This is a genomic window from Faecalibacterium prausnitzii (genome assembly GCF_019967995.1).
Taxonomy (GTDB): domain Bacteria; phylum Bacillota; class Clostridia; order Oscillospirales; family Ruminococcaceae; genus Faecalibacterium; species Faecalibacterium prausnitzii_E.
Window position 1 is genome coordinate 1,825,501 of sequence record NZ_CP065377.1, and the last position, 57,671, is coordinate 1,883,171.

General features: G+C 59.2%; 43 protein-coding genes and 1 riboswitch (2 of these 44 only partly in view). Of the genes, 7 read left to right on the forward strand and 36 right to left on the reverse strand.

Annotation, left to right across the window (positions count from 1 at the left end; translation table 11 throughout):
* The 3 genes from dnaG to I5P96_RS09135 form a co-directional block, all read right to left on the reverse strand.
* Nucleotides 1-226 carry the 5' portion of a DNA primase gene (dnaG, locus tag I5P96_RS09125; RefSeq protein ID WP_223381735.1) on the reverse strand. Its footprint begins 1,553 nt before the window's first position, so the window shows 226 of its 1,779 coding nt (coding positions 1-226); it begins with the start codon at nucleotides 224-226; its stop codon lies off the left edge, out of view.
* A 22-nt stretch (nucleotides 227-248) separates the two neighbouring features.
* Nucleotides 249-1,247: a deoxyguanosinetriphosphate triphosphohydrolase gene (locus I5P96_RS09130; RefSeq protein WP_223381736.1), complete on the reverse strand. Its 999-nt coding sequence runs from the start codon at nucleotides 1,245-1,247 to the stop codon at nucleotides 249-251.
* A 239-nt stretch (nucleotides 1,248-1,486) separates the two neighbouring features.
* Nucleotides 1,487-2,107 carry an IMPACT family protein gene (locus I5P96_RS09135; RefSeq protein WP_223381737.1) on the reverse strand — a complete coding sequence of 207 codons (621 nt, stop codon included), beginning with the start codon at nucleotides 2,105-2,107 and terminating at the stop codon, nucleotides 1,487-1,489.
* Nucleotides 2,108-2,450: 343 nt separating this feature from the next.
* A riboswitch (cyclic di-GMP riboswitch) is annotated at nucleotides 2,451-2,526 on the reverse strand.
* Nucleotides 2,527-2,987: 461 nt separating this feature from the next.
* Between I5P96_RS09135 and I5P96_RS14215 the strand changes: the two genes are divergently transcribed.
* Nucleotides 2,988-5,579, forward strand: a complete 2,592-nt coding sequence (locus I5P96_RS14215) for a carbohydrate-binding domain-containing protein (protein WP_263286842.1) — start codon at nucleotides 2,988-2,990, stop codon at nucleotides 5,577-5,579.
* Between the two features lie 101 nt (nucleotides 5,580-5,680).
* Here the strand turns inward: I5P96_RS14215 and I5P96_RS09145 are convergent, their stop codons facing one another.
* A complete protein-coding gene (locus I5P96_RS09145; RefSeq protein ID WP_223381738.1) occupies nucleotides 5,681-6,610 on the reverse strand; it encodes a helix-turn-helix domain-containing protein in 930 nt (309 codons plus the stop codon).
* Between the two features lie 162 nt (nucleotides 6,611-6,772).
* On the opposite strand from I5P96_RS09145, the gene I5P96_RS09150 reads away from it, so the two are divergent.
* Both I5P96_RS09150 and I5P96_RS09155 read left to right on the forward strand, forming a co-directional pair.
* Complete coding sequence (locus I5P96_RS09150) at nucleotides 6,773-7,936, forward strand: MFS transporter (RefSeq protein ID WP_223381740.1); 1,164 nt, start codon at nucleotides 6,773-6,775, stop codon at nucleotides 7,934-7,936.
* Nucleotides 7,937-7,962: 26 nt separating this feature from the next.
* Nucleotides 7,963-8,214: a hypothetical protein gene (locus tag I5P96_RS09155; protein ID WP_118551970.1), complete on the forward strand. Its 252-nt coding sequence runs from the start codon at nucleotides 7,963-7,965 to the stop codon at nucleotides 8,212-8,214.
* Nucleotides 8,215-8,312: 98 nt separating this feature from the next.
* Here the strand turns inward: I5P96_RS09155 and I5P96_RS09160 are convergent, their stop codons facing one another.
* The 16 genes from I5P96_RS09160 to I5P96_RS09235 form a co-directional block, all read right to left on the reverse strand.
* Nucleotides 8,313-8,690: a PH domain-containing protein gene (locus I5P96_RS09160; protein ID WP_207685638.1), complete on the reverse strand. Its 378-nt coding sequence runs from the start codon at nucleotides 8,688-8,690 to the stop codon at nucleotides 8,313-8,315.
* A gap of 185 nt (nucleotides 8,691-8,875) precedes the next feature.
* On the reverse strand, nucleotides 8,876-11,230 hold the full coding sequence (locus tag I5P96_RS09165; protein WP_223381742.1) for a glycoside hydrolase family 3 protein: 2,355 nt from the start codon (nucleotides 11,228-11,230) through the stop codon (nucleotides 8,876-8,878).
* Between the two features lie 270 nt (nucleotides 11,231-11,500).
* On the reverse strand, nucleotides 11,501-13,276 hold the full coding sequence (locus tag I5P96_RS09170) for a bifunctional metallophosphatase/5'-nucleotidase (RefSeq protein WP_223381744.1): 1,776 nt from the start codon (nucleotides 13,274-13,276) through the stop codon (nucleotides 11,501-11,503).
* Nucleotides 13,277-13,612: 336 nt separating this feature from the next.
* On the reverse strand, nucleotides 13,613-15,385 hold the full coding sequence (locus tag I5P96_RS09175; RefSeq protein ID WP_223381746.1) for an oleate hydratase: 1,773 nt from the start codon (nucleotides 15,383-15,385) through the stop codon (nucleotides 13,613-13,615).
* A gap of 226 nt (nucleotides 15,386-15,611) precedes the next feature.
* The gene (gene rnr, locus I5P96_RS09180; protein ID WP_223381748.1) at nucleotides 15,612-17,732 is read right to left on the reverse strand and encodes a ribonuclease R; all 2,121 of its coding nucleotides are present in this window, start codon (nucleotides 17,730-17,732) and stop codon (nucleotides 15,612-15,614) included.
* 233 nt (nucleotides 17,733-17,965) lie between these two features.
* On the reverse strand, nucleotides 17,966-18,214 hold the full coding sequence (gene secG, locus I5P96_RS09185) for a preprotein translocase subunit SecG (protein WP_097792492.1): 249 nt from the start codon (nucleotides 18,212-18,214) through the stop codon (nucleotides 17,966-17,968).
* Nucleotides 18,215-18,313: 99 nt separating this feature from the next.
* On the reverse strand, nucleotides 18,314-19,903 hold the full coding sequence (locus I5P96_RS09190; RefSeq protein ID WP_223381750.1) for a peptidoglycan D,D-transpeptidase FtsI family protein: 1,590 nt from the start codon (nucleotides 19,901-19,903) through the stop codon (nucleotides 18,314-18,316).
* A gap of 59 nt (nucleotides 19,904-19,962) precedes the next feature.
* Nucleotides 19,963-21,168, reverse strand: coding sequence for a hypothetical protein (locus I5P96_RS09195; protein WP_223381752.1), 1,206 nt, complete (start codon nucleotides 21,166-21,168; stop codon nucleotides 19,963-19,965).
* Nucleotides 21,165-22,277 (reverse strand): DUF58 domain-containing protein, encoded by a 1,113-nt coding sequence (locus tag I5P96_RS09200; protein ID WP_223381754.1) that lies wholly within the window; start codon nucleotides 22,275-22,277, stop codon nucleotides 21,165-21,167. The genes I5P96_RS09195 and I5P96_RS09200 overlap by 4 nt, the downstream gene beginning before the upstream one ends.
* Complete coding sequence (locus I5P96_RS09205; RefSeq protein ID WP_223381755.1) at nucleotides 22,277-23,221, reverse strand: AAA family ATPase; 945 nt, start codon at nucleotides 23,219-23,221, stop codon at nucleotides 22,277-22,279. Before I5P96_RS09205 ends, I5P96_RS09200 begins: the two co-directional genes overlap by 1 nt.
* Before the next feature lie 360 nt (nucleotides 23,222-23,581).
* On the reverse strand, nucleotides 23,582-24,736 hold the full coding sequence (locus tag I5P96_RS09210) for a site-specific integrase (protein WP_223381757.1): 1,155 nt from the start codon (nucleotides 24,734-24,736) through the stop codon (nucleotides 23,582-23,584).
* A 127-nt stretch (nucleotides 24,737-24,863) separates the two neighbouring features.
* The gene (locus I5P96_RS09215) at nucleotides 24,864-25,058 is read right to left on the reverse strand and encodes an excisionase (protein WP_055185100.1); all 195 of its coding nucleotides are present in this window, start codon (nucleotides 25,056-25,058) and stop codon (nucleotides 24,864-24,866) included.
* A 211-nt stretch (nucleotides 25,059-25,269) separates the two neighbouring features.
* A complete protein-coding gene (locus I5P96_RS09220) occupies nucleotides 25,270-26,562 on the reverse strand; it encodes a virulence-associated E family protein (RefSeq protein WP_223381758.1) in 1,293 nt (430 codons plus the stop codon).
* A gap of 53 nt (nucleotides 26,563-26,615) precedes the next feature.
* Entirely contained in the window at nucleotides 26,616-27,965 is a 1,350-nt protein-coding gene (locus tag I5P96_RS09225; RefSeq protein ID WP_317850516.1) for a hypothetical protein, read from the reverse strand.
* Nucleotides 27,966-28,761: 796 nt separating this feature from the next.
* A complete protein-coding gene (locus I5P96_RS09230; RefSeq protein WP_223381760.1) occupies nucleotides 28,762-32,070 on the reverse strand; it encodes a DEAD/DEAH box helicase family protein in 3,309 nt (1,102 codons plus the stop codon).
* On the reverse strand, nucleotides 32,070-34,013 hold the full coding sequence (locus tag I5P96_RS09235; RefSeq protein WP_223381761.1) for an Eco57I restriction-modification methylase domain-containing protein: 1,944 nt from the start codon (nucleotides 34,011-34,013) through the stop codon (nucleotides 32,070-32,072). The genes I5P96_RS09230 and I5P96_RS09235 overlap by 1 nt, the downstream gene beginning before the upstream one ends.
* A 178-nt stretch (nucleotides 34,014-34,191) precedes the next feature.
* On the opposite strand from I5P96_RS09235, the gene I5P96_RS09240 reads away from it, so the two are divergent.
* On the forward strand, nucleotides 34,192-34,494 hold the full coding sequence (locus I5P96_RS09240; protein ID WP_154258861.1) for a helix-turn-helix domain-containing protein: 303 nt from the start codon (nucleotides 34,192-34,194) through the stop codon (nucleotides 34,492-34,494).
* Nucleotides 34,495-34,552: 58 nt separating this feature from the next.
* Here the strand turns inward: I5P96_RS09240 and I5P96_RS09245 are convergent, their stop codons facing one another.
* The 14 genes from I5P96_RS09245 to I5P96_RS09310 form a co-directional block, all read right to left on the reverse strand.
* Nucleotides 34,553-35,869, reverse strand: a complete 1,317-nt coding sequence (locus I5P96_RS09245) for a reverse transcriptase/maturase family protein (protein ID WP_223381762.1) — start codon at nucleotides 35,867-35,869, stop codon at nucleotides 34,553-34,555.
* A gap of 395 nt (nucleotides 35,870-36,264) precedes the next feature.
* Nucleotides 36,265-36,609, reverse strand: a complete 345-nt coding sequence (locus I5P96_RS09250) for a Panacea domain-containing protein (RefSeq protein ID WP_223381763.1) — start codon at nucleotides 36,607-36,609, stop codon at nucleotides 36,265-36,267.
* Between the two features lie 221 nt (nucleotides 36,610-36,830).
* The gene (gene groL, locus I5P96_RS09255; RefSeq protein ID WP_097792501.1) at nucleotides 36,831-38,474 is read right to left on the reverse strand and encodes a chaperonin GroEL; all 1,644 of its coding nucleotides are present in this window, start codon (nucleotides 38,472-38,474) and stop codon (nucleotides 36,831-36,833) included.
* A gap of 50 nt (nucleotides 38,475-38,524) precedes the next feature.
* Nucleotides 38,525-38,812, reverse strand: a complete 288-nt coding sequence (gene groES / locus I5P96_RS09260) for a co-chaperone GroES (RefSeq protein ID WP_055187788.1) — start codon at nucleotides 38,810-38,812, stop codon at nucleotides 38,525-38,527.
* A 246-nt stretch (nucleotides 38,813-39,058) separates the two neighbouring features.
* A complete protein-coding gene (locus tag I5P96_RS09265; protein WP_223381765.1) occupies nucleotides 39,059-40,054 on the reverse strand; it encodes a diacylglycerol/lipid kinase family protein in 996 nt (331 codons plus the stop codon).
* 84 nt (nucleotides 40,055-40,138) lie between these two features.
* Nucleotides 40,139-42,451 carry an ATP-dependent Clp protease ATP-binding subunit gene (locus I5P96_RS09270; protein ID WP_207685408.1) on the reverse strand — a complete coding sequence of 771 codons (2,313 nt, stop codon included), beginning with the start codon at nucleotides 42,449-42,451 and terminating at the stop codon, nucleotides 40,139-40,141.
* Between the two features lie 121 nt (nucleotides 42,452-42,572).
* Complete coding sequence (locus I5P96_RS09275) at nucleotides 42,573-42,833, reverse strand: TIGR03905 family TSCPD domain-containing protein (protein ID WP_097792504.1); 261 nt, start codon at nucleotides 42,831-42,833, stop codon at nucleotides 42,573-42,575.
* A gap of 44 nt (nucleotides 42,834-42,877) precedes the next feature.
* Nucleotides 42,878-43,726, reverse strand: a complete 849-nt coding sequence (locus tag I5P96_RS09280) for a PHP domain-containing protein (RefSeq protein ID WP_223381767.1) — start codon at nucleotides 43,724-43,726, stop codon at nucleotides 42,878-42,880.
* 75 nt (nucleotides 43,727-43,801) lie between these two features.
* Nucleotides 43,802-46,078 (reverse strand): hydratase, encoded by a 2,277-nt coding sequence (locus I5P96_RS09285; protein ID WP_223381769.1) that lies wholly within the window; start codon nucleotides 46,076-46,078, stop codon nucleotides 43,802-43,804.
* A 103-nt stretch (nucleotides 46,079-46,181) separates the two neighbouring features.
* Nucleotides 46,182-47,378 carry an aspartate kinase gene (locus I5P96_RS09290; protein ID WP_118551936.1) on the reverse strand — a complete coding sequence of 399 codons (1,197 nt, stop codon included), beginning with the start codon at nucleotides 47,376-47,378 and terminating at the stop codon, nucleotides 46,182-46,184.
* A 58-nt stretch (nucleotides 47,379-47,436) separates the two neighbouring features.
* The gene (thrB, locus tag I5P96_RS09295; RefSeq protein WP_223381771.1) at nucleotides 47,437-48,342 is read right to left on the reverse strand and encodes a homoserine kinase; all 906 of its coding nucleotides are present in this window, start codon (nucleotides 48,340-48,342) and stop codon (nucleotides 47,437-47,439) included.
* Between the two features lie 19 nt (nucleotides 48,343-48,361).
* Complete coding sequence (locus I5P96_RS09300) at nucleotides 48,362-49,597, reverse strand: homoserine dehydrogenase (protein WP_223381773.1); 1,236 nt, start codon at nucleotides 49,595-49,597, stop codon at nucleotides 48,362-48,364.
* A gap of 30 nt (nucleotides 49,598-49,627) precedes the next feature.
* A complete protein-coding gene (locus I5P96_RS09305) occupies nucleotides 49,628-50,068 on the reverse strand; it encodes an ACT domain-containing protein (protein WP_055187772.1) in 441 nt (146 codons plus the stop codon).
* Nucleotides 50,069-50,233: 165 nt separating this feature from the next.
* Nucleotides 50,234-52,687: a transglycosylase domain-containing protein gene (locus I5P96_RS09310; protein WP_223381778.1), complete on the reverse strand. Its 2,454-nt coding sequence runs from the start codon at nucleotides 52,685-52,687 to the stop codon at nucleotides 50,234-50,236.
* A 288-nt stretch (nucleotides 52,688-52,975) separates the two neighbouring features.
* Here I5P96_RS09310 and I5P96_RS09315 point away from each other — a divergent pair, with 288 nt between their 5' ends.
* Entirely contained in the window at nucleotides 52,976-53,347 is a 372-nt protein-coding gene (locus tag I5P96_RS09315) for a hypothetical protein (RefSeq protein WP_118551930.1), read from the forward strand.
* A gap of 44 nt (nucleotides 53,348-53,391) precedes the next feature.
* Here I5P96_RS09315 and I5P96_RS09320 read toward each other — a convergent pair whose 3' ends face one another.
* Entirely contained in the window at nucleotides 53,392-55,170 is a 1,779-nt protein-coding gene (locus I5P96_RS09320) for a Na/Pi cotransporter family protein (RefSeq protein WP_223381780.1), read from the reverse strand.
* 222 nt (nucleotides 55,171-55,392) lie between these two features.
* Nucleotides 55,393-55,854, reverse strand: a complete 462-nt coding sequence (locus I5P96_RS09325; protein WP_223383748.1) for a CBS domain-containing protein — start codon at nucleotides 55,852-55,854, stop codon at nucleotides 55,393-55,395.
* A 416-nt stretch (nucleotides 55,855-56,270) separates the two neighbouring features.
* Between I5P96_RS09325 and I5P96_RS09330 the strand changes: the two genes are divergently transcribed.
* The gene (locus I5P96_RS09330) at nucleotides 56,271-56,621 is read left to right on the forward strand and encodes an Asp23/Gls24 family envelope stress response protein (RefSeq protein WP_055187762.1); all 351 of its coding nucleotides are present in this window, start codon (nucleotides 56,271-56,273) and stop codon (nucleotides 56,619-56,621) included.
* A 29-nt stretch (nucleotides 56,622-56,650) separates the two neighbouring features.
* Nucleotides 56,651-57,671 carry the 5' portion of a DAK2 domain-containing protein gene (locus tag I5P96_RS09335; protein ID WP_118551924.1) on the forward strand. It continues 674 nt past the right edge of the window, so the window shows 1,021 of its 1,695 coding nt (coding positions 1-1,021); it begins with the start codon at nucleotides 56,651-56,653; the stop codon falls past the right edge of the window.

Below are 57,671 nucleotides of genomic sequence, written 5' to 3' on the forward strand. Positions count from 1 at the left end.
TGTTGATCTTTTTGGCGAAGCTGATGGCATCGCCGCCCGCCCCGCAGCCAAAGCAGTAAAAGCTCTGGGTGTCCGGGTAGACGTAGAACGAGGGGGTCTTCTCGCTGTGGAACGGACACAGGCCGCCATAGAGGCGGCCCTTCCGTTTCAGCTGCACATAGCTGCCCACCAGATCGACGATGTCGGTGCGGCGGTTCAGCTCTTCAATGTACTCGTGTGGGATCATGGCTCTTTTTTCCTGCTTCCTTTTATAACACGTGCCACTTGCGGGGCACGAACACATCCTCAAAGGTCCGGATGGCGAACTCGTCGCTCATGCCGCTGATGTAATCGGTCACGGCGCGGTCACGGCCCTCCTGATAGGCCAGCTGCAAATAGAAGTTGGACATCTGGTCGATGTGGGTCAGGTAGTATTCGTACAGTTCCGTGAGGACCTTTTCCACTTTCTGCTCTTCGCGCTTGGCGGTGCGGTCATTGTAGACATTGGCATACATGAAATCCTTCAGCGCAAGGAAGGCTTCCTCTTCCTCCGCGCCCATGGCCACATCGCCGTCGCTGTGGGCGAGGATGCTCTGGATCATGGTCGTGATGCGCCGGGATTTCGTTTCGCCCAGCACGGCGGTGCATTCTCTGGGCAGGATCGCCGGGTCCAGCACCCCGGCACGGACGGCATCCTCGATGTCGTGGTTGACGAACGCGATCTGGTCCGCCATCCGGACGATGCGGCCCTCCGGGGTCGCCGCCCAGGTGCCTTTGGTGTGGGTGATGATGCCGTTCCGCACTTCCCAGGTCAGGTTGAGGCCCCGGCCGTTCTGTTCCAGCTTGTCCACTACCCGCAGGCTCTGGCGGTAATGCTTGAAGCCATCCGGACAGAGCTTGTCCAGTGCGCTCTCCCCTGCGTGGCCAAAGGGCGTGTGGCCCAGGTCATGCGCCAGGCTGATGGCCTCGGTCAGGTCTTCGTTCAGGCGCAGGGCGCGGGCGATGGTGCGGGCGATCTGCGCCACCTCCAGCGTGTGGGTCAGCCGGGTGCGGTAGAGGTCGCCCTCCGGCGAGAGGAAGACCTGCGTTTTCTGCTTGAGGCGGCGGAACGCCTTGCAGTGGATCACGCGGTCTCGGTCGCGCTGGAACACCGGGCGGATGGGGTCCTGCGGCTCCGGTCGGGCCCGGCCCCGGCTTGCATCGCTGAAGGTCGCCCAGGGGGCAAAGGTCAGCCGCTCGATCTCTTCGGTACGCTGGCGTACATCCATCCGGTATCCCTCACTTTCATGCTGGTTCCTGCCCCCTTCCCAGCGCAGCTGCGCCCGCAGCTATTGTAGCAGAATTGCTCTGTCGAAGGGGGAATCTTCCTGTCCTGTCCAAAATTATCCTATAAAAATCTCTTGGTGCTGCTGCTCCCAGAGCGCAGCGGCCCTGCAGCCCTGCATCCGACTGCCAATGGCTCCCACTTCGGGGGAGCGGACGAGCGAATGCGAGCCGGAGAGGGGCATCAGAACGGCGCGTAGAACGGCTGCGAGACGCTCACCTCGGCCCCGCCCCGCGTCAGCTCCCGCAGCTGTTCCAGCAGCGGCGGCTCGGTGCCCTCCGGCATCTGCCAGCGCAGGGTCACGCGGTCGGTGAACTGCGGGTCGGCGAGTTTGGCCCCGGCGGCGTGGATGAGCAACGCGGCCCGCTCGTAGAGTGCGTAGTCCACCGTCACCTCCAGCTCCACCACGCTGCGCACCGTGACGACCTCGGCGTTTTCCAGTGCGCGGGCGGTCGCGGTGGTGTAGGCGCGGACGAGGCCGCCCGTGCCCAGCAGCACCCCGCCAAAGTACCGGGTCACGACCACGATGAGGTCGGTCAGGCCGCTGTGCTGCAACACTTCCAGCGCCGGGGTCCCGGCGGTCTTGGCAGGCTCGCCGTCGTCGGAGTAGCGCTCCCGGTTGCTCTCCCGCAGGCGGTAGGCGTAAACGTTGTGCCGCGCGGTGCGGTTGGCCGCGCGCACCTGCTCCAGAAAGGCCACGGCCTTTTCCTCGCTGTCTGCAAACGCGAGCTGCGCAATGAAGCGGCTTTTCTTCTCCTCATATTCGCCGATGGCTGTGCCCCGGATGGTGCGGTAATCCTCCACGCTGACTCCTCCTGTTTGTGGTGTTCCTTGCAAAACAGTATACCATAAATCCGGGCAAAGAAAAAGCCCGACACAAGCATTGCTCGTGTCGGGCCTTCCCCGGATTTATTTGAAGCACGGAGATGTCATTTTGAAAGCGCTCTCGCTCAGACGAAGAGCTGCACCCACTGGTTGCCCCAGCCGAGGTTCTCGCCCTCGCCGGTTTCCTGCATCGGGCATTCCTCTTTTGCGTGACCCCATGAAATGAAAAAGGTGTCGATTTGTCAAGACAAACTCGGCAAATCGACACCTGTTGTTCAGATGAAGGTCGCTCAAAAGACGGGTACACATCGTGCCCGATTTGAGAAGCAACTGGCTGCCATTTTACAGGCCCTATAGCTTTGCGTCACAGCCTTTCGACTGCTTTGCCGAGAATATTCAATTCAGTAGATCTTGCATCGCAGTCCAGCCGCCGTTCGCGCGGCTCCCTGACTACTTTTTTATTCTATCATGTTTGTCTTCATTCGTCAAGATTCTGCGGTCGGTTTTTTCCGTTTTTGCAGATCTTTTTCATGCCTCCCGGCTGCTGCTGTTTTGTTCCGGCCCGTTTTCTGCCGCCTAGCCCTTTCTGCCCAAAAAACATCCGGCTCGACGTTGCTTGCGTGAAGGATCGCAAAAAGGGAATTTCTGGAAATTTTACGTGTTTCACGCAGGAAATGCACCCATTCACGCAGAAAAGTCTTGCGTTTACCCCCCCCCCCGTGCTATATTTAGCTTAGCAGGCAACCTCTGTTTTCTGGTTCCTCAATCCATGTTGTGGTACGAGTTGGAAGGGACGGCGGCGCACCGCCCTGTCCGGTTCCAATATATTATAGAATATATGTAATAGGAGGTATTCTCAATGGTCTCTTATCGCAGACTCGCCATGCGCGTCCTGGGGCATGTTCCGGTGCTTTTCGGCAAGAAAAAGGCATCTCCCCCTCCCCGCGTTGCCGCACAACGGATCACAGCCCTCGCTCTCGCCTGTGCCATGATGACCGGCATGACCCTTCCTGCTTTTGCCGCTACGTATGATATTGTCAGCGGCTCCATTGATATCCATGCTACGGAAGGCGGCAATCTCATCAGCCAGTGGAACTGGAATGATGAGAACCAAAAGGAATACGTCAGCGACAGCAGCGGATACATCAAAGATCGTCTGGACAACGACATTACCATCACCGGCACAAGCACGGGGAACACGGTCACCATCGACGCAGACAAAGACCAGACGGCCAATGTCACCTTGGATAATGTGGAGATCAACGCCAGCTCGACAGGCCAGGCCGCTGTGGATGTGACCGGCAGCGGCAATACCAACATCGAATTGAACGGTGACAACACATTGACCGGCGGCAACTGGTATGCCGGTCTGCAACACAACAAAGAGACTGATGCCGAGGGAAATGAAACCAGCGGAAAACTGACCATCACAGATACCGACAACGATGGAAAATTAACTGCCACGGGCGATTTCGGCGGTGCGGGCATTGGCGGCGGAAATATGAAAGACGCCGGTAAAATCGAGATTACTGGTGGCAGCATTACCGCGACGGGCGGCCTCGATGGCGCTGGTATCGGCGGTGGCGGTTCTGGCGGTGATGCCGACATTACCATTTCCGGCGGAACAATCAATGCCATTGGCGGAACGGACCCGTCGGAGCGGCCGGATGCTATTGGCGGAGCAGGCATCGGCGGCGGTGGTTCTGGCGGTAATGCAACTGTGACCATTACTGGCGGCGCTGTTATTGAAAAAGCGAGCGGCGGCGGCGGATGTGCCGGCATCGGCGGCGGTTACTCCAGTAAAAGCGATGTGACAATTTCCGGCAATGCAACGATTGAAACTGTTACTGGCGGCGTACAGTCTGCCGGTATTGGCGGCGGTGGTTGGAAGAGTACCGGCACTGTAACCATCAAAGATAACGCAACGATCAAAAATGCGCAGGGCGGCGATGGCGGCGCAGGCATCGGCGGCGGTGTCTATGGCAGCACGACGGTGTTGATTGAAGGAACCCCCACCATTGAGAACACGACCGGCGGCAACAATGGTGCTGGCATCGGCGGCGGCGCTCTTGGCCTTGGCGATGTGACCATCAAAGGCAACGCAGAGATCAAGAATGCAACGGGCGGCGACGAAGGTGCCGGTATCGGCGGCGGCGCGGGCAGCCTTGGCGATGTGGACATTGAAGGAAAGGTCACCATCCAGAATGCACAGGGCGGTATTGGTGCAGCCGGCATCGGCGGCGGCGCAGAATCCGAACCGGACGATGACGGAACCGGAAATAAAACTGGAAATAAGATTTCCATCAAGGGCACCGAGGCCGGTTCCCCCAACATCACCGCAAAAGGCGGCAAGGCTTCGGATGATGGACTTTCCGGCGGCGCGGCCATCGGCAGCGGCAGCGTTTATGAGAACGACCCGCAAGATCCGGAAGAAAAAGCCCCTGCCGCTATCACCATTGAAGGCAAAGTGACCATTGATGCCACCGCAGGCGGAAAACTTGCCGATAACGATGCAATTGCCATTGGCGATGCACTGACCGGAGAACGGAAGTTTGCCGGTTTGCCAGTAGGCGCTGTCATCACACGGAGGGATTCGGACGGCAAGGATCTCACCCAAGAGGGTGACCAGCCCACTGAACCGGAAAAGCCGGAGAAACCTGACCCGGAGAATCCCAACCCCAACCCGGAGAAACCTAACCCCGACCCGGAGAAACCTAACCCCGACCCGGAGAATCCTAATCCCAACCCGGAGAATCCTAATCCCAACCCGGAGAATCCTAACCCCAATCCGGAGAATCCTAACCCCAATCCGGAGAATCCTAACCCCAATCCGGAGAATCCTAACCCCAATCCGGAGAATCCTAACCCCAATCCGGAGAATCCTAACCCCAATCCGGAGAATCCTAACCCCAATCCGGAGAATCCTAACCCCAATCCGGAGAATCCTAACCCCAATCCGGAGAATCCTAACCCCAATCCGGAGAATCCTAACCCCAACCCGGAGAATCCTAACCCCAACCCGGAGCAGCCCAATCCTAACCCGGAACAGCCCTCTGAGCCGTCGGGTGCGGTCTCGACTTCCGCTCCGGCTGAAGAGCTGACCGCCTCGGATGCAGAGTATCTCGTTACGGTAGAGGGGCTTTCCGTCACCAATGCACTGGGAAAGCAGATCACGCACAGCTGCACACAGAATGCCCAAGGCAAAGTCCTTACCATTCGCGTCAACAGCATTGTGGCCACCGCACATCTCACCATGGAGACGCTCCGGACGCTCAAAGCGCAGGGGGTAGAAACCATCCGTTTCTGCACCCTGCTGTACCGTCCGACTTCGGTCTCCATCGACGCACTTCTGAATCTTGGGGTCGATGAAGCCGATATCCTCTGGACGCACAACGGGCTCCAGGCCCGCCTGACGGTCGGCGGCACCGATTCCAGCAGCCTTTTGCAATAAGACCCTCTGAACCATAACAGCCGGGAGGCTTCCGTTTCGGAACGCCTCCCGGCTGTTTGATTATGCGCGCTTTGTCTTCCGATTTTTTCCTCTTCCAGATCTCAACAGAATTTTGTGCGGTATTCGCGGGGGGTGCAGTGCTTGATCTCCCGGAACGTTTTAATAAAGTAGCTGCCGTCCGAGAAGCCGCATTCCAGACCGATCTCGCCGGTCTTCAGCCGGGTGGAGCGCAGCAGCTCGGCGGCCTTTTCCACCCGGAACTGCTTGACGTACTGGATGGGCGTGATGCCCAGCAGCTGCCGGAAGCTGCGCAGGCAGGCGCTCTCGCTCAGGGCCACGCAGGCCGCGATCTTCTCCACCGTCAGCTCCTCGGCGTAGTGCTCCTCCACGTAGCGGAGCATCCGCTTCATCCGCTCCGAGGCGATCTGCTCCTGCTCCGAGACCTTGGTCTTGCCGCCCACGCACTGGGTGCTCAGCAGCCGCAGCGCCGCCGAGAGATGATACCGCACCCGGTTCTCATAGTCGAACGGCTCGTCCGCCACCTCTTTCCAGGCGTCCCGCAGGAAGATGAGTACCTGTTTCTGCCAGGGCACCGCCTCGTCCAGCAGAAAAAACGCCGGGGCACCGGGCTGCAGCAGGGGCCGGATGAGCTTTTGCCAGAAGATGGTGTCCATGCCGCCCACCAGCCGGGGCTGAAAGACGCCGGAGTGGAGCAGGGCGGTGCCCTCCGCCTGCTCCACCGAGTGCAGCGCCCCCGAATTGAGGAAGATGCCCTGCCCGGTCTGCAGCGTCAGGCGGGTCTTGTTCACATCCACATGGAGGGGGCCCTGTATGGTGAGAATGTATTCAAATTCCTCATGCCAGTGCCACGCCACCGAGTAGCTGGCCAGGTCTTCGGCGTAGCAGGCGATGGGAAACAGCGCACTGCCGTGCTGCACCAGCTCGCGCCCTTCGGCGTCGGCCACGATGTCCGGTTCGCAGTGGACGCCGCCCTCATGGACGATTGTTGCGCAGCTCGTTTGATATGCCATATTGACCAGTTCCTTTCCGCAAATCTTTGAACATTTTTTATCAATGCCGGTTTTGTTGTACAAAATTTCAGATTTTCTCCTACCACAGCCGCTGGTTTCGTGGTATTATTTCATCAGAGGCCGCAAGTCCAGTATAACACCGAAACGGGAGGAACACAACCCATGGCACAGCTTCTTCTGCCGGTCATCTACCTGGCGTTCATCAGCCTCGGCCTGCCGGATTCGCTTCTCGGCTCCGCCTGGCCGAACCTCTACCCCGCTTTCGGGGTGCCGGTGTCCTACGCAGGCATCGTCTCGATGATCATCTCCTGTGGGACCATCGTTTCCAGCCTGTGCAGCGACCGGCTGACCCGTGCGCTGGGCACCGGCAAGGTCACGGCCCTCAGTGTGGCGATGACGGCGGCGGCGCTGTTCGGCTTCTCCGTGTCGAGCGCGTTCTGGATGCTCTGCCTCTGGGCCATCCCCTACGGGCTGGGTGCCGGAAGCGTGGACGCCGCCCTGAACAACTACGTCGCCCTCCACTACGAGAGCCGCCACATGAGCTGGCTGCACTGCATGTGGGGCGTGGGCACCATCATCAGCCCGGTGCTGATGAGCCTGGCCCTGACCGGCGGGCAGGGCTGGAACGGTGGCTACCGCATCGTAGCCCTCATCCAGGTCGGCATCACAGCCGTTCTGGTGCTGAGCCTGCCGCTCTGGAAAGGCAGCCCGGCCGCCGCAAGCGCGGACGGCACCCCGGCCAGGCCGCTGACGCTGCCCCAGATCCTGGCCATCCCCGGTGCGCGGGAAGTGATGCTCTGCTTCTTCTGCTACTGCGGCCTCGAAACGACAGCGGGCCTCTGGGCCAGCAGCTACCTCACGCTGAGCAAGGGCGTCCCGGCCGACACGGCCGCTGCCTTTGCGGGCCTGTTCTATCTGGGCATCACGGTGGGGCGCGGCTTCTGCGGCTTCGTCACCCTGCGGTTCAACGACACCCAGATGATCCGCCTGGGGCAGACCGTTCTGGCCGTGGGTGTGGCCGCCCTGCTTCTGCCGGGGCCGCAGGCGCTCTCGCTGGCCGGCCTCGTTCTCGTGGGGCTGGGCTGTGCGCCCATCTACCCCAGCATCATCCACTCCACGCCGGACCACTTCGGCGCGGACCGGTCGCAGGCTGTGATCGGCGTCCAGATGGCAAGCGCCTATGTCGGCAATCTGGTCATGCCGCCGCTGTTCGGCCTGCTGGCAAACAACGTTGCCCCTGCCCTCTTCCCCGTGTATCTGCTGGCGCTGCTGATCCTGATGATCGTCATGCACGAGCAGCTCACCCGGAAGACGGCGTGCAAATAAACAACTTTCTGACAGGAGGTATTTTTATGCTTCGTATCGAATATTTTGATAAAGACCGTTTCATGCGTCAGGTTTCCGCCAGCCGCGGCAGTGTGCTGCTGCATCTGGACAACGGCAAGACCTGTGACCTGAAAGAGGATGCCGCCGCATCCTCCATCCTCCGGATGATGGACGCCCCCAGAAAGGGCTTTGACATCACCGTGACCGACCCCGCCGACGTGACCGGCTTCCTGCGCTACATGCTGGAGGCAGGCCGGATGGATCGTGTGGCCGGCTGATCGCTCGCCATTCTCCGTTATTCGCATATTACAGCAAACGCAGAGCGCCCGCTCCGGGGTCAGAAGCCGGAGCGGGCGCTCTGCGTTTTTGTACGGTGTTACAGGATGCAGCGGCTGATGGCGCGAGCCACATTCAGCAGCTCGTCCTGCCCGATGAACCCGAACTTTGCCTCGTGTTCATCCGCGAAGCAGACCGTCAGCTCAGAGGTCTGGAGCGGGTCGCCGAAGCCTGCGGTCTGGACGCCGAAGTGCAGCACCTTGCGGTACGGCAGGACGAAGATCTCCTGCCGGGTGCCGGTGACCCCCTGCATATCCACCAGAAAGATACGGTGCGAGGTAAAGACTGCCTGGTCGCGCACGGTCTTGTACGCGCCCACGATGGTCTCGCCGTCCAGCAAAAGCGCCTGCACATTCTTGCAGATCTCCTTCTCCTTGATGCGAACGAGGTTCTGCATGGGCTTGTCCCGAAATTCCATAGTTCTATCCCCTTTCAGCGTGGTCGCTGGCTCCATTGTAGCACCCCCGGCGGGCTTTGACAAGCGGCACGGAACTCCATTCTACTTGTGAGCGAAAAAACTTTGAGCGTCCAGCAGGAGCTACTCGACATGCCAAGGGCTCTCCCTTCGGGAGAGGTGGCATTGCGAAGCAAGGACGGAGAGGGTCAGTAGTTCAGACCGAACCCGCTGCGGTAATAGTTGCCGTCGGCGTCGCAGTAAGCGTAGCTGCCGCCGCGCACCCCGGCGAGGATGGCCGGGTCGATGTACGGGTCCTTATCGTAGCCGGGCACATCGTTGGGCGAAGCGCAGATCTCACGCACCACACCGTCGATCTCCTGCTCGGTGATGGCGATGACGGCGGGGTCGGACACCATGGTCAGGCTCAGCTTGCCGGTGGGGGCAAAGTCGCCGCTGATGACGTCCACCTGTGCGTTCAGGGCGTTGTTCAGCGCCACCGTGCTGACGGTGTACTGGATGGTCAGCGCGTCGCAGTAGGGTTCCAGCTTGTCCAGCAGCCAGGGGTTGTTCACCACGCAGGTGCCCACGACCTTGCCGCCGCGCGCGTGGATGGCATCGGCCAGCTCCCGGATCTTCTCGACGTCCTTCAGGGTGGTCACCGTGACCTGCTTGCCGGTCTTCTTCTGGCTCTTGTTGGTCTCGCGCTCGTCAGTGACGATCTCACCCATCTCAATGACGGGCATGGCGAACTGGTAGAACACCACGCCGTTGCTGATGGGCCACACGTGGAGGTACAGCACATCGGCCTCCTCCGGGGTGGCGACGACGGTGTAGCCCTTCTTCTCGAAGGCTTCCGCCAGTGTCTTGCGCAGCGCCTCGTCGGCATCGGCAGAGCCCAGACCGGCACCCATGGCCTGTGCCATTTTGGCAAAGCCGGAGTCCACGCCCTTGAAGGTGACGATGCAGACCTTCTTCTCTTTGGCCAGCGGCAGAACACCGCCGTGGTTCTTGACCAGAACGACGGCCTTCTGGTTGGCTTCGTAGGCCTTCTTCCTGGCACCATCGAAGTTGTCCTGCCGGGCCTGGTCGGCCTGATCGGGGTCCTGATAGGGGTTGTCCACACGCTTGGTGCGGAACAGGCTCAGCAGACGGTTGTAGCTAGCGCGGTCGAGGTCGGCCTTGGGCAGCAGACCGTCCTCCACCGCCTTGATGATGTTCTCCGGGTCGGTGTTGCCGCCGATGACATCGGTACCGGCGGAAATGGCCTTGGCGTAGCGCTGGGGCACCGTCAAGTCCTCCACGCCGTAGATCTGCACGCTGGTGATGCCGGAGTCGGAGTTGATGTAGCCGTCAAAGCCCATCTTGTTGCGGGCCAGGTCAGTGAGCAGCTCCTTGCTGTATGCGCTGGGCACCGCCTCGGTGCTGGTCACCTCGCCCCGGTAGGTCTGGGGCACGGCGCGGCCATCAGCGGCGATGCGGGAGTAGTCCGGCATGATGGAAGATGCCTTGTGGTCGAAGGCCCGCTGGAACGGGGGCAGATGGTACTTTTCCATCGAGCCGGGGGTGCGGTAGATGCGCCACTGACCGATGGGCACATGCGGCTCGAAGCCGTTCTCGGAGGGGGCATCGCCGGGGAAGTGCTTGACCGTCAGGACGACCGAACCCTCGTTCAGGCCGTCGTCGCCGTTCTGGTAGCCCTTGATGAGGGCTTCGGTGATGTCGCTGGTCACATCGGTGCGCTCGCCGTAGGTGCCGTTGGTGCGGGGCCAGCGGGGGTCGGTGGCCACGTCCACCTGCGGGCCGTACATGATGTGCAGGCCCTCGGCCTTCATCATCTTCCGGTCCGTGTCGGCCATTTCATAGACGAAATCTGCGTTGCCGTCTCCCAGCACCGCTGCACCGATGCCCAGAGAGTCCGGGTAGCCGATGTTGATGGGGTTGGTGTGCAGAGAGTACGGAATCGCCACGCCGCCCTTGCAGGCTTCGTATTCCAGCATCTGGGTGCCCGCATTGTGGTACAGGGCCACCATTCCTGCCTCGCAGCGCATATCGCCGCGGTAAACGCCCGCCGTGATGTGCTTGTCCAGCACATCGGCGTCATCAATGCTCATGGTCATGCCGGGCAGCGGACCGGGGATGGGCTTTTCGTCCGGGTCGTGGTGCTTGTAGATCTTGCCAAACTCCGGCTTGCCGTCGGCACCGGCAGCCTCGGCGCGGGTGGGGGCCACCGGGGTGTTGAACAGGGTGTTCAGCACAAGGCCAGCCTGCTGGTCCAGGCGCAGATGGGCCACCATATCCTTTGCGCGCTCTTCGGGGCTGAGCCGCCAGTCCTTATAAGGGGCCAGCTCGCCGCTGTTGTCCATATCCTTGAAGTACAGGCCGTCCCTGACGATGACGCCGCAGGTGGTCACACCGATGTCGGGGCCGTTTTCGTTGTGGAAGACCACCGGCTCCAGGTAACGATCGGTGATGCTCTCCCCCGCTTCCAGAGCATAGGGTGCCGGAATGACGCCGTCGCGGGCGTCGGCCCACTGGGCAGCGCTGGTGTATCGAATCTCCATCTTGTTTCTCCTTTTTCGTGCGCGGGAATGCGCAGCTGATATATCACTTGTTGTTTTTTATTATACCCCACAGCCCGATTGTTCGCAAGCGAACAACCCGTGCTTTTCTGAATTTCAGCATTGCTCACAAGGAACGCTCCCGGAATCTATGCAATTCCCCGAACCAGCGCAGCGCGTTCCCGCGCTCGGTCCGCTCCGCCGGGCACAAAAAGAGACCGCTGGCCCCGTCGATAACGGAAGGAGCACAGCGGTCTCTCTCGGTTCAGGGCATTACCAGATCATCTGGATGCGGCCTGCGCCGTAGGGATCTTCGTAGTTGAGCAGATAGCCGGGGTAATCGGCCAGCGGGCTGTTGGCACTGGAAAGGTGCGGCAGACCGTTTGCATCCACGCCGCCGAACATGGCTGCGTAGCTGGACATGACGAGGTAATCCTCCGAGACATAGTCCTTGATCAGCTCTGCGCCGTCGAACATGGCGAAGCCGTCGCCCAGGTTGCGCAGGGTGTAGTTCATACCGGCCAGCGCATAGGTGGCGTTCGGGTCCAGAGGCTTGTATGTGCCGGTGGTCTTGTCGTAGATCTCCACATTCGAAACACGCGGGGTCGTAGCACTGCCGACCCAGACATTCTTGTCGTCGGTCTGGACGGTGTTGGGGACCATGGCGTGGATCTCATACTTGGCACCGGCGACCTGCAGGAAACCGCCGTTCTCCTTGCCCTCGGCACCGGCGAAGCGGGCACCAAATTCGAGGGCATCCAGGATCTGCTGGCCGGTGACGGACATCAGGCAGGCCACATTGCCGAAGGGGCTGACGGTCTTGCAGGTCTTGAAGCTCCAGGGGCCTGCGTCCACATTTGCACGGATGCCGCCGCCGTTCATGATGGCGATGTCGCAGTGGAGGTCTTCGATCTCATTGAAGTAGGCATAGATGCCGTCGGCCACGAAATCGCCCAGGTTGGTCTCGCCGGAGCGGATGCGGCGCTTGCCGGTGGCGGGGTCGGTGATGTAGAACTTGGAATCGCCCACGGCGATCTCCTCGCCCAGCATGTCGTCCACTGCGCTCACCCACTCGCTGGTGGCAGCGGCCACAGCGGCGTCTGCGCCATCGTAGCTGGGCAGCAGCTCGGTGGTGATGGAGCCATCGGCACCGATGGTCATCTTGCCGACATTCTTGAAGTAGGAGCCGGTCTGGGTCAGGGTGACGGCCTTGCCGGAAGCATCGGCCACCTGCTTATTCTCCATCACGGTGTGCGAATGGCCGTCGATGAAGGCATCGAAACCGGTGGTGTGTGCGATGACCTCTTCGCTGGTCCAGGGGGCGGACGAGGGGTCTACGCCCAGATGGCCCAGACCAATGATAGTTGTTGCACCCAGCAGCTTTGCCTTGTCGATGGCCTTCTGAACGGCCTTGTACAGCTTCTGGCCATCGTCGCCGCCGAGGATGTCATAGATATACTTGGTCTGGCTGGCGTTCATGAAGTAGGCCGGGGTGGACTTGGTAAAGGTCTCCGGGGTGGTAACGCCCACAAATGCGATGCGCGCGCCGCCGATGGTGAAGATCTTGATGCTGGGCAGCACCTTCAGGCCGGTGCGCAGATCCACCCAGTTGCAGGAAACATAGGGGAAAGCGGCTTCCTTCATGGCTGCCTTTGCGCGGGCCATGCCGTAGTCGAACTCATGGTTGCCGGGGGTGGCCAGGTCGTAACCGGCCTCGCTCATCAGCTTGATGATGGTCTCGCCGTCATCCATGGAGCCATAGGCCGTGCCCTGGATGTGGTCGCCGGCGTCCACCAGCAGGACGTTCTGGCCAGCGTCCACATAGCTCTGCTTCAGTGCAGCGATACCGGCATAGGTCAGTTCGGGGGATTTCTTGTCGATGTAGGTGTGCACATCGTTGGTGTAGAGGATGGTAACAGCCGACTTTTCGCCCAGGAAGCAATTGGTCTCTTCGGCCGATGCGGCGGGTGCGCCGAGGGAGACTGCGGTCAGTGCAGTGGCAGCTCCGGCAGCCTTGAGGAAGCTGCGGCGGGAAATGAACTGTTTCACAGGAAATGACCTCCTTCAATTTACGGTACTCTCTTTTTTGCGGCCTCTCTGCCGCCGCCCGCACAAAAGCTCCCCAACGGGGAGCCGTGGTGTGCAGCGCAGCCGCAGCGAGGTCTGCATTTCTGGATTAAGCATATCACAGAATGCCGCTCCGGGCAAGAGAAAACTGTAAAATCCGCGCAAATCCTTTTCACAAAAGTCGTACTATTTTGGAAATTTTCCGTAAAATCATACGAAAAAGGGCCGGGCCCTGCATCCTGTCTCAGGGTGCAGAGCCCGGCCGCATTCAGGGGGGGAGGTCCAAACTGGATCGGAGGAGACGTTTGAGAAAACGCCTTAAATGGCGTTGTACTCCTTGAGGAACTTTTCAAGGTCGGTGCCCTCGATCTTCTTGAGCACTTCCTTGAGGGCCACCCTCTGGATGAAGGGCAGGTCCATATCGGTCAGTTTCTTGCCGTCGCGGAGCTTGACGGTGGCGTCGATCAGGCAGCGGACATCATAGGTGCTGCCCCAGACCTCCGGCACACCGCGGTCGATGTCCAGCAGGGTGTAAACAGCCTCCATACCGGTGCGCATCGAATACTCGGTGGTGAAGATGGTGTCGCGGCCGGTCTCGGCAAACTGGCCCAGGAAGGCGAAGTTGACGGCACCCTTCGGCACGATGTCGGGGCGGTCGCCGAAGGCACGCGGCATGAAGAAGGCGTCGATATACGGCATCATGACCGGCACGGTGTTGGCGCTGTGGTCGGCCAGCTCGGCGATGTCCTCAGTGGGAACGCCCAGATGGTACAGCCACTCCATGCAGATCTCACGGCCGGTGCAGTCGCGCATGGGCTTCTTCACATAGTCGCCGGGCTTGTCGCTGAACAGGCCGTAGACCCAGACGCAGAGCTGGTTCTTGGGCTGGTCACGGAACTGCTGCTGGCGGTTCAGCGTCCAGCTGAGCAGCCAGCTGGAATCCTTGACCGTGACGATGCCGCCGGTGACGGTGTGGCCGGTAAAGGGGTCGCGCTTGCAGATCCTCTTGATATACTGCGGGATCTTGTCGTCCAGAGTGGTGATGGTGGCACTCTCCCAGTTGGACAGTTCCGGCTGCGAGCAGAACTTCTCCGGATGGCCGAAGGAGGGGTCCTGTGCGGCGATCTTCTTCCACAGATCCCAGCCGTTGCCCGGCTTGATGGTGGGGTCGAAACCGGCTGCCTTGTCCTGTGCGCCGATGGTGCAGCTCTCGACGCAGCCGCCGTTGGTGATGAAGAGCAGGTCGTTCTCGGTCAGCGGCAGCACCTTTTCCTCGCCCTTGTGCTCCACAGTGATGGAACTGGCCTGCTTTTTGCCGCCCTCGATCTGGAAGCGGACGTCGGTGACCTTGGTCTCATACCGGAACTCCACGCCGTGGTCCTTCAGGTAGGTGACCATGGGCAGGATGATGGACTCATACTGGTTGTAGCGGGTAAAGCGCAGGGCGGTGAAGTCGGGCAGACCGCCGATGTGGTGGATATAGCGCTTGAGGTAGAGCTTCATCTCCAGTGCGCTGTGCCAGTTCTCGAACGCGAACATGGTGCGCCAGTACATCCAGAAGTTGGAGCGGAAGACCTCGTCGTCGAAGATGTCGGTGATCTTCTTGTCCTGCAGCTGCTCGTCCGGGGTGAAGAAGAGCTTCATGATCTCCATCGCGCCCCGGTCGGAGATGCCGAACTTGCCGTCGGTGTGGGCATCCTGGCCGCGCTTTTCGGTGGCACGGCAGAGGGACTTGTTGGGGTCTTCCTTGTTCAGCCAGTAATACTCATCCAGAACGCTGGCCCCCTCCGTCTCCAGAGACGGGATGGAGCGCAGCAGATCCCACATGACTTCGAAGTGGTTGTCCATCTCGCGGCCGCCGCGCATCACATAGCCGATGTCGTACTTGTAGCCATCGCAGGCACCGCCGGGCAGCGGGTCCTTCTCGATCACATGGATGTGGTCGCCCTGCATCTGGCCGTCGCGGACCAGATAGCAGGCAGCGGTCAGTGCCGCCAGACCCGAACCGATGATATAGGCCGATTTATTGTCAACGCCTTCCGGCTTTTTGGGGTGTGCAAACGCTTCGTAGTTGCCACTGGAATAATACATAACGCAGACCTCCTGAAGTTTTGGTTCTTTCCGGGCGGCTTCCGCTCGCCCTTTCGTTGTGCTTAGTATATCCCATTCCCTGTGACAGAACAACATACAAAAGATGACCAGTGTATAAACTTTATGCAAAACCCAACCTTTGTCGGAAATATGGCGAAAGTGTGAAGCGCAAAAAAGCTCCCGCCTTCCTGTGACAGAAGACGGGAGCGGATGAAATCCGTTCGGGTTACTGTTTTGCCTCCGGGGCGACCTCAAAATCGATCTTGCCGAGGTTGACGTCGGCACGGACGATGGTGATCATCATGCTGTCGCCCAGATTCCAGTTCTTGCCGGAGACCGGGTCGGACAGACGGATGCCCTCGGTGAGCATGGTACCGGTGGGGGTCAGGCTGGAAGCGGGCACGAAGCCCTCCACGCCGTTCTCCAGTTCGATGAACAGGCCGCGCTGGGTCACGCCGGAGATGATGCCCTCGTAGCACTCGCCCAGATGGCGGCGGGCATACTCGGCCTTGTAGCAGTCCTCGGCCTTGCGCTCGATCTGCACCGCGATGACCTCGCGCTCGCTGGACTGCTTGGAGGCCTGGATCGCAAAATCGGTGTAGCGGATGGCCATGGTCTCCTTGTCGGTGCCGCTGAGCAGATCGGTCATGATGCGGTGGATGGCCAGGTCCGGGTAGCGGCGGATGGGGCTGGTGAAGTGGGCATAGTCCTTCAGCACCAGACCATAGTGGCCCTTGGGCTTTTCTTCGTAGCAGGCCTTGGACATGCAGCGGAGCATGCCGGTGTTGACGATCTGTTCAAATGCCGTGCCGCGCACCCCTTCCAGAATGGCGCTCAGCTCCTTGGGCGTGGGCACCTCCTTGGCAAAGTGGTCGTTGATGCCGCAGGCCTGCAGCAGTGCATGCAGGCGCTCCAGCTTTTCGCCGTTGGGTTCCTCGTGGACACGGTAGACGAAGGGGATCTGCTTGACGCGGGCAAAGTGGGCCGCGCACTGGTTGGCCAGCAGCATAAACTCCTCGATCATGGCCTCGCTCTCGCCGGAGGTGCGCTTCTTGACGTCGATGCAGTGGCCGTCCTCGTCGAGGATGAGCTTCACTTCCCCGCTTTCGAAGTCGATGCAGCCGCGCTCGGTGCGCAGGCGGGCACGGTGGGCGTACAGTTCCTTCATGGCGGGCAGCTGGTCGGCCACCTCGGCGTACTTGGCCTGGATCTCGGCATCGGCCGTTCCGGCCAGCAGGGCATTGATCTCTGTGTAGACGCCCTTGACCCGGCTGCAGATGACCGACTTCACGAAGCGGTAGTCGGTCAGGTTGCCGTCCTTGTCCAGCCGCATCAGGCAGGAGAAGGCCAGGCGCAGCTCCTTCTCGTTCAGGGAGCAGATGCCGTTGGACAGACTCTTGGGCAGCATGGGCACGACCTGGTCGGCATAATAGACGGAGGTGGCGCGGTTGAACGCCTCTTCGTTCAGCTCAGAACCGGGCTTGACGTAGTTGGAGACGTCCGCAATGTGGACGCCCAGCTCAAAGCCGCCCTCCGGCGTGCGGGTCAGGCTGATGGCATCGTCGATGTCCTTGGTCTCGGCACTGTCGATGGTGAAGATGGGCAGAGCGCGCAGGTCCATGCGGCCCTTGCAGTCCTCTTCCGAAACGGTCATGCCCTCAAACTTCTTGGCTTCCTCGCGGACTTTATCCGGGAAGCGGGTGTGGATATCGCGGGCGTAGAGCAGCGCCTTGGCGCAGCGCTTGGCTTCATCCGAGCTGCCGAACCGCATGGCCACGCCGACGCGGTGGTCTTCCTGGCGGCTGCCGCGCATCAGGATCTCGACCGCCACCTTGTCGCCGTCTTTAGCGCCGCCTTCGCAGTCCCGCATCAGCTGCATGGAGATGGCCGGGCAGTCGTCCGGCACGAACTTCAGACGACCCTCGATCCGGCGGGCCGTGCCCACCAGGTCGTTCTTCTCGGTGAGCACCGCGAGGATGGCGCCCTCGTCGCTGCCCTCCACACGGGGATGCTCGAACTTCTCGACGAGGACCTCGTCGCCGGGCATCGCGCCGCGGGTGAAGCGGCCAGGGATGAAGATATCGCTGGTCTCATCTTCCAGCATGACAAAGGCAAAGTTCTTGCCCAGTTTGACTACTTTGCACAGCAGGGCCTTCTCGGCGCGGCCGGAGCGCACGGTGAAGAACACGCCCGAACGCTGGCAGACCACGGCCTCATGCACCAGAGCATCCAGCGCTTCCATCACCTTGCGGTCTGCCCCGCGGTCGCCGCCGAAGCGGGCCTTCAGGTCCTTGACAGTGCAGGGCTGGTTCTGGATGGCATGCTCGATCTTATCGCGTAATGACATAGATTTTACTCCTTAACAACATTCTCAAAATTCTCCAGCGGAATCCTGAGTTTCCCACCTTCTGCCGGAGGCATCCGCACCCGGCAGTGTTTGCCCATCGGGCTTTTCTCATCCGATGCAGGCCCACCCGGCCTGTCAGAGGCTCCCCTCAGAAGAAGAGCTGTCCGCAGCGCAGACAGAGAAATTTCAGACAGAAAAACAGCCCCGCCTTACACGGGGCTGTGCGCGGGTCCTCAAGCCAGACGGCTGGCGAACACACAGGCCAGGACGGCCACCACGAAGAAGACGACACCGGCGATGCGGGTCACCTTGGCCAGCATCTGGTCGGCAGGGGTCAGCCGTGCGTTGTTTGCGCCGTATGCGCCGCCGTTGATCGCACCGGACAGGCCCTGACCGTGGGTGTGCTGCATCAGGGTAAGGACGATGATGACGACCGAGGCAGCAAGCAGGATGGCGCCGCCGACGATTTCAATAGCAGACATGGATGGAACGCTCCTTTTATTGTAAATTTGATTGAGACTGCATACAAATACAAGAATATGATAGCATACAACCGCGCAAATTGCAAGATGGACTCTGCCTCATCGGGCCAAATTTTCCAGCATTTCGGCCAGAGCGGCAAAGACTGCGGCGCTGGAATGGGCAGGTTCTGTCTGGGCGTCCTGCAGGACCACGATGGTATACCGGGGCTGTTCCGCCGGAAAAACGCCCGCAAACCAGCTGTTTTTCAGCTCTTCTCCCGCCCGGAACTGGCCGGTTTGGGCCGTCCCGGTCTTCCCGGCGGCGGTGGTCTCCGGCAGGGCCGCCTCACGGCCGGTTCCGTTTGCCACCACGCCCGCCAGCAGACCGCGCAGTGTTTGCGCCGTCTGTTCCGAGATGACCGGCTCCGCCCTCCGGTGGGCCAGCGTTTCCAGCGGCTCCCCGGTCGCCTCGTCCAGCGTGTTCCGCAAAAAGAGCGGCATCCGCCAGGTGCCAGTGACCAGCGCGTTCAGCATCCCGGCCACCTGCACCGGCGTTGCCAGCAGCTCCCCCTGCCCGAAGCAGAAATTTGCATAGGCCCCGGACGAGGTCAGGGCTTCCGCCGTTGGCAGGATGCCCGCCGCCGTGCGGAAGCGGTCCGTCAGTTCCGCGGCCTGCCCAAAGCCCACCCGCTCAGCCAGCGCACGGACCCGCTCGGCCCCCAGCGCCTGCCCCAGCCGGATAAAATATCCGTTGCAGCTCTTTTCCAGTGCAGCGGCAAGGTCTACCTCCCCATGCGGGATGCCGCCCGCACAGCGGAACACCTGCCCGTCCACCTCGCACCAGCCGGGGCATGTGTAGACCAGACCGGTCTCCCCTGCTTCCAGCGCGGCGGCGGCCAGCACCGGCTTGAACACCGACCCCACCGCGTAGCTCTGGAAGGCCCGGTTCAGCATCGGGCTGTCCGCCGCATTCAGGCTGGCAGCCGGGTCTGCCGGGTCGTACCCCGGCACACTGACGCAGGCGCGGACTTCGGCGTTTGCGGCATCCAGCACCACGATGCAGCCGGTGGTCATCATCCGGCCCGCAACGGCTTCCGCCGCCCGCTGGACCGGCCGGGAAAGGGTCAGCTGGACGCCTACGGCCCCGCTGTCGGCGTGGGTCTGTTCCGGCTCGCTCCGCAGACGCCCCTGCGCATTGACAAGGCAGGTCAGGGTGTCGCCCTCCCCGGTGCCGGAAAGTGCCGCATCAAACGCTGCTTCCAGCCCGGCGGCTCCCCTGCCGTCGCCGTCCACATACCCGATGAGCTGCACAGCCAGCGGCGCGGCCGCATAGCGCACGGCCACCGGCCAGCAGGAAATGCCAAGCGGCGAAACATCGCGGTCCACCGTGAGCAGGAATGGAGAGACTGCGTTTCGTTTCTGGTACAGCAGCGCCTGCCCAGCCGCATCGGTACAGGAAAAGAGCCGGGTATAGTTTCCCCCGCCGGGCACACAGAGCGCTGTCCACTTTGTGCCAAAGCCCGTCAGAAGATGGCCCTCGCAGTCATAAAAATTGCCCCGCCGTGCCGGAAGCGCCAGCGTCACCACGCTCTGCGCCGCCGCGCGGGCTGCATAGTCCGCGTGGGAGCACAGCCAGTACAATCGGCAGACCACCGCCGCAAAACACCCCACCAGCAGCGCATACAGCGCCAGCACCCGCCGTCCGGACATGAAAACGCCCCCTTTGGCCTTTTGAAACAGTGTGGGCCAGTCAGGGGGCGTTGATGCGGTCATTCGCAGATCTTTTTCACGAGCTCTGCCGCGCGGGCAGCGTCCTCGGCGGTAGCCGTTTCCGCATAGCGGGCGCGGAGGTAAATTTCGCGCAGTTCGGCCTCGGCAGCGTAGTCCATGCCGGAGGCACGGCCCGTGATGTCCAGGCTGGTATCTCCGCGCAGGATGGTCAGGCCGTGGGCCTCGCAGTAGTCGAGATAGGCCCGGTATTCCCGCCGGACACGGGCGTTCGGGCTAAGGAAGAGCCCCGGCCACCGACGGCGGGTGCGCAGGGAGGTCCGGCGTTTCGTCATCGGGGCAGCACCGGTCGGTTCCGCCGCGCGGCCCCGGCGCAGGATGTGCCGCACCGCTAAAATCAGCAGCACCGCCGCAAAGAGCACCGCCACTCCGGCCAGCACCCGTGGGCCGTCCATCAGCAGGCCGCTCTCCTCGCCGATGGCGTCCCGGACATCGCCCGCTCTGGATTCATACAAATCGCCCATTGCAACCTGCCGGTTTGCGAACAAGGCCAGCACCCACGCAATGGCATACCACAGCTTTTGGAACACCACGACGATGCCGTAGGCCACCACATTGTTCAGCACCAGTTGCAACACCGGCACCAGCAGCTTGAAATACACCGCTGCGGCCAGAGCTTTCACCCCGTTCATCACAGCGCTGCGGCTGAGCAGAAAGGCCGCGCCGCTCAGCGCCGCCAGAAGCCCGCCGGATATCAGCAGGTAGGATGGCGCACTATACACCTCCGGGTCCTGCCGGGTCGTCCGAGTAAACCAGACCAGCGCAAGCGCCGCCGTGATCGCCATGGGCAAGGCTGTGGTCAGCACCGCGTCTGCGTTCCACAGCAGCATCGCCGCACCGAACAGCGGCCAGATGCGCAGCAGCCAGCGGAACCGCTCCCCCTGCTGCACTGCAGAAAGGCCGAACTCTTCCCGCACCGCCAGCAGCGTCACATAGCACACCGCCGGGAGATAGACGAGCTGATCCGCCCGTGCAGACAGAAACGGCAGCGCCGCCGCACTGGCCAGCGCCAGCACGGTGCGCAGGGAGGGATTTCCCCGGAAACAGGCCGCCGCTGCAAAACAGACAGCGGGCCAGAGAAGCACCCAAATTGTGGGATGCCCGCCGAAGCCTGCCGCAAAAAAGCCTGCAAAGGCGTAGTAGAACGCGAGGTCGCCCAGGATGCGGAGTCCATGCAGTGCTATCATACCGGTCCCTCCTCTCCGCGTTGTTGCACACATTCCGGCGTGAGGACCAACAACCGGACCCCTGGCATCGGGTTCAGGCAGGCGCGGGCCTCTGCTTCCGGCTCTGTGGTCAGGAAGATGCAGCTCGTCTGCTCCTGCGCGTGATAATACCGGGCGCAGAACTCCCGGCAGGGCTGGGCGGTCTGTCCGGTGGCGCGGCCCAGCATTTCCAGCATGCGGCGGAAATGTTCTGGTCCGTACCCCTGCGGCACTTCCAGCGGCTTTTTCCACTCGTCGCCCGCCGTCACGGTCGCGTTCATCAGCAGGTCGAACGTTGCATTCAGCGCAAAGCGGTAGGACACCGCCTTTTCTTCCAGCATCCGGCAGACCGTCCGGGCCATGGAGTAACACCGCTCCACCCGCTCCGGCTGGGTATAGCGCGACGAATCCGCATGGACCAGCACCACGACCCGTGGTTCGGTCGTGTAATCAAACCTTTTCACCATCAAGCCCCGCCCACGGACGCTCTGCTTCCAGGAGATGGCCCGCATCGGGTCGCCGCTGGTGTACTCGCGATAGCCTGCCGTCAGGATGGGGTCTTCGTAGAGGTAGCGGTTCACCGAAATGCCGCCCAGAAAGCCGCCCATCAGGCCGTCCAGTTCCGGCAGGTCGCATTCCCTGGGTGGAACGACGAGCTCATGGAAGCCCCGCTCTGTGCGGGATTGCGTCTTCAGGCCCAGCAGGTCGCCGCCGATCAGCTGTAGCGGCTCCAATACATAGCGGCCCCGCTGCCCGACGCGGACCGCGACTTTGAACGACGCCTCCTGCTGCGGACGCAGCCAGGCCGTGCACCGCACAGTGTGCCCCTGCCCGGCGCAGTCTCTGGTCAGGTGGTCCATGCTGCACGGGGTGAGCTCCCGCCCCAGATGGAGCCGCAGGGCTGCAAATGACTTCCAGTGGGGGCCGCTGTTCCGTACGGTCAACCGCAGGTTCACCGGCTGGTCTGCCTCGGCAAGGAAGTCCTCCGTTTCCAGCACCCCCTGCAAATCGTCCAGACTGTGGACACAAGACTCCTGTTCCAGCCAGAAGAGTAGCCCCGCCAGCACCAGCGCAAATACGACCGCCGCCATCAGTGGTTCTCCAGCGGAACTTCAACATCGGATAGCAGCTTCCGCAGCCGCTGGGTTGCAGCTTCCGCGTTCATGCTGCCGCCCAGGACCACACGATGGCAGAGCACCGCCGGGGCCAGCCCCTTGACGTCCTCCGGAGCAACGTAGTCCCGGCCCTGCAGAGCCGCGTAGGCCTGCGCCGCCTGATACAGCGCCAGCGCACCACGGGTGGACACCCCGCTCACGAAACCGCCCTGCATGCGGGTGGCCTCCACGATGTCCATCAGGTAGTTCTTCACATCGTCGGAGACCTTCACCTCACGGTAAGCCGTGCGGACATAGGCCGTTTCCTCCGGCGTGACCACCGGGTTCAACTGGCTGAGCACCGCCTGCGCCGACGGGCGGGACAGCACTTCCATCTCCTGCTCCCGGTTCATGTACCCCAGTGACAACCGCATGAAAAAGCGGTCCATCTGGGCATCCGGCAGAGGGAAAGTGCCAAAGGATTCCAGCGGGTTCTGGGTCGCCAGCACCATGAACGGCTCAGCCAGGCGGCTCGTCACGCCGTCCACCGTGATCTGCTTTTCCTCCATGGCTTCCAGCAAGGCCGACTGGGTGCGTGGCGTGGCGCGGTTGATCTCGTCCGTCAGCACAAAGTTGGTGAAGAGCGGGCCGGGCCGGAACTCGAACTCGCCGGTCTTCTGGTTGTAGAAGTTGATGCCCGTCAGGTCCGACGGGAGCAGGTCGGGCGTGAACTGTACCCGCCGGAAATCCCCGCCCACAGTCCGGGCAAAAGCGCGCAGAAGCATGGTCTTGCCGGTGCCGGGCTTGTCTTCCAGCAGGACATGGCCTCCGCACAAGAAGCTGACGAGGACTTTTTCAATGATGTCGTCCTTGCCCACGATGACCCTGGCACAGTTGGTGACGACCTTATCCCGATAGGCGGTAAAAGCTGTTCGTTCCATAACGATACCCCTCTTTATTTTGATGAAACAGGTCTATTATATCACATTTTGCATCAGAGGAGCAGTGATTTGAAAAAAAGGAGGCGGAGCCTCCCACATGGGAAACTCCGCCTCCTGCGGGGTATGAATCTGATTGCGCGCGAAGCGGCTTAGTACATGCCGCCCTTCCAAACCACGTTTTTGGAGCCGGGTCACGCATATCCGGAAACGTAGACTTTTGTAGAATTATCAAGGCTACAAGCCGATTTTTCCAGATTCTCAGTTTTTGCATGATTCACGCATTTCTACGCAAATCTACGCCACTTACCGGGTGATTGGCGTAAGTTTTGGCGTAAGCTATTCCGCTTCACACGTCGGAAATCACAGGTTGCCGGCGATCTGTTCAAAGGCTCTTTCAACCGATTCAAAGCTGCTGTGCGTGTAGACATCCAGCGTCACACTGGCATTGGAGTGCCCCATCAGGTATTGCAGGCTTTTTACATCCAGCCCGGCCTGCTGAACATTGGTGCAGAAGGTGTGTCGCAGCACATGGGGCGTGATTTTCGGTACAGGTTTGCCGTATGCAGTTTCAAACTTGCCCTGCACGCCACGCATATAGTTTTCCAAGTGCATTGCCACCTTCGGCATTCCGGACTTGTCCAGAAAGAGAAATCCGCTGCAGCCATCCACCAGCGCTTCTACCTTTGTGGACGCTCTGGTTCTTACTACACGCAACAGCGCTGCACAAACGGTATCCGTCATGGGAACATTGCGGATGCCGCTTTTGGTTTTCGGCGGTGTGACAAAGTAGGGCTTTTCAGCCGTCCGGCAAAGTTGCCGCCGCACATGGATACAATGCCGCTCAAAGTCGATATCTGCTCGTGTTAGACCGTACAACTCGCTCACCCGCAAGCCGGTTCCCAAAAGAATGACGATATCATCATAATAGTTGCCGCCGTAGTCCTGAACGAATTGCAGATATTTCTCCTGCTGCTCTCTGGTCAGGGCATCGCGCACATAAGCGTCCTTCGGCACAACATCCGACAGCTTGAACTTGAATGGATTCTTGCGGATGATGTCATCCTCCACCGCCATCTCAAACGCCGGTCTGACAACGCTTTGCAGGATTCCAATGGTGTTTTGCTTGAAACCGCTGTCATGCAGAAACACGAACCAGCCTTTCGCATCGGACAATTTTACCGTTTTGATGGCTTTTTGCCCGAAAGGGTCAGCATGAATCCGTTTGACCGCTGTGTTGTACGACCGAAGTGAATTGGGTTTCAACCCACGTTTCAGATTCATATAACGGTCAACCAGATCAGCCACCGTCATTTCTCCGGCGGCGTAGTCGATGCCGTCTGCCAGATCGCGCCACAGTTCTTCCTCTTTTTTCCGCAGCTCTGTCAGGGATTTAGCGTAAATACAACGCCGTTTCTTGTGGATATCGGTATAACGATAGTCGTAGGTGCCATTTGCTCTCTGGCTTTCGCCATCCTTCAAAACACGGCCCTTGCTATCCTTGCGCTTTTCAGGCATTTAGAAGCTCCTTTCTGTGAAAAGCGCATCTATAAGGTCAGTGTCAGTATAACACATCAACCATGCGATTTCCACCCGCAGCGAATGAGAAAAGGACGGTTTCACATTTGCAGCCTTTGGCAACCTCTCAAATAGAATATGCTTGCTCGACAAAGCAATCGAACAGGCGACGTTTGATCAGACGCTTGTTTCCCACCCAGAGGACGAATTTGCATTTATCTTCATTCGTGATTTCACGCAGCTTGTTGATGCCAATGCCGGAGTAAGCCGCAGCTTCTTCCAGCGTCAGATTGCTCTTTTCCCAAATAGGGACGTCTTTCATAGGCAGACCTCCAATTCCTTGTAACCGAACGCCTGTAACCGGGCAGGAAAACTCTCTTTTTCTGTACGCAGGACATTCGGTGGACTTTATACTTTTTCTTATCTTTTTAAGGTTACATGGTTACAGAAAGCGGAAAACGCAGCAATCATGCGGCTTTTGCGCTGTAACTGAGGTGTAACCGAATCTGTAACCAGACGTGTAACCGGTGTCGTCAGAAGGGAAAGCCCAGTTGCTGGGCTTCCGCATCCGTCATTTCGGAGAAATCTTCAGCCCCGGTTTCGGGGCTGGTTACGCGCTCCCAGCCTTTCTGAACACCGTACTTCGGGTAACGCTTGGCGGTCTTGTGCGCCTGCCAGCCTTGGATATCGCCGCGCGAAATGCCGGTGTTCATGATCTCGCAGATAGCACGAGTCTCCCACTCTGCCGGGATATTGGTGTTGCCCAGTGCTTCCGCATAGAGCTGCTTGGAACACACCCGTTCACCCGTGTAGTCCTCCAAAAAGGCATAGATCATGCCCGCCTGTGCATCTTCCTGCATGAAGTCCTGCTGATGGGCTTGCAGGGTTTCCTGCATGGCAGGGCTGAACGCCAGCTTGTAGTTGCCGCTGTTGTAGATGGTCATAGCTTCCGCCCAGAGCTGGTCGATATAGGTGCGAGATTCCTCCTCATTGTCCAGAATGTGGACTTTGGCCTGTTCTGCATCTACCGGAACAGGGATGAAGCGGCGGTTGCCTGTGCGGTCACGGGGCAAAAAATCCTGCCGGTTGGTCGTACCAGCAAAGACGCACTGGCGCAGACGGTCGGCAGGATGGGTCTCGTAGGGAATTTTATAGGTTTCCTTCTGCTTGCTGAGAAAGCTCTTGATTTCCTCGATGCTCTTGGCGTTGGCGGTGGCGATCATCTCTGACATTTCGATGATCCAGTGCCCTTGCAGCTTGCGGTACACATTGTCATCGTCCAGCCGCCGCAGGTCATCCGAGAACCATTCGTCCTTGACTGCCAGCAGCCGGAAGAAAGTGGACTTTCCCACACCTTGACCTCCCACCAAACAGAGCATGGTCTCAAATTTACATCCCGGCTGGAACACCCGCTTGATGGCTCCCAGCAGGAAGATCTTCATGGCTTCGCAAGTGTACTCGTCCTCCGCAGCACCGAGAAAGTGGTGCAGGACGTGGGGGATCCGTTCCGTGCCGTCCCATTGCAGGCCGTTCAGGTAATCCCGGATGGGGTGATAGCGGTTCTCGTTGGCAACAATGCGGATGGCAGATTCGATTTTCTTTTCACTGGAAATGCCGTATTTCTCCATCCTCCGCAGGATATACTTCATGTCGGTGTCGTTCAGCGTCTTGCCGGAACGGGGCCAGCCCACAGGCTTTACAATGTCGATGCGCTCGCTCAACAGGTTCAGCCGGATGGCATCGGCAAGCACATGGTCGTTCTGCAGAATCGTGATGCAGTTCTGGATCGTCCGCTGGATTTCGCCGTTGGAGTGCTTGGTTAGCATTTCCTTCACATCTCCAACGGTTCGGGGAGTGCGTTCTTCGTTGACTTCTTTGCTCAATAAACATCACCTCGTGTTTCTGACTTTTCGGCGGTAGGCGTGACAGATGGCTTCCGCTGTGCCTGTTCTGCCTGCAAGCGGTTCAGCAGCTGCAGAACGGAATCCCGTGCTTTCTCCTTGACCTGCTCCTTGCCCTTTTGCCGGACATCCGGCTTCAGGAGCTTCTCCTGCAAGCGGGCAGCGGTGGTCTGCATGGTCTTGAGGAACTTGTCCAGCACGGTATCCAGATGTTTTGCGGTGTACTCCCTCGTGGCCTTGGGAGCCTTACGCTCCGGGGACAGCACCCACTTCTTCGTGTCCTCGATCATCCGCATATCTTCCTTGCGGGTCTCGGTGCGCACCACCTCCGTCACTACCTCCACCGCCTTATCATAGGCTGCTGCCGAAACATCATCCAGAAGGGTCTCCATATCCGAAACTTTCAGGGTCAGCTCGTCCAGCCTGTCCTGCTGGGCGGCAAGCTGCTCCTTTTGCTTGGCAAGGATAAAATCCTGCTTTTCCAGATACTTGCGGTTGCCGTACTCCGCTTCTTCCTCCAGATCCAGCCCATGCCGCTTGGCAATCTCGAACAGCATCTTCCGGCAGGCGGCATCAAAGGCGATTTTGCGGTTGTTGCGGCGGCCGAGGGGTTTGCCCGGGTCAGGCAGTTCAAAACCCAACGCTTCCAGCGCCTTTTCCTGCTGGGGAGCTACCTCGCCGTACTTGTTCTCGCAGTCGAACACATGGCGTTCGTGGATGTGGGGCGTGCTTTCGTCCAGATGCAACGCCCAGTCCAGCACATGAACGTGGTTGCCAAACTTTGCCTTGAATTCCTCGATGAACTCCGTGACGATGTTCAGCAAATCCTCTGCGGAAGCGTGTTCATCCAGCGTTCCAAGCTGGTAGATAGTTTCTTCCGGGCAGGTCTTGCGGCTGGACAGCAGGTCAGGAATGGAGCGGTTACGTTCAGTGTGCCGGATTTTGGCGTTGCGCTCGTTCTGACCTTCGATGAAGGTTGTGTACCGGATCTCGTAAAACTGCCGTTCCACATCCGAGAAGGTTGCTGCCAGATCATTCGGGTCTTGTGGGTCGAGAGCCGAACGGAAGCCATGGAAGCAGTCCCAGTAGATGTTGCCCTTGGCTCGTTCCGGGTCAATGTGCTCGCTGTTGGAAAGGTTGAAACTGCGGTCATTGTGCTTGGGGTTATAGGTGCCGTGGGTTCCGGCTCGTCCGTTGTGTCGTGTTAATTTCAGATAGACATCCCTCCGTTTCAACAGCTTGGTGGGGAGAACGCAGCAGCGAAGCTGCTGGATCTGCCGCCTTTTTGCGCCAGATAATACCCAGTAGGATATGACGCACAGCATCATATCACTGGGGCAAAGAGCTGCGCTCTCTGCACTCTTGCTCCGGGCAAGCTGTTCAGAAAAACAGCTCGTCCGGCTCAATGTAACGAGAGCCGGAAATTGTTCCGGCTCCCCCATCGCAGATAGGCTTACAGTCCATCTGCGTCAATATGATATAGGTCTCCCATATTCGCCCTCGGCACCCTAGGAGTGGGGAATCGTCCGGCGGCGGGCTTGCACCGCACCATTGGCATTTCAGCCACCCCGCCTTCGTTATGGCCGGGCTGCGAATTACAGAAGTACCTTTTGTGAAGTACCGGACGATTGAACTATTCTGTTTTCAAGGAGCAGATTTTTATAGAAAATCCTCGGAATTTAGGGCTTCCGAAAAATTATCCCTCTACTTGGTAGGCTTTGATAACGGCTAAATAATAGCCAGAAAAAGAAATTCGTTGAAAAGTTCTTGGAAAATATAGTCGAATCAACCGTTGAGTTAAAATATCGTCAGTTTATCGAGCAGCCAACTGAGGTAGACAATTTGCAACGGTGAGCGTGTCCAAAGTCGAAGCACTCTTGAAAAAAGATACTCTCACTTGGTAGCCGACGAGAAAGGCCATTTGGCACCCATTGACGATTCTTTGTAATAAAGTTGTTATAAGTACCTACCTCGAAAAAGTCCCCTCAATAGGTAGCCGGCGAGAAAGGCCAAAAAGTAACCATTTCAACAAATTTCCATAAAAGTTGCGCGAATAGCACAAAAAGGCAGCCATCTGCACCCATGCAGACAGCCGCCTTTGGTTTTATGCTGTATTCTATTTTCTCAATCTCTGAAGATCTTATCCAGTTCCCTTTCCATGGTGTCCGCCTTGGCAAATTCCAGCGTATCCGCCTGACGGATATGGTGGGCGGTGATGCCGTTACCCTTTGCAAAGCCCAGAATGTAGCTGATGGCAATGCGGTAGATGATCTCGGTCGGGGCAAGCCCATAGACCTGCTTGGCAAAGATATGTTCCAGCCGGGCGTTATCGTCCGGGAAGGCTTGCCGCATCTTCTCGCTGCGGTAAAGGTGCTTGACGATTTCCGTAATGTACAGACCGGACTTCATGTAGGGGTCCAGAAAGGTCTTGCCGGGGTCATCGAAGCAGCCGGGGTTTTCCTGCTCCAGCAGGTCTACCATCTTTTTCACCACCCACTTTGGGGTGAAGATCTGGTTGGTTTTCTGGGGCGGGATGTAATCGAAGATATCCTCGGTGCGGCTCTCGTCAAAGTAATCTGCCAGCTTGACCTTCAGGTTCAAGAACTCCTTCACCGAATCGTCAAACACTACCGGGTCGAACAGGTGGCCTGCAAAGTGCTCCTCCTGTCCGGTGGCTTGGTTGATGTACGGTCCACCGTCCCGCAAAAAGCGGAACTGTTCCAACGTGATGCTGGTGACCTCCTGAAAGACCTTGTCCGGGATGATTTGGTCAAAGTTCGCCAGTGTCACGTTCTCGTCGCCATACGCCATAAGGAAGGACGGGATGGTGCGGGAGAAGCCCCGCAGATGGTCACGGACGGTGTCCTCGTAGCCCTTTTTCTCCTGCTCCTTCTGGTTGGTCTCCACGGTGCGCACGATGGTCTGCTGCATCTCCTGCGCCGTCTGCTGAATGGTGGTTTGCAACGTCTCCATCAGGGCGGCGGTGCTCTGCTGCTGTTTTGCGTCAAATTCCCGGTTCACCTGCTGACGCTGCTGGGCGGTGGTGCAGCTCTGTAACTGCTGGGTGCGCTTTTCTTCCAACTGGCTCTGGTCGATGCGGTAGTTGTCCACCACCTTGTTCACCGCCACGTCCATCTTGGCTTTGGCGGTACTCTCAAACCGCTTCTGGTCGGACAGCTTCAGGTCCCGACCATACTCCTGCTTTGCCTGCTCCACCATGGGGGTGATGATCTCCTTGGTGATGCTCTTTTTCAGGGGTTCCAGATGCTCTTCTTTGGCAGGAGCCGGGGCATCGGTCAGGTCTTGCAGGGCGGTGTCCAGCGCCGGGGTGCTTTCGTAGATCTTCTCCCCGAACACATCCGCTGCCTTGCCGATGACGTAGCCCTCATCCAAGTCTACCTCGCCCTTGTCGTTCAGGGAGAGGTCTGCGCCGGTGTCCGGGGTGATCTGGATGGGCTTTGCCTTGGCTTCGCTGATGGGCTGGAAGTTTTGCAGAATGTCCAGCACCTCCTGCGGGGCACTGAACACGTTGGAAATGTTCTGGAACAGGAAGTTGCTCTGGAAACCCATCCGCACCACTTCTTTAGACTTGATCTTCCGGGGGATGCTGAGGACTTTTTCTGCATCCAGCGGGATCATCTCCCCTTCCTCGTCCTCACCAATGACTGGGAAGAAGTTGAGCAGATTCTGAATGTGCGCCTTGCGCTCCCCGGTGCCGCCCTTGCCGCTAGCGGTGTCCTGTGAAAGGTCGTTGGCGAACTGCTCGTAGATCAGCAGAGTGCGGGCAGGGTCAAAATCGAACACATAGGCGTTCTCTTTGCGGCGGAAGGTGCCGTTTTCGTGGAAAAGGCAGGGGTTCTGGGCACGGAACGCTGCCTGCATATACAGCGCCGGGCTTTTCAGGTTGGAGAGCATCAGCACCGCCGACCACTCCGGGATGGTGACACCGGTGGTCAGCTGCCCCACCGACAGGGTAATGGTCTTTTCATGGTGGGCGATGGCGGCTTTTACCCGGTCAAAGCTCTTCTGGTTCTCGTCCGTGTCGTCCAGCTTGCCGTCACCGGCGGCAAGGATTACCTCATAGTCCCGGAACACCGGGTGCGCCTGCAGCTTTTTTGCCAGCGCTCTGGCACTGTCCACCCGGTTCAGCAGCCAGAAAGTGTGCTTCAGTTCGGCACGCAGTTCCGGGGTGGAAAACGGAAACTTGTTCTGGGTGGTCATAGCATCCAGAAAGCGGTCCACCTCGGCGTCGTGCTCAAAGCTGCCGCTGGGCTTCACCTTGAAGAATTCGTTCAGGTCAAAGGCAAATTCCTGCGTTTCGCCGTCGATCTCCACGCCCTGCTGAATTTCGTCCCGGATGATCTCGGACATCTGGTAGGTGTAGAGGTTGAGCATAGGGAGGTTTGCGTAGGGGTTCTGCTGCCCCGGTGCGCCCTGCCAGTTCCGCTTGGCGGCCTGCTCGTCGGCGTAGGTCCAGTTGAAGATGGCATCCCCGGCAAACTTATCGTTTGCCAGTGCCTTGAAGGGCGTGCCGGACAGGTGCAGCGTGAACTTGCGGCGGATGTGGTCAAAGGCAAGGTCGGTCTTGTAGGTGTCCACGCCCTCGTGGGCTTCATCGATGACCAGCACATCCCAGTTCAGCTCGGTCAGGTGTTGCAGCTTGTCGTACTCGCCGCCGAAATACTTCGAGCCTTTCATGTCCTGCAGGCTGACGAACTCAATGCGCTTATACAGTTCCTCGCCCTGTGCGGCGGCATCCAGATAGCCCTGCTCGTCCAGCACATGGGGCTGCCCGGCAAGGGCATCCACATGGCTGACAAACAGATAGCCGGACTCCCTGCCCAGAAAGCGCACATAGTCGCTGTACCAGCTATTGGCGATAGCAGGGCGGTTGGTGACGATGAGCACCGTCTGTGCATCGACCTGCTTGCAGAAATCGTAGACGGAAAGGGTCTTGCCAAAGCGGGGCTTGGCGTTCCAGAGGTATTCCCCGCCGGGGTGGCTCTGGTAATAGGTCTTGGTGTCGTGGACAGCCCTTGCCTGTTCTTCCCGCAGGGTGTAGGCGATGGCAGCATCCAGCTGCACCCGGCCCCGGTTCATGCGGAAATCCTGAAAATACCGCCGGGACTGCTGCCCATCCAGATGGAACCACTCGTTTTTGCGGTCGTTCTCCACGTTCAGCTTGCGGAGGTAGGCGTGGAAATCGTGGTCGGTGAACACCTCACCGCTGCCGTCATCGTAGACAGCATTGCCCCGCCACTCCTCATGGAACAGCACATCGGCGGTGTGGGTCTGCTGTTTCAGGCGTTTGTCCACTGACTGCTCGGTGTAGCCGATCTTCGTCCAGCCGTTGTGCCGGGCAATTTCCGGGGTGGTATAGGCGTAGATCATGGGCACTACCTGCCGGGCAGTGCGCAGGGTTATGCCAGCCATTATGCCATCTCCTTTATAATGCTTTGTATGAATGCCACTTCATCAGAAGTTAGTTTATACTTTGAAAACAGTTCTTCATCTGTCCACGCTCTTGAAAAATCCTGAACAGGAACAAAACCAAACATACCTTTGCTGATATGCTGTGTCATCGCCAAAATCGAAATCAAAAAACGCACAAATCGTGTTTTTAGGTATCTCATATAGTTATCTGCTTCAGCTTCTGTGTCAAATGCTCCTGCAACGAGATACGTTTCTGAACAAACTACTTTCGGCGGCTGCTTTTCCATTGTCGAGAGAATGCGGTATTGTCCGTTCTTATCGGGCTGTCCTGCGTGTTCTGCCGTCAAATATGAAATAATGATTTTATAGCGGTCTATATTTTCTATACCCGTAGAAATCAAACTTCTTTTATATGGGCCTATCCCACCATTAAATCTCAGTTGAATATCTCCTGCTTTGAGCGGTTTCACATTTGTAGCAAGACCAAACGGCTTTCGGCTGGAAACTATCGTATCAAGCGTCTGCTCTCCTTTCAGACGCACCTTCTTAACTATCTCGGCAGCGATTGGATAACGAATAAATGTCGAAAACTCATTCAAATCACGGTATTCGGATGTCTTAACCCCATCTCGGTAATTTATGTAGTAGCATTTTCCCTCATGTGACTTAGCCCACACAAAATAGCATACACCACCAGCAACATCCACATTCGGAAAAACATCCAGCGAGTTAGGATAGTCAACGAGTACCGCCATTCGTTTGTCGTTTAACATCTGCTCTCGAAATTTATCCAACCCTTTACCACCAGAATACCATTTTGCTGGAATGATAAAAGACATTGCCGTTGGATTCAATGTCTTTGTTTCCTCAATGAATTTGTTATATACCGGCGTTGCGCTTGCGCCTGAACCTCCATCAACTTCCTGATACGGCGGGTTTCCGATGACATAATCAAACTTCATGCTGGTACTCCCTTCCTGAATGGTTTCAAAGTTCTGGGCGGTTCCATGGCTGCCCTTGCGCCAGTTTTTCACTTTGCAGGATACCGTGGGCGGCTGCGGCTCTGCCGCCCCGAACATGGAAAAGAGATCAAGCTGTTCTGTCTCCGGCTGGGGCTTGCCGCCGGGCACAGACAGGTGCAAGCCGTCCATTTGCCACAGGTTCCAGCTGATGATGGTGGCGATAGGCTGTAACTCTTCTTTTGTGGGCTTGCGCTGCCAGCGGGCTTGCAGATGCTCTGCATAGGTCAGCAGCAGGTTGACCCGTGCCAACAAAAGATTATCTCCCTGATACTCATAGCCGTAGGTAGACTGCACCGCATGGGTGGCATATTTGCGCCACTCGTCCTCTGTGGCGGCGTTCTCGCTTACCACCCGCAGCTTGCGGTCCAGAATGCCAATGCGCCGGGCTACCGGGATCATCTCGCCAGTGGCGGCATCGTACCGGGATGCCAGAAAGGGGGCTTCGCCGCAGGTCACCTCCAAGCGGCGGCTCTGCACATACTGCACCCATGCCGGGGTCCTGCCCCCGCAAACCGGGAACTGCACCGGCGTTTCCACCGTCTGCCAGCCTTGGGGCAGCTCCACCGTGAACTGCCCGGCGCTCTCCTCTGCCCCCAGCCCACGGAACCAGTCAGCATCCAGCGCGTTATTCATCTTGTTGCAGACCCATGCGGGGCTGAACACCTCGCCTTTTTTGCGGGTGCGTTGCTGCTGGGTGTCGGTCTGCTTCATCATCCGGGGCAGCACCACCTCATAGTGGGTCAGCCTGAGCTGCTGTGCGGTGATCTGGGATCTATCCGTCACCGGCTCGTACATCACGGTTTGCAGCTCCTCCGGCGGGTCGGTTGCCCAGATGATGTTTTTACCGGTAGATTTATCTTTTAGTAGCGTATCCAGCACCGCCTGCACTTCCGGTGCGTGAAAGTCGATCAGTTGTTCCAACGGGGTATTCCTCGCTTTGCCTTAGCGTTGCGGCGGAAGTGATAATGTTCTTAGCACTTTCGGCCTATACTAACAAGTATCTTATCACTTTTACAGCCAATTCACAAGAATTTCGGCGTTTTTTGCCAAAAGTAATAAGATTCTCTATACTTGAAAGCAAAGAAGGGTGGTGCGCTAGATGATTGGTGAGCGGCTGGCAGAATTACGAAAGCTGAATGGTGAAAAGCAACAAGTGTTAGCAAAAGCTCTTAGTGTTTCGGTTTCTACTGTCCGCAGTTGGGAGCACGACAAAAGTTCTCCTGACCACTCAACACTGGTTGCAATTTGCAGACGCTATCATACTTCTTCTGATTTTCTGTTAGGTTTGTCCGATTACGATCCCTCCGACAAAGCCCGCATCCAGCGCCAGCGCCTGACCGAAGAAGAACAGAACGAGATGCACCGCTACGAAGAATATTTGCTCTGGAAACGCAAAAAATAAGCCGCCCAGCGAGACCGTAAGGTCGCTGGGCGGCTGTTTTATCATACAAAAGTTCTAATTAAATACCTTTTAGAACTTTTCTTATTTTTCCCATATTATTTTTCAAATCATGTCGAATTTCTTCATCTTGTCCATACTCTTCTTCAGCATGCTCAATATAGGTAAAATAATTTCCTCGTTTGCTCTTTGCACCATGTTCAGAATAAAGCGTATACAGACCAGAAAGATTGATATGATTTCCTTTTCTGGTATACCCTCCTGTTTTTGCAATATTTTTTGCCTTTCTGTGCATCCGGTAATAGTATTTGGCCGTCGTTTTAGAACGGATAAACACTTTCGTTCCATTAAACGAAAATCCCAAAAAATTGATAAATTTTTTACTATCGTCTGCACCTTTGTCTATCGCTTTTCCAATATTCTCAACCTTCTCTTCCTTATAATGAAAATATTGGGTTTTGCTCGGCTCCAATTTTAATCTAGGAGCACTTGCAATAAATGCTCTCACTTCAGAGAAGACATTCAGCGCATTATTGTTAGGTTCATCCGGCACTATCACAATAAAATCATCACTATACCGCATATAAAATCCGTGATATTGTTCAACTAGATCATGGATTTGCTTATCAACTTCCAGCATATAGAGGTTCGCCAACATTCCACTAATAGGTGATCCTTGTGGTATCCCGTAATGGTTCATATTTGGCTGTATGTGAGAACGATTGTTTTTATATTGTTCCGCTGTTAATACTCTTGATTGTTTATTGAGTGCGCGATGACCTGCTTTGTTGTCTTTCAGTTTATTTATAGCCAACAAGTCCGTCAGTTCCCATTGACTAAATGACGTGATATTCTTAAACACATTATAATGATCCTTTGGTAATCTTTCGCATTCCAATAACGAGCACCATTGCTTCTTCAAGTAAGCATGGTCTAAGTTATCAAAGAAATGCGTAAAATCGCCAATCATCACATAGCAGTTTTCTGTCTTACGGATAAAATCGTAGGCCGCTTTGGAAAATTGAATATTGCTCTTTCCTAAATTTGTTCGATAGGCAACCGCAACATTAGAAATCCCATCACAAGTCGTTCGCTCGTTATATTTCTCATTCAAAATGTGACTGTAATACTGATAAATGCACCGATCAATATGTGCTGCATAGCAAATATCACGTTTTTTAGGAACTACTCCTTTTCCTCTTTTAAACTTGCTCATATCCATCTCATAATGGATAAATGGATAAAATCCATGCGCTGCAACTGCTTTTGGATTTGAAGCATAATCTTTCATGCGACCGATATCTGTTCGCACATCAAAATGTGCATAATATCGCTTGCTTCTTTGAATTATCTTCTTATCACTTAACCAAGCATCCATTGCTTTAATACCCCTAAAATGCAATATCCATCGGCACGAGGAATAGCGTCTCTAAGCCGATGGATATACGTTTGACGTGGTTACCCCTATTACCATAAAGGATTTTCAGAGTTCCCAGCTATTCTGTTAGCGCAATCATCAATTATGGTATAATTGACTGGGAGGCGATTGTCGTGATTTCATCAATCAGTCTGATTCTAGCATTTGCTACATCAGCATCAACAACCGTGTCAACTGTGCTGCTAAATATTCTCGAGAATATTCTAGCAGGAGAGTTGACAACAATCTCCTTCCCCCATACCTTTCGTATGGGGCACTTTAATTATAGCACTTTTTACCAAGTAATCAATACTGTTCATAATAAATTAACCCGCCATCGTGCATAGTCCGACTTATTATAACATTTTGCCGATATACTTCCGCAGTCCATCTTCCGTCCGAATATTATACTTCTCATCCACCTTTTTGAAGTAGTCCTTCATCGCATCCAGCGAAATCTCCGCATGAGAAGTTTCGTCTGGCAGAAAGCCCTTCCGGGCATCCAGCCAAGGCGTTTCTTTGTGGGTGATGCTTTCCAGAACCTTTCCACTGTACATACCAAAGGTATCCAGCACCCGGTCTACCACCTCTTTGGCCTCCGGGGTGAGCGGCAGCGCACTCTCCTTCAACGGAACAAAGGGGGCATCAAACAGCGGTTTGTCGTAAATCGCTGCATAGTTGCCCTGAATATAATACAGCAACAATAAAGCCGCTGACAGTCTGCTGCTCGCAGAATCCATCAGTGGGTTTCATGAGTCTTCAAATCCCCTAGACACAAAAAATCGGCACCCGCTTTTCAGCGAGTGCCGATTTTGTTACCCTATAGTGCGCTTTGATTTTTGGCGTAAGTGGCGTAAGTTTGGCGTAAATCCGCTTTTGCGCGCTCCAAAAATCAAGGATTCATGCGGTTTTTAGGCAGTTATTAGTACATGCCGCCCATACCGCCCATGTCACCGCCGGCAGCTGCGGGAGCAGCCGGAGGTTCGGGCAGGTCAGCGACCAGGCTCTCGGTGGTCAGCACCATCTCGGCGACGGATGCTGCGTTCTCCAGAGCGGAGCGGGTGACCTTGGTCGGGTCGACGATGCCAGCAGCGATCATGTCGTCCACGAAGACCTCGTTCTGTGCATCGAAGCCGTAGTTGGGCTTGTTGGCAGAGACGATCTTGTCGATGATGACGCTGCCTTCCAGACCGGCGTTCTTTGCGATCTGGCGCAGAGGTGCTTCCAGAGCCTTCAGGACGATCTTTGCACCGGTGCGCTCGTCGCCTTCCAGCGTCTCGCACAGCGCACGGACAGCGGGGATGGCGTTGATGGGAGCGGTGCCGCCGCCGGCAACGACGCCTTCCTGAACGGCTGCCTTGGTCGCGTTCAGAGCGTCCTCGATGCGGAGCTTCTTGTCCTTCATCTCGACCTCGGTCGCAGCGCCGACCTTGATGACGGCCACGCCGCCGGCCAGCTTTGCCAGACGCTCCTGCAGCTTCTCGCGGTCAAAGTCGCTGGTCGCAGCCTCGATCTGGTTGCGGATCTGTGCGATACGGGCTGCGATGGCGTCCTTATCGCCTGCACCGCCAACGATGGTGGTGTTCTCCTTGGTGACCTTGACCTGGCGGGCATGGCCCAGCATCTGGACGGTTGCGTCCTTCAGCTCATAGCCCAGATCAGCGGACACAACGGTGCCGCCGGTCAGGGTCGCGATATCCTGCAGCATCTCCTTGCGGCGGTCGCCGAAGCCGGGGGCCTTGACGGCGCAGACGTTCAGGGTGCCGCGCAGGCGGTTGACGATCAGGGTGGACAGAGCCTCGCCCTCGATGTCCTCAGCCACGATCAGCAGCTTCATGCCGTTCTGCATGACCTGCTCCAGCAGGGGGACCAGATCCTGAATGACGCTGATCTTCTTATCGGTGATGAGGATGGCGGCGTTGTCCAGGTCGGCGACCATCTTGTCGGTATCGGTGACCATATACGGGGTCAGGTAGCCGCGGTCGAACTGCATGCCTTCGACGATCTCGTTGTAGGTCTCAGCGGTGGTCTTGTTCTCCTCGATGGTGATGACGCCGTCGGAAGTGACCTTTTCCATGGCCTCTGCGATCAGGCGGCCGATCTCCGGGTCGCCTGCGGAAATGGTGCCGACACGTGCGATATCGTTGGCATCCTTGACCTTCTGGCTGTGGGCCTTGATGGTCTCAACGGCGGTGTTGACTGCCTTGCTCATGCCGCGGCGGATGTCCATCGGGTTTGCACCGGCGGTGACGTTCTTCATACCCTCGGTGACCATTGCCTGTGCCAGAACGGTTGCGGTGGTGGTGCCGTCGCCTGCTGCATCGTTGGTCTTGGTTGCGACCTCACGCACCAGCTGTGCGCCCATGTTCTCGAACTCGTCCTTCAGCTCGATCTCCTTGGCGATGGTCACGCCGTCGTTGGTGATGACGGGGGCGCCGAACTTCTTGCTCAGCACCACGTTGCGGCCCTTGGGGCCCAGGGTGATCTTTACCGTATTTGCCAGCGTGTCAATGCCAGCGCACAGTGCCTTGCGGGCGTCCTCGCCCTGCTTGATCTGTTTAGCCATAATCCAATCGCTCCTTCAAAAGCTCAATTTCTTACAGTAGAGGGGGAAACTCAGTCTTCCACAACGGCCAGGATATCGCCCTGACGGACGATGGTGCACTCCTCGCCATCCACCTTCACTTCGGTGCCGGAATACTTGCTGGTGAGGACCTTGTCGCCGACCTTCACGGTCATCTTGACTTCCTTGCCGTCCACGACGCCGCCGGGGCCGACTGCGATGACCTCGCACACCTGGGGCTTTTCTTTTGCGCTGCCGGTCAGGATGAGGCCGCCCTTGGTGGTCTCCTCGACCTCAACAGTCTTGATAACAACACGGTCTGCAAGAGGAATGATCTTCATAGTTCTTGCCCTCCTATTATAAAAATAAAATGAAAACATCGTTGTGCCCGGAGGCTCTGGTTTATCGCCTTCCGGTTGTTTAGCACTCCTTTTCTCTGAGTGCTAAGTGTATTGTACTCATCTTGCCCGCAAAAATCAAGAGGTTTCGGAACTTTTTTTGTTAAATATTTATGACGATTTCAAAATCCCTCCGCACCACGTAAAAATCCCTGTGCGGGAGTCCATTCCGCACAGGGATCTCTGCAGTCATTCTGTCACATCGGCCGGTGTGCTGCGCGCTGCACAGAACCGCTCATAGGCAGGCTTCGGCAGCAGGATGCGGCCTGCCAGCGGCTGAAGCGAGGCCGTCACTTCGCCGCAGGGGGCGCACTCGCCGTCCGCCGTGGCCACGATGGGCCCGCGCCCGTCTGCCGGGCGGAGCGACACACGCTTTGCGCGGCGGTAGATGAAATACGGTTTTGCCGCCTCAGTCAGCTGACCATTCACGAAGTGGCGTCCGTTTTTGTACATGCTCAGCAGCTTGGCAATGGTCAGCCGCCCGACCTTGCGGACGATGAAGACATCCAGCCAGCCGTCGTCAGGCACTGCCTCCGGCCCGGCCAGGAAGCCGCCGCCATACGCCTTGCCATTGCAGATGGCGCACATCAGGCAGTCCACGGTCAGGGTTTCCTCGTCGATGGCGAAGGTCAGCGTCCGGCCGATGCGGCCGCACAGCTGCTCCACGATGGAGAGCAGATATGCCGCCTCTCCGCCGCACAGCGGGATGCGCCGGAACTTCGGGATACCATAGGCCACCTGAGCATCCAGGCCCGCCGCACAGATGGTGGCGGACAGACCCAGGTTCGTCTGGAGCAGGTCGATGGTCACTTCCCCGCCTGCCAACTGCGCGTCCAGGTCCGCAAACTCTTCCTTTGTGCCGTAGGTGCGCAGAAAGTCGTTGCCGCTGCCGTAGGGCAGGCATCCGACCGCCGCACCGGGGATGCCCTGCACCCCGGTCATCGCCTCCATAAAGGTGCCGTCGCCTCCGGCGGTATAGATGCGGAGGGGCACGCCCTCCGCTGCGGCCTGCTGTGCCGCTGCGCAGGCCAGTTCCCGCGCGTGCCCGGCGTATTCGGTGACGTGGATTGTGACCTCTTCCGGGGCAAGGCCCGCCCGCCGGGCAGCGGCTTCGATCTGCGGAATGAGCTGGGCCGTACAGTCCTGCTTGCCCGCAGCGGGGTTCAGTAAAAATAAGGTGCGCATGGCGTCCTCCTATAATTTCGATTACCTCTATGATAACAGAAATCGCAGGAGTTTCAAGGGGTCTTTCGGCAGAGCAGCGGGTCGTCAGCCGGTGGTCTGCCCCACGGCTGCTGTTTCCGTTTGCAGCAGCGTCACCTGCCCATCGGCTGTGCAGTCGGCCGTCCAGTGCTGGCCGGTGTGGGCGGCACCGGCGGCGATCTGGTCGGCCAGGGCCTGTTCGACGGCGCGGTCCACCTGCCGCCGCAGTTCGCGCGCCCCATAGGGCGAACGCGCCCGCGCCGCCAACGCCGGGCCCACGCGGGACGTATGGCTCAGCTGATACCCGCTGTGGGCCGCCCGCTCTTCCAGCTGGCCCAGCAGCTTTTCGGCGATGGCACACAGGCTGTCCTCGGCCAGCGGGCGGAAGACGATCAGCTCATCCAGCCGCCCGACCAGCTCCGGCCGGAACCACTTTTTCGCCTCTTCAATGGCCTGTGCCGACTGCTTTTCGAACACGGCCTCGCTGCCCGCCGCAAAGCCCAGCGGCGCGTTCTGCCCCGCCAGAAAGCGCGCGCCCAGATTGGACGTCAGCAGCACGATGGTGTTGCGGAAATCCGCCTTGCGGCCCATGGCATCGGTGAGCTGGCCGTCCTCCAGAATTTGCAGCAGGATGTTCTGGATGTCCGGGTGCGCCTTTTCGATCTCGTCAAACAGCACGACGCTGTAAGGACGGCGGCGGACGGCCTCGGTCAGCTGCCCGCCCTCATCGTGGCCGAGATAGCCCGGCGGCGCACCCAGCAGCCGGGCCGTGGTGTGCTGCTCCTGATATTCCGACATATCGAACTTGAGCAGGGCTTTTTCACTGCCGAACCAGCTGCGGGCCAGCGCTTTGGCAAGGGCCGTCTTCCCCACACCGGTCGGCCCCAGGAAGAGCAGTGCCCCGATGGGCCGCCCCGGCTCCCCCAGCCCGGTGCGGCTGCGCCGGATGGCACCGGCCACCGCCGCCACCGCTTTCTGCTGGCCGACGATCTCCGCGTTGAGGCGCTCTTCCAGCCGGTCGAGCCGCTCCCGCTCCTTCTCCCCCACCCGCTCGGCGGGGACGCCGCTGGCCTGCGCCACCACGCGGGCGATCTCCTCCCGCGTCAGTTCCGGGTCCCGGATGCCCTCCCGCTCGGCGCGGATGCGGGCGGCCGCACAGGCCTCGTCCACCAGGTCGATGGCCTTATCGGGCAGGCACCGCCCCGGCAGATACCGCACCGAAAGCTCCACGGCTTCCTGCAGGGTCTCCAGCGGCAGGCGCACATTGTGGTAGCGCTCGTAGCGGGGGGCCAGCCCTTCGAGGATGGCCACTGCCTGCTCCGGCGCAGGCTCTTCGATCTGCACCCGGCCAAAGCGGCGTTCCAGCGCGGCATCCTTCTGGATGTGGGTGCGGAACTCCTGATTCGTGGTCGCACCGATGAGCTGCAGCTCCCCACGGGCCAGCACCGGTTTGAGGATGCTGGCCGCGTCAATGGCACCTTCCGCCGCACCGGCCCCGACAATGGTGTGGAACTCGTCCACGAACAGGATGGCCGTGCCGTCCCGCACCAGTTCTTCCAGCAGGTTCTTGAAGCGCTCTTCAAAGTCGCCGCGGTATTTTGTGCCCGCCACAAGGCTGGCCATATCCAGCGCCAGCAGGCGGCGGCCCTGCAGCATCCGGGGCACCTCGCGGGCTGCAATGCGCTGGGCCAGCCCTTCGGCCAGCGCTGTTTTGCCCACGCCCGGCTCCCCCACCAGACAGGGGTTGTTCTTCTGGCGGCGGCACAGGATCTCCACCATCCGGTCCAGTTCCTTTTCCCGGCAGAACACCGGGTCCAGCTCGCCATCGGCGGCGCGGCGGGTCAGGTCGCGGCAGTATTTGTCACTGGCGCGGCTCCCGCGCGGCATGGCCGAGGCGCGGGGCTGGCTGGGCAGGATGAACTGCCCCGAAAGCTGGCGGCACTCCCGCACGGCATCCGTCAGCTGGACGCCCATTGATGCCAGCAGCACCCCGGCGGCGCAGTCGGTATCCTCCAGCATAGCGCAGAGCAGGTGTTCCGGCTCGGCGCGGGGCTGGTGGGCATTCTGCGCCCCGATGAGGGCATAATCCATGGCCCGGCGGAGGTCCGGTGCCAGCGCACGGCGGTCCAGATGCTGCACCGGGCCGGGGCGGTCCTCGGCCAGCTGCCGCCGGACGGCCAGCTCGGTGATGTTCTTTCCGGCCAGGAACCGCCCTGCCGCGCCCCGGTCTGTCTGGAGCATGGCGAGGAGAAGGTGGCCGGTATCTGCCTTTTTGCAGCCAAAGCCGCCCGCCAACTCCACTGCCTCGTCCAGCAGCAGCCCCGCCTCCCGCGAAAAGCCCTTGTATCTGCCCATGCCGAATGCTTCCCAAATGCTCATTTGCCTGCTCCCTGTCGTTTGATATGACTCAGCAGAAGTATAGCCCCATCGGGCCGGAAAAAATCAGCAAAAAAGGCCGAACCGCACAAAACATGCAGTTCGGCCTTGGGAACACGGCAGGTTACAGCTCTGCCAGTGCCTTTTTCAGGTTCTTTGCGATCTGGTCGGGGCAGCTGGTGGGGCGGGGGCCGCAGGTGGTGCCCTCCATCCGCTCGATGGCGTCCTCTGCCTTCATGCCCTTCAGCAGGCGGCTGATGCCCTTCAGGTTGCCGTTGCAGCCACCGACGACCTCGATGGACTCGATGGTGTGGTCGTCGTTCAGGACGATCTTGGTCAGCTTGGAACAAGTGCCCACATTGGGGAACTCGAACGATTTGCTCATATCGGAAACATCCTCTCTTTTTACATTTGGGTGTTTTTATTATACTATTCTTTCCGCTTCTGCGCAAGCGCTTCGATCCGGGCGATCTGGTCGTCCGGGGTCGTGCAGGTGCCGACCGGGTGGGGGTGCTTGTGGTTCGAGCCGTGAAAATCCGTACCGCCGGTGCGGATCAGGCCGTACTGCGCACACAGGGCAATGCACTCGGCGCGGTCTTCCGGGCTGTTGCGGGGGTGGTCCACCTCGATGCCGTCCACCATCCCCTCTTTGACCAGCTCCCGCAGCAGCGGCATGCTCTTGTAGACGGTCGGGTGGGCAAACACCACGACGGCTCCCGCCGCTTTGGCCGTGGCCAGCACCTCCTGCACCGGCGGATACTCCGGCGAGTGCAGCACGATGCCGCGCGGCTCCCAGCCGAACAGCCGGTGGTACTCCTCGCCGTAGATGCCCTCGGCCAGACCCAGCTCACACAGCGCCTGCATGATGCCGCTCTTGAACAGCACCCCGCTGTCCTTTGCATATTCCAGCGCCTGCTCGGTGCGGAACTGCGGGTAGATCTGCTCGATCTCCCGCGCACTTTGCAGGCAGCACTCGTTCCGGCGCTGGCGCATGATGTCGCAGTGGCGGATGAGCTCCGGGCTTTCCGGGTCGGGCCAGAAGGTCAGCAGGTGCACCCGGTGGTGCCGCTCGTAGTCGTAACCGGTCAGCTCGGTGGCCGGGATGAGCCGGACGCCGTCCTGGGTGGGGTGTTCGTAACAGTACCGGACGCTCAGGAGCGTGTCGTGGTCGGAGATGGCCATCGTGTCCAGTCCCACCCGCGCTGCCATCTTGGGCAGGCGGTGGATGGGGACGGAGCCGTCCGAACAGGTGGAATGATTGTGAAGATCGCCGGGCATTGTGTTTCCTCCCATGAAAGCCCAAAAAGCACCCGTCCCAAAAGGGCGAATGCTTTTTCGGCATCGTATCAATGCTTAGTGCTTATAGAAATTGATGAGGCAGCCGTCGGCCAGGATCTGGCGTTCGTCCGCAGTCAGCGGAGCCATATACAGGGTGAACGGCTTGACGGCCCCGCCCAGCACATAGGCGGGGATGCTCTGCAAGTCGCCCTTGAGGGCTTCGCGGATGTTGGGGATGAGGATGTAGTCCCCCAGCCCGAACGGGGTGGCCCCAGCCAGCTGGAAGGGCAGCATGCCCCAGTTGATGAGGTTGGAGCGGTAGCGCTTGGTGGCATATTCCACCGCAATGTTCGCCCCGGCCCCCAGCACACGCTGGCAGGACGCCGCCTGCTCACGGGCCGAACCGTCGCCGGGCTTGACGGCGAAGATGGTGGACGAGAGCTGCACATCCTCCCAGGTCAGCTGCTCACAGCCGGGCACGGTGCGGATCTGTTCCAGCAGGGCCGCATCCCCCTGCCCGGCGCGGCGGGCGGCTTCTTCGGCCTGCACGGCCTTGGCGCGGCCCACATAGGCGGGGTCCTTGCGGCTGAGGGTGAACTCCGCCAGACCCAGCGGGTTCGAGCGGTAGGACGACGTCTCGCCGGAGGGGATGAGCTCATCGGTGGTGGTCACCGGGTCGGTGATATAGGAAGCCACCTTGAGCAGCAGGTTCTCGCCCAGCGGGGCGATTTCCGGCCAGTCCTTGATATTGGGGCCGAACTTGAGCAGCGCGTCGTAATCGCCGTGGCCGAAGCCCTGATAGACTCTGGTCTCGTAGCTGGACGGGTCGTAGTGGTACTCCGGCACGGTAGGGTCGTAGTCGATCTCAGTGGCCGGTGTCAGGATGCCGCCGTTGACCGTAGTGGCCGCGATGCTGCGGGCATCCATCAGCGCCACCCCGGCCAGCTGCCCGCTGCCGGGCTTGGAGCCCTCGCGGCTGGGGAAGTTGCGGGTGGTATGGCGGATGGACAGTGCCCCGTTGGCGGGCACGTCACCGGCACCGAAGCAGGGGCCGCAGAACGCGGTGCGGATGGTGGCACCACTGGCCATCAGGTCGGTCAGGACGCCGGTGCGGGTCAGCTCCATCATGATGGGCTGGCTGCCGGGGTAAACGCTGAGCGCATAGTCGCCGCAGCCGCCGGTGTGGCCCTTGAGGATGGAAGCTGCCTCATAGATGCTGTCGAACAGGCCGCCTGCGCAGCCCGCGATGACGCCCTGATCCACCCGCAGTTTCCCATTCTCGATCTTGCTGCACAGGTCCAGTTTCACGTCCCTGCGGCCCACGAGCTTCTGGACATTTTCCTCGCAGTCATGCAGGATGTCGTGCAGGTTGGCGTTCAGTTCCTCGATGGTGAACGCATTGGACGGGTGCATGGGCAGTGCGATCATCGGGCGGATCTTCGACAGGTCCACCTGCACCACACCGTCATAGTACGCAAGGTCTGCGGGCTTGAGGGGCTTGTAGTCCCCTGCCCGGCCATGGGCTGCGAGAAAGTTCCGGGTCTTTTCATCGGTCTCCCAGATGGAGGACAGGCAGGTGGTCTCGGTGGTCATGGCGTCGATGGCGTTGCGGGTATCCTGCCGCAGCGAAGCGATGCCGGGGCCGACAAATTCCATCACCTTGTTCTTGACGTAGCCGCTCTTGAACAGCTCGCCCACCAGTGCAATGGCCACATCGTGGGGGCCGCAGCCCGCAGGCAGCGCACCCGTCAGATAGATGGCGACCACGCCGGGGCGGGCCACATCGTAAGTGCGGCCCAGCAGCTGCTTTGCCAGCTCACCGCCGCCCTCACCGATGGCCATAGTGCCCAGCGCACCATAGCGGGTGTGGGAGTCCGAACCCAGGATCATCTTGCCGCAGCCCGCGAACCGCTCGCGCATGTACTGGTGGATGACCGCCAGATGGGGCGGCACGAAGATGCCGCCGTACTTTTTGGCTGCGGACAGGCCGAACCGATGGTCGTCCTCGTTGATGGTGCCGCCCACGGCGCACAGGCTGTTGTGGCAGTTGGTGAGCACATACGGGATGGGGAACTTTTCCAGGCCCGATGCGCGGGCCGTCTGGATGATGCCCACAAAGGTGATGTCATGGCTGGCCATGGCGTCGAACTTGATCTTCAGGTTCTGGTCATCGCCGCTGGTGTTGTGTGCCGTCAGGATGCCGTAGGCCATGGTGCCCTTGGGGGCATCCGCCACAGCGGCGGCATCAAAGCCCTGCGCAGCCAGTGCCGCCGGGGCGTCTGCATCTGCGTTGACCCATGCGCCGCGCACATAGTACGCGCCGCCCGTGCTGCATTTGATGGATTCCAACATTTTCCTTCGCCTCTCTCTATCAGACCGGGGCTTTTCCCGCCTTTCCCTGCGGACGCCCTGGAGCCGGAGCCCTTACACCGCGGCCCCGCGCTTCCGGTGCTTCTTAGTCGAACAGCATATCGTGGATGGCGCTGACGGCCTTGTCGGCGTCGTTGCGGTCGATGATGCAGGAGATCTTGATCTCGCTGGTGGAGATCATCTTGATGTTGATGTTGTTGTTCGACAGTGCCTCGAACATCTTGGAGGCAACGCCGCTGTGGCTCTGCATACCGGCGCCCACGATGGAGACCTTGGCGCAGGTCTCGTCACAGGTGACATCCTGGAACTTGCCGCTTTCCTTCAGCACACGCAGTGCGGTGTCTGCCTCGCCCTCGGAACAGGTGAAGGAGATATCCTTCTTGCCGTCGCGGCCGGTGGACTGCAGGATGATATCCACGTTGATGTTCTTCTGGGCCAGCAGGCCGAAGATCTTGAAGCTCGTGCCCGGCTCATCGGGAACATTCAGAATCGTAATAACAGCAACGTCGGTGTCCTTTGCGACGCCCTTGATCAGCATACCTTCCATTTTTGTAACCTCCTTGACGACCGTACCCGGAATCGGGTTCAGGCTGGAAAGCACTTCCAGCTCCACGTTATACTTTTTGGCCAGCTCCACGCTGCGGTTGTTGAGCACCTGTGCGCCGAGGGAGGCCAGCTCCAGCATCTCGTCGAAGGTGATCTCCTTCAGCCTGCGGGTGTTGCGCACCTTGCGCGGATCGGCGGTGTAAACGCCCTCCACGTCGGTGAAGATCTGGCAGCGGTCTGCATGAAGCGCCGCCGCGATGGCAACGGCGCTGGTGTCGGAACCGCCGCGGCCCAGGGTGGTGATGTCATCCAGCTTGTTCAGGCCCTGGAAGCCTGCCACAACGACCACGCGGTTGCGCTCCAGCTCGGAGGAGATGCGTTCGGTCTCCAGCCGGGTGATGCGGGCCTTGGTGTAGGCACGGTCGGTGCGGAAGCCTGCCTGCCAGCCGGTCAGGCTGGTGGCGTGGCAGCCCAGCTCGTTCAGGGCCATGGCCAGCAGCGAGATGCTGATCTCCTCACCCGCTGCCAGCAGCATATCCATCTCACGTGCGGAGGGATTGTGGGTGATCTCCGCTGCTTTTGCAATCAGGTCGTCGGTGGTATCGCCCTGGGCGGACACCACGACCACCACGTCATTGCCTGCGTTGTGGGTATTGGCCACGATGCGGGCCACGTTGAAAATACGGTCCCGGTCCTTCACGGAAGAACCGCCGAACTTCTGTACGATCAACGCCATAGTTTGTCACTCTCCTCTTCTTCTGCCCTGCTTTTCTGCGCAGGGCGTACGCCTAATATCATTCCACGGTTGCGCCGGTATTATCTGCATCCAGGCGCAGCAGCGTAAATGCTTCACATCCGTCCAGCCCTTCCAGCTGTTCGAGGCCTGTTTCCAGGCCCTTGTAAAATTCCTCTGCGTCGGTGCGCTCGGCCACCGCCATCACGGTGGAACCGGCACCGGACACATACACGGCCTTTGCCCCGCACTGCTTTGCCAGCGCGAAGGCTTCCTTCGAGCCGGGCATCAGCGGCATCCGGTAGGGCTGGTGCAGCTTATCCTCCGTCGCAATGGCCAGCAGCTCGTGGCGGCCCTCACAGAAGGCCGCCGGCACCAGCGCCGCGCGCGACAGGTTGTAGACCGCATCCTTGTGGGAGACCTGCTTCGGCAGGGCTGCGCGGGCGGCCTCGGTCAGGAGCTTGTAGTCCGGCACGATGGCCGCGAAGCAGAGGCTCTGGTCCACATCCCGCTTGACGGAGTAGACCACACCGTCCTCGTAGACGCTGCTGGTCAGGCCGCCGAGCAGGGCCGGTGCCACATTGTCCGGGTGGCCCTCGATGCTGGTGGCCAGGGTCAGCAGCTCCTGGGTGTTCAGGATATCACCCAGCATTCGGTTGGCACCCAGCAGGCCCGCAATGATGCAGGCCGACGAGGAACCCAGACCGCGTGCCATGGGGATGGGGTTGGTCTGCACGATCCGGAGCGGCGGGATCTTCTTTCCCACTTTGTCGAACAGGCCCTTGGCCGAGCGGTAGACCAGGTTGGACTCGTTGCGGGGGATGCGGGTCCCGTCCGCTGCCGAGATGTCCAGCTTCTCGCTCTCTTCAAAGGTCACGGTATTGTACAGGGTCACCGCCAGGCCCAGGGCATCGAAACCGGAGCCGACGTTGGCGCTGGTGGCCGGGACAGAGACTTTGATCTTCATGATGGCTGCACCTTCCCTTTTATGCTTCCTCCGGCAGACGCTTGAGCAGCAGCTTCACGCTGCCGCCCACGGCCTCCACCTTCCGGGCTGCTTCGGCCAGCGCTCTGGCGTCGGCCTTCTCGACGAAGTACGAGCAGCCGTCGAACCGCTCCTCCACGACTTTTCCGGTGCCGTAGATGGCCTCCACCACAGCCGGTGCAATGCCTGCCACACGCACATAATATGCGGCGGGCGCGGGGTCGGTGAGCATCCCCTCCACCGGCTCAGCAGGCTGCCAGAACAGGCTGTCGTGGACCTTGGAGCCTTCCTTGATGGCATCCACCACATCGGCCACCACGGCGCTGGCGGTGGGCAGCTTGCCCGCGCCCTTGCCGTAGAAGATGACGTCGCCCAGCATATCGCCCTTGACCAGAACGGCATTGAAGACGTCGTCCACACCGGCCAGCTGGTTCGACCGGGGCACCAGGCAGGGCTCCACGCCTGCGGCCACACTGCCGTCGCCGCCCTGCTTCATCCAGGCGATGAGCTTGATGACGCAGCCCAGTTTCTCCGCCGCCGCCACATCGGCGATGGTGATCTCGCGGATGCCGCGGGTGGGGATGTTCTGGGGGTAGATCTGGTGGCCGCAGACCAGCGAGGACAGGATGGCGATCTTGCGGCAGGCATCGCGGCCGTCCACATCGTCGCCGGGGTCTTTGGTCTCGGCATAGCCAAGCTCCTGTGCGATCTTCAGCGCCTCGTCAAAGCCCAGGTTCTCGTGGATCATCTTGGTCAGCATGAAGTTGGTGGTGTCGTTGACGATGCCCTCCACCTCGGTGATGACGTTGGCCGCGAGGCACTGGTGCATCGGGGTGATGATGGGGGTGCCGCCGCCGACCGAGGCCTCGAACAGGAACGCGCAATCGTGCGCCTTGGCCAGACCCAGCAGCTCGGCACCGTAGGTGGCCACCATCTCCTTGTTGGAGGTGCAGACGCTGCGGCCGCTCTCCAGGCAGGCTTTCACATACGGGTATGCAAACCGGGTGCCGCCGATGGTCTCGACCACCACCTTGATCTCCGGGTCTTCCAGAATGGTGTCGAAGTTCTTGATGAAGAGATCCGCGGCCGGGTGACCGGAGAAATCCTTGGGGTCGAGGATGTACTTCACCTCAACGGGCTCCCCTGCCCGGCGGGAAACGCCTGCTGCATTGCGGCACAGCACTTCGTACACGCCGCTGCCAACCGTGCCAAAACCTAAGATCGCGATCTTTGCCATGGTAACCCCTCGTTCCTATCTCTTAGTTGTTTACAGATTGTATCCACAGTGCACACCGACGACCATCCGCTGCCGGGAGAGCTTTTCGGTCAGTTCTTCCGGGGTCATCTGCATCGTGTCGGTGCGGATGGTGACCGCCACCAGCGCAGCGCCATTTTCCGGCGTGGACTGGTTGATGGTCACGATGCTGGCACCTGCAGCACTGATGCCGGCCAGCAGACTTTGCAGCGCACCGGTCTCGTCCCGCAGGGTGGCCATCACGGTGATGACCTCACGGCCGTTCTCGGAGTCAAAAATGCAGTCTTTGTATTTATAGAAAGCACTGCGCGACAGGTCTACGCTGCGGGTCGCAGCCGAAATGCTGCGCGCCTCCCCGCTGGCCAGAAGCTCCTTGGCCTTGACGACCTTCAGGAAAACTTCCGGCAGGACCTGTGCATCCACCAGATAAAAGCGGCGTTCCAACTTGTTCACCTCACAAACACAAGTGTTCTTGCAGAAAATATAATAACATCCGGCCCCCTGCATTGCAAGAGGCCGGATGCGTTTTTGTCAGATTGTCCAGTTTTGATGCGTGAAGTGGCGCATCGCCTTGCCGGAATGGCACCCATCCCATGGGAAAAAGTATGAGTTTTGCGCTCAGTCGGTGTCGAGACCGGAAGTGTCCGCCGGGATGGTGGTCTGGTCGGCTGCGGGCTGAGCCGCCTGCGTCACGCCCGAAGAGTGGGAGTAATTGCAGGTATCGGGCAGGTCGTCCGCACGGTAATAACCAGTAGCGCGGCTGGGGCAGTTGGGGCCTGCCAGCAGGCCGCTCTGGGTGCAGTAGGCGCGCTCCACCACGCCGTCTGCCGCCGGGAACGCCTTATAGGGCAGGTCCTTCTGGACCTCTTCCATATAGGCCTTCCACGCCATGACGCAGGTGCGGGTCTTGGCCTGATTCTTGCTCAGGGTGTTGGTCATGTCATACGGCGCATCGTAGCCCCACCACACAGCGGTGACGTAATACGGTGTGCCGCCCACGAACCACAGATCCTTTTCGTCGCTGGCCGTACCGGTCTTGCCGAAGGACTCCATGCCGTTGGAGTTGGGGTAGCGGCCGCTGGCCGTACCAACGTTGGAGTACAGGACGTTCTTCAGCAGGCGGTTCATGACATAGGCCGTCTGCGGGGTCAGGGCCTGATAGCTGGTGGAGTTGTTTTCCAGATAGATGTTGCCGTCACGGTCCAGCACACGGGTGTACAGATGCGGGGTGGTGTACTGGCCGTCGTAGAAGATCTGGAAGGCTGCGGCCAGCGCCGTGGGCGTGACGCCGTGGGTCTGGCTGCCCATGACCATCTGGGCAAGGCCGACGTCGCTGGAGGGGTCCAGCGTGTCCAGCTGCAAGGTATTATAGACGAAGTTGAAAATGTTGCTTGCGCCCACCAGGTCGCCCACACGGATGGCGATGGTGTTCAGCGAGCGGGCCAGACCGTTCCACAGCGGCAGGTCGGAGTTGTCGCCGTAGTTGCCGCCATAGTTGCGGGGCCAGCTGCGCCATGCGTTGGGGTAGGCCTTCAGCTGGGTGTCGGACATGCCCATCAGGCCGTTCTTGCGGCAGTAATCCTCATCGCGGATGACCATATCCTGCTTGAGGTAGAGGGGCGAGTTGTTCAGCATGGTGGACCAGTTGACAAGGCCGTACTCGATGCCCAGAGCGTAGGCGCCGATGGGCTTGATGGTCGAACCGGTCTGCCGGGTGACGCTGTAAGCACGGTTCAGGGAGAGGCTCTTGGTCTTCTTGCCCAGACCGCCCACCATGGCCAGCACATTGCCGTCATAGTCCAGGGTGACCATGGCCGCCTGGGTGCGGACATTGCGGTAATAATAGACCGTGCCGTCGTCGCCGGTGCGGGTCTTGGGGGTGCCGTCCTCGTTCATCACCTGCACGTCGTCGTCCGAGATGGAGGTGACTTCTTCCTCATGCCAGCCTGCCGGGAAATAGGCATCGTCGGTGTTGAGCATGAGGTTTTCCATGGCGGTCTGCATCTTGGGGTTGACCGTGGCTTCGATGGTGTAGCCGCCGGTGTAGAGCATGTTCTGGGCCGTGGCTTCGTCCACGCCCTCCTTCTCCATGATGTCGCCGACCACCTCGTTGAACAGGGCATCGGTGAAGTAGCTGGTCACGGAGGAGGTGTTCTTCTTGCTGGTATCCTCCGCCAGCACCAGCGGCTGGGCAGCGGCGTTCCGGTAGTCATCCTCCGAGATCACGCCCTGCTGCCACATATTATACAGGATGAAATTGCGGCGGTGGATCAGATTTTCGGGGTTCGTATAAGGGTTGTAATTGGTGGGGTTCTTGGTGATGGACGCAATGGCCGCGCACTCCCACAGGGTGAGCTGGCTGACGTCCTTGTTGAAGTATTCGTTTGCCGCCGTCTGGACGCCCTGGATCGTACCGGTGAAGCTGATGGTGTTCAGGTAGGCTTCCAGAATGGTCTCCTTGGAGTAGGTGCGGCTCAGGCAGAGGGCGCGGTAGATCTCGCGCACCTTGCGCAGGGCACCCCCGATGCCGCTGGCACTCTTGTCCGAGGTCAGGTTCTTGATGAGCTGCTGTTCCAGCGTAGACGCGCCCTGCTTGGAGCTGTAGATCGGCAGCACATACTCGTTGATCATGGCGCCGATGGTGCGCTTGAAGTTGACGCCCGGCTCATTGTAGAAATCTTTGTCCTCGGTGCAGATGAACGCATACTGTAAGTTGGTGGGGATCTGCTCCAGGTCTGCCCAGACACGGTGGCTGTTGGAGGAACGCAGGGTGGCGTACTCCACCTGCGCCCCGGTGTCGGGGTCGGTGGCCACCACCGTGCTGGACTGGCTCAGCTCGATGTTGTCCAGATCCAGCAGGTCGCCGTCGTTGGCCGTGGCCTGCACCGCGTAATAGACCATACCCACCATCAGCAGGCTGCCCGCCATGATGCCCAGACAGATCAGCATCGCGAGGGTGCGGCCCAGGAACCGCAGCAGGGGGTGCCTGCTCTTCTCCTTCGGCTCCTTGGGGGGCTTCCCGCTGGGAGCCGGGTCCCGGCGGCTGTTGTTTACATTGACTTGACGTCCCACGGAAGGCTGGGGTTCTCTCTTCGCCCCGCTCTGGTGGATCTTTCTTGGTTCGATAAGGATCGCCTCCTGACCGGCCACTGGGCCGATGATTCGCTGGTAATACGACAAGCTGCCCCGCCCGGTCCGACCGGCAAAAGGGCAGAATTTTCTCCGGATAGGGGTAGTATAGCACATTTTGCCCTGCAAAGTACAGCATTCTGCTGTGAAAATTCTGTTCTTCTGTCTGGAAAACTTTCTTTTTGCGCATACTACCGTTTGAAACTTTCCCTGCAAAGGAGTGATTTCCCTGTGCGCAAGCTCGTTCTCTGCCTGTTTTATGCGCTCTGCGCCTTTGCCATCGCGTTCAGCCTGTTCTGGATGGCCCTCCCCCGGCTGACGCTGCCCTCCCCTGCCCCGCAGGACGAAACGCCGGACTCGGTGCCGCTGAGTCTGGCGGCGCAGGCCCTGCCGGAGCGGACGGCCCTCTACTACCTCTGCGACGAGGGCGGGATGCTGACGGTCTATGCCTGCGGGGCCGACGGGGAACCTGCCGACCGGTTGGAGGAGACCGGCATCTACGTCAACCTTCTGCCCGAAAACGACGCCCTCCGCATCAAGCAGGGCCTTGCGGTCTACAGCGAGACCGAGCTGCGGACCGTGCTGGAGGACCTGGGAGAATGACAGAGACCCTCCCGCCGGGGAGGGTCTCTGTTGTCATCGGTGCATTACGCTTCCATGGCTTCCAGCGGCACAAGGTAGTCCTTGCAGCACTGTTCGTAATGGAGCGAGTATTCCTTGGTGGGGTTGTGGTGCATCAGGCTCTTCAGGGTGTGGGAGTCGTAGTCGTCGCCCTGGTTCATGCCGATCAGACGGGCCGCGATGTTGGAGCAGTGGTCGGAAATGCGCTCCACATTGTTCAGCACATCCAGGAAGACGACGCCGGTGTCGATGGAGCAGATGCCGTTCTTCAGGCGCTTGATGTGCTGGTCGCGCAGCTTTTCGACCATGATGTCGATGACCTCTTCCAGCGGCTCCACCTGGCGGGCCAATGCGACGTCATTGTTCTCAAAGGCGTCGTTCGTCAGGTCCAGTACGCGCTCCATCGCGCCGGTGAGGAGCTTGAGCTCCTCCTTTGCGTGGTCGCTGAAGGACGCTTCCTTCTCATAAAGCTCCTCGGATTTTTCCATGATGTTGACGGCATAGTCGCCGATGCGCTCGTACTCGGTGACGAAGTTCAGCAGCTCGGTCACGGCATGGCTCTCGTCGTCGCCCAGCTCCTGGTCGGTCATCTTGATGAGGTAGTTGGAGATCTCGACCTCCATCCGGTCGATGAGGTTCTCCCGGACGTTCACCGCGCTCACGACATCTTCGTCCATCTTGAGCAGCAGCGGAGCCGACAGGTTCACGTTGCGGGCAGCACGGCGGGACATCTTGACCACCGCGTTCTTGGCCTGCTGCAGGGCAACGGCCGGGCTCTTGAACAGGCGCTCGTCCAGCACAGGCATACTGAGCTCCTGCGCTTCCTCGGCGCTGTCGGGCACGGTGAGGACAGCCAGCTTCGACAGCACACTGCTGAACGGCAGGAAGAGGAGCATCGCCGCCACGCTGGACATGGTGTGGATGTTTGCGATGGAGCTCTTGTTCATCACATCGCCCCAGACAGGGATGCCGATGGTGTAGCGCACCGCATAGATAGCCGCCATCAGCACCACGCTGCCGATGATATTAAAATAAAGGTGGATCAGCGCGGTGCGCTTGCCATCCTTGGAGGAGCCGCCGATGGTCAGCAGCGGGGTGAATGCCGTGCCGATGTGGGCACCCAGGATGATGGGGATGGCCGAACCGAAGGTGACAAGGCCGGTGCTGGACAGTGCCTGCAAAATACCGACCGATGCCGAGGACGACTGGATGATGACCGTGACCACCACGCCCACGAGAACGCCGAGGATGGGGTTGGTCATGCTGACGAACAGGTCTTGGAACGCCGCGCTCTCCCGCAGGGGCGAAACGCCGGTATCCATCAGGTTCATGCCGGTGAACAGGATGCCGAAGCCCAGCATGATCTGGCCGATGTTCTTTTTCTTGGCGTTGCGCAGGAACACATAAAAAATGCAGCCAATAAACGCGACCACCGGTGCGAAGGTCTTGGGCTGCATCAGGGTCAGCCACAGGCTGTCGCCGGAGATATCCGCCATGCGGATGAGCTGGCCGGTGACAGTCGTACCAATATTCGCACCCATGATCACGCCTACCGACTGCGTGAGGGTCATGATCCCGGAGTTGACAAGGCCGACACAGATGACGACCGTGCCCGCCGACGACTGGATGACGCCGGTGATAAGGGTGCCGAAAATGACGCCCTTGATGGTGGAAGAGGTCAGCTTTTGCAATACGCCCTGCATCTTGCCGCCCGCCAGCTTCTCCAGGCCGGCGCCCATGATCGACATGCCGTACAGGAACAGCGCAATACCGCCCAACAGAGAGGTGATGTGTGTGATATCCATCTCGATACTCCTAAAAATGTTCTTCCTTTTTCTTTTGAACAGACAAAGGACGGCCGCCGGGCTCTTTCTGCCTGAACGCCGTCCTTTTTATTATAGCATCGAGCGGCCTGTTTCAACAAGCCTTATTTTACATGTTTTTTGCGTTTTTGATACATTTTTGCGCGGTTCGCCGGGTTTTGGCACAGTTCTTTTCGCAGATTTTACATGGATTTTACAAACGATTCAGTTTGCCGCAGCTGACGCCATTTCCCGCCGCCGGGCCGGTTTTGCGGCGGGCTGCTCAGCGCGGGCCTTATCGTAGCAATACCGGATGATGGCCTGCCGCCGGACGATGCCGATGAACATGCCCCGGTCGTCCACCACCGGCACAAAGTTCTGGTTCATGGCCGCTTCGATGAGCTGGTCCATGCTGGTGCTCACGGTCACGGCTTTGTAATCCCGCTTGTGGGCAAAGCTGGAAATGGGCACGTCCTCGGCGGCTTCCAGGTCCAGGCCATGATATTTTTTCAGCCCCCAGAGGATATCCCCCTCGGTCAGGGTGCCCACATATTCGCCTTTGCGGTTGAGCACCGGAATGGATGCGTAGCGGTTGTTCTCCCATTTTTCCAAGGTCTGCCGCAGGGTGAAGTCATCGTAGACATACATCAGGTCCTGCTTGGGGGAAAGGAAAAACAAAATGTTCATCATCAGCTCTCCTATCGAAAAACAAATTCTGCCGTTGTGGGCGCAGCGCCCCATCTCTCTGATTTGATTTTAGCACTTTTTCACAGCGAGTTAAAGGGAATAATCATACTTTTTAGATTTTATTCACAGTCATTTTTCGCTCTTTTTCAAAACATGCGGAAAAGCCATGCACTCTGGCGCATTTTGTGCTATACTAAGCAGAAAGGAACTGCCCACCGGGCCCTCTGGCACTGCGGCCCTGTTCTCAGGATACCCACTGCGGCGCTCGAAATCGGGTGCAATGGGGCATGTCCGGCACAGGAGTTGCAATTTTCCGCTGTACACCGGGCCGGTAAAGAGGTATAATAAGCGTGTAAGATTCCTTTCCCGGTTCGCCGGGCCAAACCAAATAATCTGATAAAAGGAGCAGAGCGACTATGATCACTTCCCGTTTCCCGCTGGGAGATGTCAGCTTCTCCGCCGAGTATTTTTCGACGCTCGTGGGCGAAGCAACCAAACAATGCTACGGTGTGGCCGCAATGACCCCCCGCGATCTGACCGACAAGGTGCGGAGCATGGTGCACGGCGCTGATTTTTCTGCAAAGGGCGTCCGCGTCACCCAGGAAGAGGGCCGTCTCGTGATCGAGCTGCACATCGCCGTCAGCTATGGGCTCAACATTTCGACCGCTGCGCGCAGCATCTCGCACCGCGTCAAGGACGAGGTGGAACAGGCCACCGGCCTCAAGGTCGCCCGCGTGATCGTCTCCGTGGACGACGTGATCGCCTGATCGGACAAGAGAATAAGGAGAAAAATCAAATGATTTCTGGTAAGATCCTGCGCGACGCGATTATTTCCGGCGCAAACAACATCAACAACCAGCGCTCCCGCGTGGACGAGCTGAATGTCTTCCCCGTCCCGGACGGCGACACCGGCACCAACATGGGCATGACCGTGGGCGCAGCCGTCCGTGAGCTGGAAGCTCTGGACGACAGCTGCACCGTCGGCGAGGCCGCCAAGACCGCTGCCTCCGCCATGCTGCGCGGTGCGCGCGGCAACTCCGGCGTCATCACCAGCCTGCTGTTCCGCGGCTTCTCCAAGGCGCTGGAAGGCAAGAAGGAAGCCGGTGCAGACGACCTCGTTGAGGCTCTGAAGAAGGGCGTCGAGGGCGCTTACAAGGCTGTCATGAAGCCCACCGAGGGCACCATCCTGACCGTTGCCCGCGTGGCCTCCGAAGAAGCAGCTGCCTGCGGTGCCAGCGAAGTCCCCGCTCTGTGGGACGTGGTGCTCGCCGCCGGTCAGAAGGCACTGGAGGACACCCCCAACCTGCTGCCCGTCCTGAAGAAGGCCGGCGTCGTGGATGCCGGCGGCCAGGGCATCATGGTCATCTTCGAGGGCATGGGCAAGGTCTTCCACGGTGAGCCCATCGTCGCAGGCGGCGAGGCTGTCCCCAACAAGGCCAAGCTCTCCACCGAGAACGCCGGCCGCGGCGTCTTCACCGATGACCTGATGAAGGTCGAGGACATCAAGAACGGCTACTGCACCCAGTTCCTCATCAACAAGAACGAGGGTGCCAGCGCTGCCAAGATGCGCGCTTTCGCAGAGTCCAACGGCGACAGCGTCGTCTGCATCGAGGACGATGACGTCATCAACCTGCACGTCCATACCGCCGACCCCGGCAAGATCCTGAGCGAGGCCATCAAGTATGGCTACCTGACCAACTTCAAGATCGAGAACATGCACGAGCAGTTCCTGGCCCGCCAGAAGCAGGGCAAGAGCCTGGAAAAGCAGGCTTCTGCTGAGAAGAAGCCCGACCCGACCTCCGAGTTCATCTACGCTG

Bases quoted from the DNA above. Each gene is read 5' to 3' on its own strand.
- rnr (WP_223381748.1), bottom strand. From the start codon at position 17,732: ATGTCATTACGCGATAAGATCGAGCATGCCATCCAGAACCAGCCCTGC.
- I5P96_RS09225 (WP_317850516.1), bottom strand. From the start codon at position 27,965: ATGATGCTGTGCGTCATATCCTACTGGGTATTATCTGGCGCAAAAAGG.
- I5P96_RS09275 (WP_097792504.1), bottom strand. From the start codon at position 42,833: ATGAGCAAATCGTTCGAGTTCCCCAATGTGGGCACTTGTTCCAAGCTG.
- I5P96_RS09155 (WP_118551970.1), top strand. From the start codon at position 7,963: ATGCTTCGTATCGAATATTTTGATAAAGACCGTTTCATGCGTCAGGTT.
- I5P96_RS09265 (WP_223381765.1), bottom strand. From the start codon at position 40,054: ATGCGCACCTTATTTTTACTGAACCCCGCTGCGGGCAAGCAGGACTGT.
- I5P96_RS09230 (WP_223381760.1), bottom strand. From the start codon at position 32,070: ATGGCTGGCATAACCCTGCGCACTGCCCGGCAGGTAGTGCCCATGATC.
- I5P96_RS09160 (WP_207685638.1), bottom strand. From the start codon at position 8,690: ATGGAATTTCGGGACAAGCCCATGCAGAACCTCGTTCGCATCAAGGAG.
- groES (WP_055187788.1), bottom strand. From the start codon at position 38,812: ATGAAGATCATTCCTCTTGCAGACCGTGTTGTTATCAAGACTGTTGAG.
- I5P96_RS09145 (WP_223381738.1), bottom strand. From the start codon at position 6,610: ATGGCATATCAAACGAGCTGCGCAACAATCGTCCATGAGGGCGGCGTC.
- I5P96_RS09245 (WP_223381762.1), bottom strand. From the start codon at position 35,869: ATGGATGCTTGGTTAAGTGATAAGAAGATAATTCAAAGAAGCAAGCGA.
- I5P96_RS09285 (WP_223381769.1), bottom strand. From the start codon at position 46,078: ATGTTGGAATCCATCAAATGCAGCACGGGCGGCGCGTACTATGTGCGC.
- I5P96_RS14215 (WP_263286842.1), top strand. From the start codon at position 2,988: ATGGTCTCTTATCGCAGACTCGCCATGCGCGTCCTGGGGCATGTTCCG.
- I5P96_RS09215 (WP_055185100.1), bottom strand. From the start codon at position 25,058: ATGAAAGACGTCCCTATTTGGGAAAAGAGCAATCTGACGCTGGAAGAA.
- secG (WP_097792492.1), bottom strand. From the start codon at position 18,214: ATGTCTGCTATTGAAATCGTCGGCGGCGCCATCCTGCTTGCTGCCTCG.
- I5P96_RS09175 (WP_223381746.1), bottom strand. From the start codon at position 15,385: ATGTATTATTCCAGTGGCAACTACGAAGCGTTTGCACACCCCAAAAAG.
- I5P96_RS09270 (WP_207685408.1), bottom strand. From the start codon at position 42,451: ATGAGCATTTGGGAAGCATTCGGCATGGGCAGATACAAGGGCTTTTCG.
- I5P96_RS09165 (WP_223381742.1), bottom strand. From the start codon at position 11,230: ATGGAGATTCGATACACCAGCGCTGCCCAGTGGGCCGACGCCCGCGAC.
- I5P96_RS09220 (WP_223381758.1), bottom strand. From the start codon at position 26,562: ATGCTAACCAAGCACTCCAACGGCGAAATCCAGCGGACGATCCAGAAC.
- I5P96_RS09190 (WP_223381750.1), bottom strand. From the start codon at position 19,903: ATGTCCGGACGGCGGGTGCTGGCGCTGTATGCGCTGCTGGTGGGGTGT.
- I5P96_RS09300 (WP_223381773.1), bottom strand. From the start codon at position 49,597: ATGGCAAAGATCGCGATCTTAGGTTTTGGCACGGTTGGCAGCGGCGTG.
- I5P96_RS09320 (WP_223381780.1), bottom strand. From the start codon at position 55,170: ATGGATATCACACACATCACCTCTCTGTTGGGCGGTATTGCGCTGTTC.
- groL (WP_097792501.1), bottom strand. From the start codon at position 38,474: ATGGCTAAACAGATCAAGCAGGGCGAGGACGCCCGCAAGGCACTGTGC.
- I5P96_RS09195 (WP_223381752.1), bottom strand. From the start codon at position 21,168: ATGATAGCACTGCATGGACTCCGCATCCTGGGCGACCTCGCGTTCTAC.
- I5P96_RS09205 (WP_223381755.1), bottom strand. From the start codon at position 23,221: ATGGAACGAACAGCTTTTACCGCCTATCGGGATAAGGTCGTCACCAAC.
- I5P96_RS09210 (WP_223381757.1), bottom strand. From the start codon at position 24,736: ATGCCTGAAAAGCGCAAGGATAGCAAGGGCCGTGTTTTGAAGGATGGC.
- I5P96_RS09130 (WP_223381736.1), bottom strand. From the start codon at position 1,247: ATGGATGTACGCCAGCGTACCGAAGAGATCGAGCGGCTGACCTTTGCC.
- I5P96_RS09240 (WP_154258861.1), top strand. From the start codon at position 34,192: ATGATTGGTGAGCGGCTGGCAGAATTACGAAAGCTGAATGGTGAAAAG.
- thrB (WP_223381771.1), bottom strand. From the start codon at position 48,342: ATGAAGATCAAAGTCTCTGTCCCGGCCACCAGCGCCAACGTCGGCTCC.
- I5P96_RS09150 (WP_223381740.1), top strand. From the start codon at position 6,773: ATGGCACAGCTTCTTCTGCCGGTCATCTACCTGGCGTTCATCAGCCTC.
- I5P96_RS09200 (WP_223381754.1), bottom strand. From the start codon at position 22,277: ATGGCGGCGGTCGTATTTGCGCTGGTGCTGGCGGGGCTACTCTTCTGG.
- I5P96_RS09330 (WP_055187762.1), top strand. From the start codon at position 56,271: ATGATCACTTCCCGTTTCCCGCTGGGAGATGTCAGCTTCTCCGCCGAG.
- I5P96_RS09290 (WP_118551936.1), bottom strand. From the start codon at position 47,378: ATGGCGTTGATCGTACAGAAGTTCGGCGGTTCTTCCGTGAAGGACCGG.
- I5P96_RS09325 (WP_223383748.1), bottom strand. From the start codon at position 55,854: ATGAACATTTTGTTTTTCCTTTCCCCCAAGCAGGACCTGATGTATGTC.
- I5P96_RS09280 (WP_223381767.1), bottom strand. From the start codon at position 43,726: ATGCCCGGCGATCTTCACAATCATTCCACCTGTTCGGACGGCTCCGTC.